General features: G+C 68.3%; 50 protein-coding genes, 2 tRNA genes and 1 other RNA gene. 18 read left to right on the plus strand and 35 right to left on the minus strand.

The features are described from left to right. Nucleotides 1–553: sigma-E factor negative regulatory protein (locus FKV25_RS11590; protein ID WP_170218625.1), on the minus strand; the 553-nt coding region annotated here is incomplete at its 3' end. After that, complete coding sequence (gene rpoE, locus FKV25_RS11595; protein WP_141518964.1) at nt 550–1,191, minus strand: RNA polymerase sigma factor RpoE; 642 nt, start codon at nt 1,189–1,191, stop codon at nt 550–552. The genes rpoE and FKV25_RS11590, both read right to left, overlap by 4 nt. 265 nt (nt 1,192–1,456) lie before the next feature. Here rpoE and FKV25_RS11600 point away from each other — a divergent pair, with 265 nt between their 5' ends. Further along, entirely contained in the window at nt 1,457–3,499 is a 2,043-nt protein-coding gene (locus tag FKV25_RS11600; protein ID WP_141518965.1) for a 3-hydroxyacyl-CoA dehydrogenase NAD-binding domain-containing protein, read from the plus strand. Next, nucleotides 3,496–4,002 carry a hypothetical protein gene (locus tag FKV25_RS11605; RefSeq protein WP_141518966.1) on the plus strand — a complete coding sequence of 169 codons (507 nt, stop codon included), beginning with the start codon at nt 3,496–3,498 and terminating at the stop codon, nt 4,000–4,002. Before FKV25_RS11600 ends, FKV25_RS11605 begins: the two co-directional genes overlap by 4 nt. A gap of 22 nt (nt 4,003–4,024) precedes the next feature. On the opposite strand, the gene FKV25_RS11610 is transcribed toward FKV25_RS11605, so the two are convergent. The 13 genes from FKV25_RS11610 to FKV25_RS11670 form a co-directional block, all read right to left on the minus strand. Further along, nucleotides 4,025–4,378, minus strand: coding sequence for a PilZ domain-containing protein (locus FKV25_RS11610; protein ID WP_141518967.1), 354 nt, complete (start codon nt 4,376–4,378; stop codon nt 4,025–4,027). Nucleotides 4,379–4,436: 58 nt separating this feature from the next. Then, the gene (locus tag FKV25_RS11615; protein WP_141518968.1) at nt 4,437–5,405 is read right to left on the minus strand and encodes a DNA polymerase III subunit delta'; all 969 of its coding nucleotides are present in this window, start codon (nt 5,403–5,405) and stop codon (nt 4,437–4,439) included. Beyond that, the gene (gene tmk, locus FKV25_RS11620; protein WP_141518969.1) at nt 5,402–6,043 is read right to left on the minus strand and encodes a dTMP kinase; all 642 of its coding nucleotides are present in this window, start codon (nt 6,041–6,043) and stop codon (nt 5,402–5,404) included. The genes FKV25_RS11615 and tmk overlap by 4 nt, the downstream gene beginning before the upstream one ends. Further along, nucleotides 6,040–7,137: an endolytic transglycosylase MltG gene (mltG, locus tag FKV25_RS11625; protein ID WP_141518970.1), complete on the minus strand. Its 1,098-nt coding sequence runs from the start codon at nt 7,135–7,137 to the stop codon at nt 6,040–6,042. The genes tmk and mltG overlap by 4 nt, the downstream gene beginning before the upstream one ends. Then, nucleotides 7,134–7,988, minus strand: a complete 855-nt coding sequence (gene pabC / locus FKV25_RS11630) for an aminodeoxychorismate lyase (RefSeq protein ID WP_141518971.1) — start codon at nt 7,986–7,988, stop codon at nt 7,134–7,136. Before pabC ends, mltG begins: the two co-directional genes overlap by 4 nt. Then, nucleotides 7,985–9,340, minus strand: a complete 1,356-nt coding sequence (locus tag FKV25_RS11635) for an aminodeoxychorismate synthase component I (protein ID WP_141518972.1) — start codon at nt 9,338–9,340, stop codon at nt 7,985–7,987. Before FKV25_RS11635 ends, pabC begins: the two co-directional genes overlap by 4 nt. Nucleotides 9,341–9,450: 110 nt before the next feature. Further along, nucleotides 9,451–10,692, minus strand: coding sequence for a beta-ketoacyl-ACP synthase II (gene fabF / locus FKV25_RS11640; RefSeq protein ID WP_141518973.1), 1,242 nt, complete (start codon nt 10,690–10,692; stop codon nt 9,451–9,453). A 301-nt stretch (nt 10,693–10,993) separates the two neighbouring features. After that, nucleotides 10,994–11,233 (minus strand): acyl carrier protein, encoded by a 240-nt coding sequence (acpP, locus tag FKV25_RS11645; RefSeq protein WP_036135371.1) that lies wholly within the window; start codon nt 11,231–11,233, stop codon nt 10,994–10,996. 131 nt (nt 11,234–11,364) lie between these two features. Further along, nucleotides 11,365–12,111 (minus strand): 3-oxoacyl-ACP reductase FabG, encoded by a 747-nt coding sequence (gene fabG, locus FKV25_RS11650; protein ID WP_141518974.1) that lies wholly within the window; start codon nt 12,109–12,111, stop codon nt 11,365–11,367. A gap of 84 nt (nt 12,112–12,195) precedes the next feature. Then, entirely contained in the window at nt 12,196–13,167 is a 972-nt protein-coding gene (gene fabD / locus FKV25_RS11655; protein ID WP_281286229.1) for an ACP S-malonyltransferase, read from the minus strand. Between the two features lie 204 nt (nt 13,168–13,371). Further along, entirely contained in the window at nt 13,372–14,394 is a 1,023-nt protein-coding gene (locus tag FKV25_RS11660; RefSeq protein ID WP_141518976.1) for a beta-ketoacyl-ACP synthase III, read from the minus strand. A 186-nt stretch (nt 14,395–14,580) separates the two neighbouring features. Then, nucleotides 14,581–14,775, minus strand: coding sequence for a 50S ribosomal protein L32 (gene rpmF, locus FKV25_RS11665; protein WP_141518977.1), 195 nt, complete (start codon nt 14,773–14,775; stop codon nt 14,581–14,583). A gap of 75 nt (nt 14,776–14,850) precedes the next feature. Next, nucleotides 14,851–15,381, minus strand: coding sequence for a YceD family protein (locus FKV25_RS11670; RefSeq protein ID WP_246072068.1), 531 nt, complete (start codon nt 15,379–15,381; stop codon nt 14,851–14,853). A 133-nt stretch (nt 15,382–15,514) separates the two neighbouring features. Here FKV25_RS11670 and FKV25_RS11675 point away from each other — a divergent pair, with 133 nt between their 5' ends. After that, a complete protein-coding gene (locus tag FKV25_RS11675; protein WP_141518978.1) occupies nt 15,515–15,895 on the plus strand; it encodes a hypothetical protein in 381 nt (126 codons plus the stop codon). A gap of 19 nt (nt 15,896–15,914) precedes the next feature. Next, nucleotides 15,915–16,493, plus strand: coding sequence for a Maf family protein (locus FKV25_RS11680; protein WP_141518979.1), 579 nt, complete (start codon nt 15,915–15,917; stop codon nt 16,491–16,493). A gap of 21 nt (nt 16,494–16,514) precedes the next feature. Here FKV25_RS11680 and FKV25_RS11685 read toward each other — a convergent pair whose 3' ends face one another. Next, nucleotides 16,515–18,368 carry a glycosyltransferase family 39 protein gene (locus FKV25_RS11685; protein WP_141518980.1) on the minus strand — a complete coding sequence of 618 codons (1,854 nt, stop codon included), beginning with the start codon at nt 18,366–18,368 and terminating at the stop codon, nt 16,515–16,517. A gap of 101 nt (nt 18,369–18,469) precedes the next feature. Between FKV25_RS11685 and FKV25_RS11690 the strand changes: the two genes are divergently transcribed. The 6 genes from FKV25_RS11690 (at nt 18,470) to FKV25_RS11715 (ending at nt 23,882) form a co-directional block, all read left to right on the plus strand. Beyond that, nucleotides 18,470–19,423: an AAA family ATPase gene (locus tag FKV25_RS11690; protein ID WP_141518981.1), complete on the plus strand. Its 954-nt coding sequence runs from the start codon at nt 18,470–18,472 to the stop codon at nt 19,421–19,423. Nucleotides 19,424–19,428: 5 nt separating this feature from the next. Next, entirely contained in the window at nt 19,429–20,418 is a 990-nt protein-coding gene (locus FKV25_RS11695) for a DUF58 domain-containing protein (protein ID WP_425462628.1), read from the plus strand. Further along, on the plus strand, nt 20,411–22,420 hold the full coding sequence (locus tag FKV25_RS11700; protein WP_141518982.1) for a transglutaminase TgpA family protein: 2,010 nt from the start codon (nt 20,411–20,413) through the stop codon (nt 22,418–22,420). The genes FKV25_RS11695 and FKV25_RS11700 overlap by 8 nt, the downstream gene beginning before the upstream one ends. Then, nucleotides 22,417–22,917, plus strand: coding sequence for a Slp family lipoprotein (locus FKV25_RS11705; protein ID WP_141518983.1), 501 nt, complete (start codon nt 22,417–22,419; stop codon nt 22,915–22,917). The genes FKV25_RS11700 and FKV25_RS11705 overlap by 4 nt, the downstream gene beginning before the upstream one ends. 84 nt (nt 22,918–23,001) lie before the next feature. Further along, nucleotides 23,002–23,220 carry a hypothetical protein gene (locus tag FKV25_RS11710; protein WP_141518984.1) on the plus strand — a complete coding sequence of 73 codons (219 nt, stop codon included), beginning with the start codon at nt 23,002–23,004 and terminating at the stop codon, nt 23,218–23,220. Between the two features lie 17 nt (nt 23,221–23,237). Continuing rightward, nucleotides 23,238–23,882: an HAD family hydrolase gene (locus FKV25_RS11715; protein ID WP_141518985.1), complete on the plus strand. Its 645-nt coding sequence runs from the start codon at nt 23,238–23,240 to the stop codon at nt 23,880–23,882. Nucleotides 23,883–23,896: 14 nt separating this feature from the next. On the opposite strand, the gene FKV25_RS11720 is transcribed toward FKV25_RS11715, so the two are convergent. From FKV25_RS11720 to dnaX, 4 genes are all read right to left on the minus strand, one after another. Then, nucleotides 23,897–24,247: a histidine triad nucleotide-binding protein gene (locus FKV25_RS11720; protein ID WP_141518986.1), complete on the minus strand. Its 351-nt coding sequence runs from the start codon at nt 24,245–24,247 to the stop codon at nt 23,897–23,899. 65 nt (nt 24,248–24,312) lie between these two features. Then, nucleotides 24,313–24,912 carry a recombination mediator RecR gene (recR, locus tag FKV25_RS11725; RefSeq protein ID WP_141518987.1) on the minus strand — a complete coding sequence of 200 codons (600 nt, stop codon included), beginning with the start codon at nt 24,910–24,912 and terminating at the stop codon, nt 24,313–24,315. 49 nt (nt 24,913–24,961) lie between these two features. After that, nucleotides 24,962–25,282 carry a YbaB/EbfC family nucleoid-associated protein gene (locus tag FKV25_RS11730; RefSeq protein WP_141518988.1) on the minus strand — a complete coding sequence of 107 codons (321 nt, stop codon included), beginning with the start codon at nt 25,280–25,282 and terminating at the stop codon, nt 24,962–24,964. Between the two features lie 76 nt (nt 25,283–25,358). After that, the gene (gene dnaX, locus FKV25_RS11735) at nt 25,359–27,185 is read right to left on the minus strand and encodes a DNA polymerase III subunit gamma/tau (RefSeq protein WP_141518989.1); all 1,827 of its coding nucleotides are present in this window, start codon (nt 27,183–27,185) and stop codon (nt 25,359–25,361) included. 189 nt (nt 27,186–27,374) lie between these two features. Between dnaX and FKV25_RS11740 the strand changes: the two genes are divergently transcribed. Continuing rightward, nucleotides 27,375–27,467 (plus strand) — tRNA-Ser (locus FKV25_RS11740). A gap of 103 nt (nt 27,468–27,570) precedes the next feature. Next, nucleotides 27,571–27,667: signal recognition particle sRNA small type (ffs, locus tag FKV25_RS11745), an RNA gene on the plus strand. Nucleotides 27,668–27,952: 285 nt separating this feature from the next. Here ffs and FKV25_RS11750 read toward each other — a convergent pair. The 7 genes from FKV25_RS11750 to FKV25_RS11780 are packed head-to-tail and all read right to left on the minus strand — an operon-like array spanning nt 27,953 to nt 32,897. After that, the gene (locus tag FKV25_RS11750; RefSeq protein ID WP_246072066.1) at nt 27,953–28,996 is read right to left on the minus strand and encodes a YncE family protein; all 1,044 of its coding nucleotides are present in this window, start codon (nt 28,994–28,996) and stop codon (nt 27,953–27,955) included. Nucleotides 28,997–29,050: 54 nt separating this feature from the next. Then, the gene (locus FKV25_RS11755; protein ID WP_141518990.1) at nt 29,051–29,482 is read right to left on the minus strand and encodes a molybdenum cofactor biosynthesis protein MoaE; all 432 of its coding nucleotides are present in this window, start codon (nt 29,480–29,482) and stop codon (nt 29,051–29,053) included. A gap of 5 nt (nt 29,483–29,487) precedes the next feature. Further along, nucleotides 29,488–29,733, minus strand: a complete 246-nt coding sequence (locus FKV25_RS11760) for a MoaD/ThiS family protein (protein WP_141518991.1) — start codon at nt 29,731–29,733, stop codon at nt 29,488–29,490. Continuing rightward, a complete protein-coding gene (moaC, locus tag FKV25_RS11765; RefSeq protein WP_141518992.1) occupies nt 29,730–30,248 on the minus strand; it encodes a cyclic pyranopterin monophosphate synthase MoaC in 519 nt (172 codons plus the stop codon). The genes FKV25_RS11760 and moaC overlap by 4 nt, the downstream gene beginning before the upstream one ends. Nucleotides 30,249–30,302: 54 nt before the next feature. Beyond that, entirely contained in the window at nt 30,303–31,349 is a 1,047-nt protein-coding gene (gene moaA, locus FKV25_RS11770) for a GTP 3',8-cyclase MoaA (RefSeq protein ID WP_141518993.1), read from the minus strand. After that, nucleotides 31,346–32,104 carry an MBL fold metallo-hydrolase gene (locus FKV25_RS11775; RefSeq protein ID WP_141519011.1) on the minus strand — a complete coding sequence of 253 codons (759 nt, stop codon included), beginning with the start codon at nt 32,102–32,104 and terminating at the stop codon, nt 31,346–31,348. Before FKV25_RS11775 ends, moaA begins: the two co-directional genes overlap by 4 nt. A 43-nt stretch (nt 32,105–32,147) precedes the next feature. Continuing rightward, nucleotides 32,148–32,897, minus strand: coding sequence for a 3-deoxy-D-manno-octulosonic acid kinase (locus FKV25_RS11780; protein WP_141518994.1), 750 nt, complete (start codon nt 32,895–32,897; stop codon nt 32,148–32,150). 17 nt (nt 32,898–32,914) lie between these two features. On the opposite strand from FKV25_RS11780, the gene FKV25_RS11785 reads away from it, so the two are divergent. From FKV25_RS11785 to FKV25_RS11795, 3 genes are all read left to right on the plus strand, one after another. After that, nucleotides 32,915–34,018, plus strand: coding sequence for a glycosyltransferase family 9 protein (locus tag FKV25_RS11785; RefSeq protein WP_246072069.1), 1,104 nt, complete (start codon nt 32,915–32,917; stop codon nt 34,016–34,018). Continuing rightward, nucleotides 34,018–34,368, plus strand: a complete 351-nt coding sequence (locus tag FKV25_RS11790; protein ID WP_141518996.1) for a hypothetical protein — start codon at nt 34,018–34,020, stop codon at nt 34,366–34,368. The genes FKV25_RS11785 and FKV25_RS11790 overlap by 1 nt, the downstream gene beginning before the upstream one ends. Before the next feature lie 92 nt (nt 34,369–34,460). Continuing rightward, nucleotides 34,461–34,949 (plus strand): DUF1203 domain-containing protein, encoded by a 489-nt coding sequence (locus FKV25_RS11795; protein ID WP_141518997.1) that lies wholly within the window; start codon nt 34,461–34,463, stop codon nt 34,947–34,949. Nucleotides 34,950–34,973: 24 nt separating this feature from the next. Here FKV25_RS11795 and FKV25_RS11800 read toward each other — a convergent pair whose 3' ends face one another. Then, nucleotides 34,974–35,384 carry a DUF6165 family protein gene (locus FKV25_RS11800; protein WP_141518998.1) on the minus strand — a complete coding sequence of 137 codons (411 nt, stop codon included), beginning with the start codon at nt 35,382–35,384 and terminating at the stop codon, nt 34,974–34,976. Between the two features lie 165 nt (nt 35,385–35,549). Here FKV25_RS11800 and FKV25_RS11805 point away from each other — a divergent pair. Beyond that, nucleotides 35,550–35,640, plus strand: a tRNA-Ser gene (locus tag FKV25_RS11805). Nucleotides 35,641–35,822: 182 nt separating this feature from the next. Here FKV25_RS11805 and FKV25_RS11810 read toward each other — a convergent pair. The 5 genes from FKV25_RS11810 to FKV25_RS11830 all read right to left on the minus strand — a co-directional run bounded on the left by FKV25_RS11810 (nt 35,823) and on the right by FKV25_RS11830 (nt 41,116). Then, nucleotides 35,823–36,284: a DUF4410 domain-containing protein gene (locus tag FKV25_RS11810; RefSeq protein ID WP_141518999.1), complete on the minus strand. Its 462-nt coding sequence runs from the start codon at nt 36,282–36,284 to the stop codon at nt 35,823–35,825. Between the two features lie 447 nt (nt 36,285–36,731). Then, nucleotides 36,732–37,154 (minus strand): hypothetical protein, encoded by a 423-nt coding sequence (locus FKV25_RS11815; protein WP_141519000.1) that lies wholly within the window; start codon nt 37,152–37,154, stop codon nt 36,732–36,734. Then, complete coding sequence (locus FKV25_RS11820; protein ID WP_141519001.1) at nt 37,151–37,351, minus strand: hypothetical protein; 201 nt, start codon at nt 37,349–37,351, stop codon at nt 37,151–37,153. Before FKV25_RS11820 ends, FKV25_RS11815 begins: the two co-directional genes overlap by 4 nt. A gap of 430 nt (nt 37,352–37,781) precedes the next feature. Further along, nucleotides 37,782–39,608, minus strand: a complete 1,827-nt coding sequence (locus FKV25_RS11825) for a hypothetical protein (RefSeq protein ID WP_170218626.1) — start codon at nt 39,606–39,608, stop codon at nt 37,782–37,784. Then, on the minus strand, nt 39,608–41,116 hold the full coding sequence (locus FKV25_RS11830; protein WP_141519003.1) for a hypothetical protein: 1,509 nt from the start codon (nt 41,114–41,116) through the stop codon (nt 39,608–39,610). The genes FKV25_RS11825 and FKV25_RS11830 overlap by 1 nt, the downstream gene beginning before the upstream one ends. 367 nt (nt 41,117–41,483) lie before the next feature. On the opposite strand from FKV25_RS11830, the gene FKV25_RS11835 reads away from it, so the two are divergent. Then, on the plus strand, nt 41,484–42,218 hold the full coding sequence (locus FKV25_RS11835; RefSeq protein ID WP_141519004.1) for a hypothetical protein: 735 nt from the start codon (nt 41,484–41,486) through the stop codon (nt 42,216–42,218). A gap of 110 nt (nt 42,219–42,328) precedes the next feature. Continuing rightward, nucleotides 42,329–42,748: a hypothetical protein gene (locus FKV25_RS11840; RefSeq protein WP_141519005.1), complete on the plus strand. Its 420-nt coding sequence runs from the start codon at nt 42,329–42,331 to the stop codon at nt 42,746–42,748. 431 nt (nt 42,749–43,179) lie between these two features. On the opposite strand, the gene FKV25_RS11845 is transcribed toward FKV25_RS11840, so the two are convergent. Next, a complete protein-coding gene (locus FKV25_RS11845; RefSeq protein WP_141519006.1) occupies nt 43,180–44,367 on the minus strand; it encodes a DNA-primase RepB domain-containing protein in 1,188 nt (395 codons plus the stop codon). Nucleotides 44,368–44,397: 30 nt separating this feature from the next. Further along, nucleotides 44,398–44,982, minus strand: a complete 585-nt coding sequence (locus FKV25_RS11850; RefSeq protein ID WP_170218627.1) for an HNH endonuclease signature motif containing protein — start codon at nt 44,980–44,982, stop codon at nt 44,398–44,400. Nucleotides 44,983–45,734 lie beyond the last annotated feature (752 nt).

Consider the following 45,734-nt stretch of genomic DNA (forward strand, 5'->3'; position numbering starts at 1 on the left):
CCGCAACCGCGGCGGCGGCGGCCGTGGCGAGTCCGGCCTGGGTGGCGTCCGCGCCCTGCGGCGTGGCCGCAACGACTTGCGAAGGGGGAGGCACGGACGTCGGGGTGCCATCGCGGTCGGCGACCTGCGGCGAGGCGTCCAGGCCGGCTGGGGCCTCCGACTGACCCAGCGGACGGGCCACGAACAGGGCTGCAACCGCCACGGAAGCGGCCAGGGCCGCCCCCGGGATCCAGCCCCGACGCCAGCGCGAACGCGCATCGCCCAGGTCGCTGCCCGCCGCGCGTGGCAGTACCGCGAACGCGTGGTCTGTCTCCAGCGCACGCGCGACGCGGGCGGCGAAGTCGGACGGTGCCAGGCCGCCGGACTGGCGGCGCATCACGTCACCGGCCAGCTGCCAGCGCCCGAAGGCCGCACGCCACTCGGCGTCGTGGCCCAGGCGCCGGTGCGCGAAGCGCGCTGCGTCGCCCTGCAACTCGCCATCGAACAGCGCGCACAGGGTTTCGCGATCGGCTTCGATCGAAGAGGCGTTGGGATTGGACGGGGAAGACATCATCGGGGGGCGCGCTCCGGGGTTCCGGGGGTATCGAGCAGGGGTCGAAGGCGGTCATCGATCGCCTCGCGGGCGCGGAATATCCGCGACCGCACGGTACCGATGGGGCAGTCCATCTGCCGGGCGATCTCCTCGTAGCTCAGGCCCTCGACCTCGCGCAGGGTGATGGCGACGCGCAGCTCCTCGGGGAGCGATTCGACGGTGTCCATCACGCTGCGCTCGACCTGCTGGCGCATGAGCTCGTGTTCGGGCGTATCGGTGTCGCGCAGCCGGATCCCGCCGTCGAACTGCTCGGCGTCGGCCGCGTCGACGTCGTCCGTCGGCGGCCTGCGGTTCTGCGCTACGAGGTGGTTCTTGGCAGTATTCACGGCGATCCGGTGCAACCAGGTATAGAACTGGGCGTCGCCACGGAAATTTCCCAACGCGCGATAGGCGCGCATGAACGTTTCCTGGGCCACGTCCTGGCACTCGCTCCAGTCGGACACATAGCGTCCCACCAGCCCGACGATCCGATGCTGGTACTTGCGCACCAGGGCATCGAAGGCCGTGCTGTCGCCCTGCTGCACGCGCCTGACCAGTTCCTGGTCGAGCGCGTGGTTCAGCCCCTGGGCCTTGTCTTGGGCAAGTTCGTTATCGGCCATGCCGTGCCGGCACTCCTGTCAGCTCGGCCATCAGCCGAACACTGGGACACCCCTCGCGGGGAAAAGTTCAATCCACAACATTAATGGGGACGGCGGCATCCACCTCAAGCGCTCGCCTGCCGGCTCGACCGGCGCTTGCACGGTGCATTGACGCACGCATGCCCACAATCGGGACCCACGGCACCCTTGGGCCCCCTGGCATTTGACGGCGGGGAAACATCCTCGGGATGATACCGGCCTCCCATACGTTAACGGATGGTGCAGCATGATCGCTGGCCTCGACGGTCTTCGCTTCCAGCACTGGCAAACCTCGCTCCGCGAGGACGGTGTGTTCGTACTCGCATTCGACCGGGCCGGCACCTCGGTCAACACCTTCGCCCAGGACGTGCTGATCGAGCTCGACAGCCTCATCGAGCGCCTTGCGATGGACCCGCCCAAGGCGGTCGTGGTCGCCTCGGCCAAGGCCAGTGGCTTCATCGCCGGTGCCGACATCAAGGAGTTCCAGAGCTTCGACGAGAAAGGCACGGTGGGCGATGCGATCAATCGCGGCCAGCAGGTCTTCCAACGCCTGGCCGAGCTGCCCTGCCCCACCGTCGCGGCCATCCATGGCTTCTGCATGGGCGGGGGCACCGAGATCGCGCTGGCCTGCGACTACCGCGTTGCCAGCCGCTCGCCCTCGACGCGGATCGGCCTGCCCGAAGTGAAGCTCGGCATCTACCCGGGCTGGGGCGGCAGCGTGCGCCTGCCGCGCCTGGTCGGCGCGCCCGCCGCGTTCGACATGATGCTGACCGGTCGCACCCTGTCGTCTTCGGCGGCGCGGGCGATCGGTCTGGTCGACAAACTCGTCGACGAGCCCCTGCTCCTCGACGAGGCCGCCAAGCTCGCCCTGCGCGGTACCACGCGACCGTTCAAGCAACGCTTCATGGCCTGGCTGACCAACACCTGGCCGGCGCGCCAGGCGCTGGCGCCGGTGCTGGCCAAGCAGGTGGCGCGCAAGGCCCGCAAGGACCACTACCCCGCCCCCTATGCTCTGATCGGCTCCTGGCAGCGCAGTGGCGGCGACATCCAGTCCCTGCTCGCCGCCGAGCGCCGCTCGGTGGTCAAGCTGTCGGCCACGCCCACGGCGCGCAACCTCATCCGCGTCTTCTTCCTGCAGGAGCGGTTGAAGAGCCAGGGCGGCAAGGACCACGGCATCGCCCGCGTCCACGTGGTCGGCGCCGGCGTCATGGGCGGCGACATCGCTGCCTGGTCGGCGTACAAGGGCTTCGAGGTGAGCCTGCAGGACCGCGAGCAGCGCTTCATCGACGGCGCCCTGTCGCGCGGCCGCGCGCTGTTCGACAAGAAGGTCAAGGACGAGGCGCGGCGCGAGCAGGTCAACGCGCGCCTGCGCGGCGACCTCGCCGGCGATGGCGTCGCCGATGCCGACCTGGTGATCGAGGCGATCATCGAGAACCCGGAAGCCAAGCGCGAGCTGTATACGACGCTGGAGCCGCGGATGAAGGCCGACGCGCTGTTGACCACCAACACCTCCTCGATCCCGCTGACCGAGCTGCGCGAGCACATCCAGCGCCCGGCGCAGTTCGCCGGCCTGCACTACTTCAACCCGGTGGCCCTGATGCCGCTGGTGGAGATCATCCACCACGACACCGTCTCCGAGTCCACCCAGTCGCGGCTCGCCTCCTTCTGCCGGGCGATCGACAAGCTGCCGGTGCCGGTCGCGGGCACGCCGGGCTTCCTGGTCAACCGCGTGCTGTTCCCGTACATGCTCGAGGCCGCCCATGCTTTCGCCGAGGGCATCCCCGGACCGGTGATCGACAAGGCGGCGGTGAAGTTCGGCATGCCGATGGGCCCGATCGAACTGATCGACACCGTGGGCCTGGACGTGGCCGCCGGCGTCGGCGCGGAACTCGCGCCCTTCCTGGGCCTCGAGGTCCCCGCCGCGCTGGGCAACGTCGAGCCGGGCAAGCGCGGCAAGAAGGACGGACAGGGCCTCTACAAGTGGGTCGACGGCAAGCCGGTCAAGCCGGAAGTGCCCAAGGACTACCGCGCACCCGCGGACCTGGAGGACCGCCTGGTCCTGCCCCTGCTCAACGAAGCGGTCGCCTGCCTGCACGATGGCGTCGTGGCAGACGCCGACCTGCTCGATGCCGGCGTGATCTTCGGCACCGGTTTCGCCCCATTCCGCGGCGGTCCCATCCAGTACGTGCGCGAGACCGGCGTCGAGGCGCTGCTGGCACGCCTCAAGGCATTGCAGGCAAGCCACGGCGAACGCTTTGCGCCACGCCCGGGCTGGGACGCGCTGGGATGAAGTGGCTCGCCCTCGGTGCCTGCTTGGCGGCAGGCCCGCTGGCCGCCGCACCGCCCACGCCCGTTCCGGCACCACCCGAGGCGCCGGAATGGTTCGAACACGTCGAGACGCCTACTCGCCTGACGGTCCTGGTCGCGGACTGCGACACCGGACCCGACGACCCCACGCAGGTCGGGGCGTTCAAGGCCTGGCGACTTGATGACGGCACGCTCCGCGTCGAGGGCTGGGTCGAGCACAGCGGCTCGCTGCGGGTCGACGCTCACTGGGCCCGGGCCTGGACGGTGGGGCCCTCACTCGAACTCGCCTATCGCTACCAGCCCGAGCCCCACCCCGGGATGCCGGTGATGGCGTGCCCTGCCTTCAGCCGGCTCCGCTTCGACGTGCCCGGGACCGGGACCGGGACGATGCCGCACGACGTGTCCATCCACGCCGGCCGCTTCGAATACGACCAGAAGGCATCCGCGGAGATCACGGAGCGCCAGGAGCCCGGCGCGCGGCCCTGATGGCCGCCCCGACGGCGCCACCCTACATGGTGTAGGTGGCGCGCTCCGACTGCAGCTGGCCGGCCAGCAGCGCTTCGATCTTGCCACGGACGCTCTCGTTCTCCGCGGTCTCGTTGAACTGCACGCCAACGCCGGACGGCCGATTGCCCTGTGCGCCCACAGGGGTGACCCAGACGACCTTGCCGGCCACCGGCATGCGCTCGCCGGATTCGGGCAGGGTGAGCATGAGGAAGACCTCGTCGCCGATGAAATAGCGCTTGGGGGTCTGCACGAAGATGCCGCCGCCCCGCAGGAACGGCATGTAGGCGCTGTACAGCGCGGCCTTGTCCTTGATCGCCAGGGTCAGAATGCCTTGACGCGCACCACCACCACTCATGTCCAGTCCCCTGTTCGCACGCATCCCGGCGTGAACGTCCCGTCCAAGATCCGAGGCCCTAGCGACCGCGCTGCGCGCCGCGCCAGGCCATCAAAAGTTCGACCACCGCGAGGTCGGCGCGCACCGTGGTGCGCATCAGGTCGCGGGTGCGATTCGCCTTGTCGAACCACTCCGCCAGACTGCGCGTCCGCGCCGGGTCGGTCAAGTGCGAGGCTTCCATTACGACGATGTCGGCGGCATGTCGCAGCCTGAGGACCACGTCCTCGTCGGCGGTCCACTGCTTCGCGACCTCCACTGGCGAGGCCCGTCCCGCGGCCAGCGCCGCGAGGTCGCCGGCCACCTGGCGCCGCAGTTTCAGGCCGTCGCCTTCCAGCCATTCGTGGGCCAGCCCGGGATGACCCCGGGCGGCCTCGAGTGCCTCGGCGATGTCGTCGGCGTCGTGTCCCCGCGCCTGCAGCCAGGCCTCGGCCTCGTCGTGCGGCGGCAGTCGGAACTCGACGTGCTGGCAGCGGCTGCGGATCGTCGCCGGCAGGCGCCCCGGCTGCGCACTCACCAGCCACAAGTAGCGGCCTGGAACGGGTTCCTCGAGGGTCTTGAGCAGCGCGTTGGCCGCGGCCGTGTTGATTGCGTCCGCCGGATCTATGATCGCCACCTGGGCGATCCCGTATTGCGGGGTGAGCGCCATCTGCGCGGACAGTTCGCGCATCTGCTCGATCACGATCTCGGTGCGCAGGCGGGTGCCGTCGCGCGTGGGGATGAAGGAAATGTCGCGCAAGTCCGGATGCGAGCCGGCGGCGATCAACTGGCAACTCCGGCATTGCCCGCAGGGCTCGCCGCCCGGCGCGCGGGCCATGCAAAGCACGCGCCGCGCGAGGTAAGCAGCCACGGCGTGCTTGCCCAGCAGCGCCGGTCCGCTGAACAGCAGGCCATGACCCAGGCGGCCAGCGTCCAGGGCCGCCGCCACGCGATCGCATACGCGCGCCTGCCAGGGGGCGAACCCGCTGCGCTGCTCGCCGGCGACGCTCACGCCGGCACCGTGGCGAGGTAGTCCTCGAGCACCGCGAGCGCGGCGCTCGCGACCTCGGCCTGCGGGCGACTCGCGTCGACGGTGCGGATCCGGTCCGGCGCCGCCGCGGCCCGCGCCCGGTAGCCCTCGCGGACGCGCTCGAAGAACGCTTCCTGCTCGGACTCGATGCGATCGGCCTCGCCCCGGCGGCGCGCGCGCGCCAGGCCCATTGAGACCGGCACGTCGAGCAGCAGGGTCAGGCCCGGCTCGATGCCCACGACCTCGCGCTCCAGCGTGGCGATGAGCGCCGCGTCGCCGCCGCGCGCGGCGCCCTGGTAGGCATGGCTGGCATCGGTGAAGCGGTCGCTCAGCACCCAGGCGCCGCGCTCGAGTGCGGGCAGCACGGTTTCGCGCACGTGCTGGGCGCGCGCCGCGAACATGAGCAGGAGTTCGGTCTCCGGCGCGGGGGCCTCGTGCGCCGGGTCCAGCAGGAGCGCACGGATCTGCTCGGCCAGCGGCGTGCCACCGGGTTCGCGGGTGGCCACCACTTCGCGGCCGGTCGCGCGCAGGCGCTCTGCCAGCACGTCGCGCACGGTCGACTTGCCGGCGCCCTCGCCGCCCTCCAGGCTGATCAAGCGCGGGCAACGTTGCAGCGTCATGGCGACCTCGGGCCGGTTCCGGTGTCCGGCGCCACGACCGGCCCCTGTTCGGCATCGCGGGCCTGCCGGTAACGTCGCAGATAACGCGCGACGGCGGCGTTGTGCTCGGCCAGGGTCGCCGAGAACGCATGCCGACCGCTGCCGTCGCCAATGGCCACGAAATAGAGGGCATCGCCTTCGGCGGGTCGCGCGACGGCCTGCAGGGCCTCGACGCCGGGCATCGCGATCGGCGTCGGCGGCAGGCCGGCGCGCGTATAGGTGTTGTAGGGCGTGTCGGTCTCCAGGTCGCGCCGACGGATGTTACCGTCGTAGGCGCTGCCCAGCCCATAGATGACGGTGGGGTCGGTCTGCAGCTTCATGCCGATGGACAGCCGGCGCTCGAAGACGCCGGCGATGCGCGGACGCTCTTCGGCGATGCCGGTTTCCTTCTCGACGATCGACGCCAGCACCAGCATTTCTTCCGGGGACGCCAGCACGCTGCCGGGGTCGCGCGAGGCCCAGGCCTCTTCCAGCGCCCGCGCCATGGCCCGGTGCGCCCGGGCCAGGACATCGAGGTCGCTGTCGCCCAGGGTGTAGTGGTAGGTCTCGGGCAGGAAGCGGCCTTCGGGGTGCTGCCCGGGGTGGCCGAGCGCCTCCATCAGGGCGGCGTCGTCCATCTCGGCCGTTTCGTGGCGCAGGGGCCCGGCCGCGGCCAGCGACGCCCTCAGCTCTCGGATGTTGCGCCCCGGCAGCACGGTGAAGGCGTAGCGCACCACCTTGCCATCGCGCATCGCCAGCAGGATCGCGCGCGGCGTCATGCCAGGCTCCAGGGCGTACTCGCCGACCTGCAGGCGTCCGGCGGCCCCGAGCTCCCGCGCCAGTACCCGCCATTCGGCCTCGTGGCCATCACGTACGCCGGCCTCGCGCAGCTTGCGCACCACGACCGGCAGCGAGTCGCCGCGCTCGACCACCAGGCGTTCGCCGGCCTCGATGCCGGACACCGGTGCATCGGCGAATCCCGAATAACGTTGCCAACCCCAGAACGCGACCGCGACGGCGAGCAGGGCCAGCAGGAAAACGAACACGCCCAGGCGGCGCAGGACTTTGCGACTCACGACATCTCCATCTCGAAAGCGGGGTGTTCGGCGGCCAGGCGCGCACGCAGGTCGACCACCCGCCGCTGCGACGGCGTGCCGGGCGCCCAGCTTCGCGCCTCCAGCCGTGCAACGGGCAGGATACCCCGCACCGCGTTGCACAGGAAAACCGATTCCGCAGTTTCGACGTCGGCGACCTGCAGGCGCGCGACCCGCGCGTCGAGCGCCCGTATCGCCCAGGCGCGGCAAGTGCCGGCGACGCCGTTTCGCTCGACCCCCGGCGTCAGCCATTGGCCGTCGCGGCATACGAACAGGTTCGCCGCCGTGGCGCAGACGACCTCGCCGTCGATGCCCTGCATCAGCCCCTCCTGGACGAGGATGGGGTCGATCCCGTCCTCGTCCCACTCCGCGCGCGCGAGGACCTGTTCAAGGCGGTTGCAGTGCTTGAGGCCGGCCAGCAGGGGTTGCGCCGCCAGCCGGGTGCGGCACCAGCGCAGCACCAGGCCGGCGGGAGGCGCGGGCGGCGGGAGCGCATGCACGGACACTTGCCACGCCGGGACGGCCGGGACGGGAGGCGCGTAACCGCGCCCGCCCCGCCCCCGGCTCACCAGCAGCTTGAGCACGCCGCCCTCGCCGCCCAGCAGATCCTGTGCGGCCTGGCGCACGCAATGCGGGTCCGGCAGGGGCAGCCGCAGCCGCTCGGCGCCGCGCGCCAACCGCGCCCAGTGGGCCCTCCACCAGGGCAGGTCGCCGCGATGCGCGCGCATGGTCTCGAAAAGACCGTCGCCATAGGCCAGTCCACGATCGTCGGCGGGCCAGGCATCGACCGGCGCGTCCCCGATGAAGCAACGACGCGCGATCGCGCCGCTCATGGCACGAGCCCCAGTGCCCGCATCATGCCGCGGGCCTTCGCGCGGGTTTCCTCCAGCTCGCGCGTGGGATCGGAGTCGGCGACGATGCCCGCGCCGGTACGGAATCGCAGGCGGTCGTCGAGCGCCTCCGCGCTGCGGATGAGGATGTTGAGGTCGAGGTCGCCGTCGCGGTTCAACCAGCCCATGGCGCCGGTGTAGGCGCCCCGACCCACGCCTTCGAGCTCGGCGATGATCTGCATGCAGCGCACCTTCGGGCAACCGGTGATGGTGCCGCCGGGGAAGGTAGCGCGGATCACTTCGCCGGGGGTGGCGGACTCGCGCAGGCGACCGCGCACGTTGCTGACGATATGGTGGACGTGGGCGTAGCTCTCGACCGTCATCAGCTCGTCGACCTCGACCGACCCCGGCGTGCAGACCCGGCCGAGGTCATTGCGCTCCAGGTCGATGAGCATGACGTGTTCGGCACGTTCCTTGGGGTGGCCGACCAGCTCGCGGATGCGCTCCACGTCGTCGTCGCCGTCGAGGCGTGGACGCGTGCCGGCGATCGGGCGGGTCTCGACCGTCTCGCCCCGGACCGACACCAGGCGTTCGGGCGAGGCACTGACCACCGCGCCGCGTCCGGTCGAGAAGATCCCGGCGAACGGCGCCGGATTGTGTTCGCGCAGCCGCTGGAACAAAGCCGCCGGGTCGAGCCTGTCCTCGAAGCGGGCGTGCCAGCCGCGGGAGAGGTTCACCTGGAAGACGTCGCCGGCATGCAGGTAGTCCAGCACGCGCGCCACACCCTCGAGGTATCGCGCCGGCGCCTCTTCCTCCATTTCCAGCGGTGCCTGCCACGGCGGCAGCGGGGCCATCCTCGCTGCCTGCAGGCAATCGACATGCAGGCTCTCCAGGAGGTCTTCGTGGCCGGGCTCGGCGACGATCACGCACTCGCCGCTGAGATGGTCGCGCAGTACCGCCGCCGGACAGCGCAGCGCCATCGCGACAGGCAGCGCGTCGACCGCGGGCGGCAGCGCGAGCACCGGCTCGACCTGCCCGGCCAGTTCATAGGCGAGCAGCAGCGCCCAGCCGCCCCGGAAAGGCCAGCGCGGCTCGTCGCGCGGGGTGCGCTGCAGGGCCCATACGCGGTCGAGCGCCCTCAGGAAGTCGCCGCCGAGGTCGCGCCCGGCGTGGTCGCGCACGCGACCCGTTGCATCGACGCGGATACCCTCCCCGCGCGTCGCCAGCAGCATGTCCCAGCGGCCTTGCGCGGTACCGTGCGCGCTGGACTCCAGCAGCATCGGATAGCGGTCGGGGTCGATGCGGTGCAGCGACAGCAGGTCCAGGGGGGTGGCGAGCGGGCGGGTCAGCAGCATGCCGCCATTGTCCGTCATCCCGGGCCGCTTGCGCGCAACCGGATGCGAGGCCCGGAAACGACGATCCCCGCCGTGGCGGGGATCGCATGACACGTGGGGACCGGACGCGGTCAGGTCCGCTTGAACACCAGCGTGCCGTTGGTGCCGCCGAATCCGAAGCCGTTGGACACCGCGACGTCGATCTTCTTCTCCCGCGCCACGTGGGGCACGTAGTCCAGGTCGCAACCCTCGCCCGGAACGTCCAGGTTGATGGTCGGCGGGATGATCCCGTGGTGCAGCGCAAGCACCGAGAAGATCGCCTCGGCGCCACCGGCCGCGCCCAGCAGGTGGCCGGTCATCGACTTGGTCGAACTGACCATCGTGCGGTAGGCGTGCTCGCCCAGCGCGCGCTTGATCGCGAGCGTCTCGGCCAGGTCGCCCAGCGGCGTGGACGTGCCGTGCGCGTTGAGGTAGTCGACCTGGTCGGGGTTGATCCCGGCGTCGGCGAACGCGGCGGCCATGCAGCGCGCCGGACCCTCGCCGTCCTCGCTCGGCGCCGTCATGTGGAAGGCATCGGAACTGGCGCCGAAACCGGCCAGCTCGCAGTAGATGCGCGCGCCGCGCGCCTTGGCGCGTTCGTACTCTTCCAGGATCAGCACGCCCGCGCCGTCGCCCAGCACGAAGCCGTCGCGGTCCTTGTCCCAGGGACGCGAGGCATGGGTCGGGTCGTCGTTGCGGGTGGACATGGCCTTCATGGCGCAGAACCCGCCGACCGAGGTCGGCGAGGAGCCGCGCTCAGCGCCGCCGGCGATCATCACGTCGGCGTCGCCGTACTGGATCATGCGCATCGCCATGCCGATGGAGTGGTTCGAGGTCGCGCAGGCGGACACGGCCGAGAAATTCGGCCCCTTGGCGCCGGTGATCAGCGACACCTGCCCGGGCAGCATGTTGATGATGGTGCTGGGTACGTAGAACGGCGAGATCTTCCGCGGGCCGCCCTCGTGGTACTTGATGGTCTGCTCCTCGATGCCGAGCAGGCCGCCGATGCCGGAGCCGATCATCGCGCCGATGCGCTCGGCGTTGGAATCATCGATGATGATGCCCGCATCCTCGAGGGCCATCAGCGACGCCGCGACGCCGTACTGGATGAAGGGCTCCATCTTGCGCGCGTCCTTCGGGCTCACCCAGCGGGTGGGATCGAAGTCGCGCACTTCGCCGGCGATGCGGGTGGTGAAGGCGGACGCATCGAAATGGGTGATCGGACCGATGCCCGAACGGCCGTTGACGATGCCGTCCCAGCTGGTGGCGACGTCGTTGCCCAGCGGCGACACGATGCCAAGACCGGTGACGACTACGCGGCGATGTTTCGACATGGAGGACTCCAGGAGCGGTGCGCGCGGGCCGGCAGGCCATCGGCGCAACCGCGAAACTGTTCGTGGGTGATGCTGTTGCGGCGCGGTCGGCGCGCCATCGACCGGGTGCGGGCCATGCACCGGGCCCATCGGGACCTCCGTGCGCCTGGCACCGCCCGGCATTCGACCCCGGGCCGCGTCGGCCCCGGGTGGACACGGGGCGCCATCGGCGACCCCGGTCGCGTCGCCGGGCCGGTCCGGGCAGGGCCCGTCCCGACGCCTGGCGGTGGGTGCCGGTCCGGGGACGGGCACCCGACGTCGATCAGGCCTTGACGTGCGCCTTGACGTAATCGATGGCCTGCTGCACCGAGGTGATCTTCTCGGCCTCTTCGTCCGGGATCTCGCACTCGAACTCTTCTTCCAGCGCCATCACCAGTTCGACGGTGTCGAGGGAGTCCGCGCCGAGGTCGTCGACAAACGAAGCGTTGTTGGTGACTTCCTCTTCCTTGACGCCGAGTTGTTCGACGACGATTTTCTTGACGCGCTCTTCGATGCTGCTCATGGGTTCTCACTCCTCCCGGACGGGATATTCGACGGAATAGTCTAAAGGAATCGGGGCCGTGGCGCGCCCCTCGAAAAAGGTTTCTGAATCAGCCGCTTATGAATCGGCCACGCCTCCATGCGCCGCAAGCGTCAGGGCATGTACATGCCGCCGTTCACATGCAGGGTTTCCCCGGTGATGTAGCTCGCCGAAGGACCGGCGAGGAACGCCACCGCACGCGCGATGTCGGCCGGCTGGCCGAACTGGCCCAGCGCGATCTGCGCCAGCATCGCGTTCTTCGCGTCCTCGGGCAGGGACCGGGTCATGTCGGTATCGATGAAGCCCGGCGCCACCACGTTGACGGTCACGCCGCGCGAGCCGATCTCCTTGGCCAGCGACTTGCTGAAGGCGATGATCCCGGCCTTCGCCGCGGCGTAGTTGGCCTGCCCGGCGTTGCCGGTCACGCCGACGACCGAGGCGATGTTGATGATGCGACCCTTGCGTGCCTTCATCATCGCGCGCATCACCGCCTTGCTGGTCCGGTAGACACTGGTCAGGTTGGTGTCGAGGATGGCTTGCCAGTCCTCGTCCTTCATGCGCATCAGCAGGTTGTCGCGGGTGATGCCGGCGTTGTTGACCAGGATCGAGATCGCGCCGACCTCCCTGGAGATGCCGTCGATCAGCGCGTCGATCGCGGCCGGATCGGCGACGTCGACCACGCGGCCCTGGCCTCCGCGGGCGGCCAGGCGCTCGCCGATCGCGGCGGCGCCGGACTCGCTGGTGGCGGTGCCGATCACGGTCGCGCCCTGCGCGGCCAGTTCGTCGGCGATGGCGGCACCAATGCCGCGGCTGGCGCCGGTGACGAGGGCGATCTCGCCGGAAAGCGGGGCAGTGCTCATGTCAGTCCTCTGGAGATGCTTGCGGACGCGGACCGATCATACCGTCCGCGGGTCGCCGCGTACGGGTCCGCATGGAAAAGGGGATCAACGCCAGTCGCCCAGTGCTTTGTCGAAGTCGCCGGCGGTGCCGATCGCACGCGCGTCCAGCGACTTGTCGATGCGCTTGGCCAGGCCGGCCAGGACCTTGCCCGGCCCGCATTCGACCAGGCGCTCGACGCCCTGCCCCGCCAGCGCCTGCACGCAACCGGTCCACTGCACCGGCAGGTAGAGCTGGCGGACCAGCGCCTGGCGGATGTCGGCGACCTCGGCGTGCACGCGCGCATCGACGTTCTGCACGACCGGCAGGCGCGGCGCCTGCCACGCGATGTCATCCATCGCCACGGCGAGCTTGTCGGCGGCCTCGCGCATCAGCGGCGTGTGCGAGGGCACGCTCACCGCCAGCTTGACCGCCTTGCGCACGCCCTGCTCCGCCAGGCGGACCAGCGCGGCATCCACGGCGGCGGCATGCCCGCCGATCACGATCTGGCCGGGCGAGTTGAAATTGGCCGGCACGACGACCTCACCCGGCGAGGACACCGCCTCGCATGCTTCGATCACCAGCGCGTCCTCGGCGCCCAGCACCGCGGCCATGCCACCGGACCCCGCCGGTGCGGCGTCCTGCATCAACTGGCCACGCAGGCGGACCAGGCGCGCGGCATCGACCAGCGACAACGCGCCCGCCGCCACCAGCGCGGTGTACTCGCCCAGGCTGTGGCCGGCCAGGGCGCCCGGCATCGCGCCACCGCGCGCATGCCACAGGCGCCACGCGGCCACGCCCGCGGCGAGCAGGGCCGGCTGGGTGAACTCGGTGGTGTTGAGGCGTTCTTCCGGCCCCTGCTGGGCCAACGTCCACAGGTCGGCGTCCGCGCCCTCGCCGGCTTCCTCGAAGCAGGCCTGGACCAGGGGATCGAGCGCAGCCAGCTCGGAGAGCATGCCGACCGATTGCGAGCCCTGGCCCGGGAACACGAACGCAAGGGTGGAATCGACGGCCTGGGGGGTGGATGCGGCTTGGGTCACGCGAACACTCAACGGAAACGAAGCGCGCATGATACGAGCGAATTCGCGGTGGCGTCTGTACCCGGGCGTACAGTACGACGGAACTGCATCACACTCCGCTCCCATCGCCCCATGCGACAACGCCCTGCACGTTGGCAGGGCGTTGCATGCGGTGCGAAGGCCCGGCGGCTCCCGACAGGCCGCCGGGTCGCGCGGGAGCCGATATCAGTAGCGCAGCAGCGCCGAGCCCCAGGTGAAGCCACCACCGAAGGCTTCCAGCAGCACCAGCTGGCCGCGCTGGACGCGCCCGGAGCGCACCGCTTCGTCCAGCGCCAGCGGCACCGAACCCGACGAGGTGTTGCCATGGCGATCGACGGTCACGATGACGCGCTCCATCGGCATGTCCAGGCGCTTGGCCGTGGCCTCGATGATCCGCAGGTTGGCCTGGTGCGGGATCAGCCAGTCGATGTCGTGGCGATCCAAGCCGTTGTGCTCGAGGGTTTCCTCGACCACCGAGTCCAGCGCCTTGACCGCGTGCTTGAAGACTTCGTTGCCGGTCATCAGCACCTTGACGCCCGCGTTGTGTTCCTCGGGCTTGAAACCGACCGACACGCCGACCGGGTTCCACAGCAGCTCCTTCTTGCCGCCGTCGGCATGCATGTGGGTGCTGAGGATGCCGGTCTCGGCATCGGCCTTGAGCACCACGGCGCCGGCGCCATCGCCAAACAGCACGCAGGTGGAGCGATCGCTCCAGTCGAGCATGCGCGTCAGCGTCTCGGCACCGACCACGAGCACGGTGCGGGCGGCACCGGAACGGATGAACTTGTCGGCCACCGTCAGCGCATAGACGAAGCCCGAGCAGGCGGCATTGACGTCGAATGCGGGACAGCCGTTGGCACCCAGGCGGTGCTGCAGCAGGCAGGCGGTCGAGGGGAAGATCAGGTCGGGGGTGGTGGTGCCGACGACGATCAGGTCCAGGTCGGCGGCCTCGACACCGGCCGCTTCCATCGCGCGGGTGGCGGCGTGGAAGGCCAGGTCGCAGGTGGTTTCGCCCTCGGCGGCGATGTGGCGTTCGCGGATGCCGGTGCGCGCGGCGATCCATTCGTCGCTGGTGTCGACGATCTTCGACAGGTCTTCGTTGGTGAGGACCTTCTCGGGCAGGTAGCTGCCCGTTCCCGCGATTCGCGAGAACACGGTTCCGGCCGTCCCCGCGGTCCCGGCGCTCGTCGCGCCTGCATGCTCAGTCATTGCGACTCCGTGCCGGCGTCATGTCCGGCGATTGCAATCATCCGCCAGTCTGTCTGGCCCGGGGAGGCTTCGCAACCGACGGTCGGGCACGCCTGCACGGCGGCCGGCCGCGGCCGGCTGGAAGCGGGTCCGCCACGCGGGCGGCTGCGCCGCGCACGGATCACCGGCGCGGCGCGGATCGAGGGCTTACTCCTCGTCGACGACGCGGCCCTTGGGCTCGATCACCTTCTTGCCGCGGTAATAGCCGTCGGCGGTGACGTGGTGGCGCAGGTGGGTCTCGCCGGTGGTCGGGTCGGTGGCCAGCTGCTTGGCGGTCAGCGAATCGTGACCACGGCGCATGCCACGCTTGGAGGGGGAAACTCGGGACTTCTGGACTGCCATGGTCTTGCTCCGGATGTAGCGGTTATGACGCGTTGAATGTGGAAGACGTCGGGTCGGAACCCAGGGTTCCAGCCCTCAGTCGGACTTGTTCTTCAATGCCGACAACGCAGCGAATGGATTGGCGCGTTCCAGCTCGGCCTCTTCGGCAGGCCAGTCGCGCTCCATTGCTTCCGTGCCGGGCATCGTCGGCACGACCGGAACGGCCAGGATGAGCTCATCCTCGACCAGGCCGGCGCCCTGCAGCATGCCGTCGTCGGGCACCAGCAGCGGTTCGTAGTCCTCTGGCAGCGCGGCTTCGTCCGATTCGTTACGGATCAGGCCGAGCCGCTGCACGATCTTCACCGGGAACAGGAAGCGTTGCAGGCTGCGCTGGCACAGCAGCGGCAGCTGGGCGTCGACGCGCAGTTCGACATAAGGCACCTGCAATGCGTCCCTGTCGAAATCGAGCGAATAGACAACGTCTTCGCCGTCGGTATCGACCAGGCTGTCGGCCAGACGGCGCAGCGAGGACAACGGCAATCGACCAGCGACGCCGCGCCGCGCGGTCACCATCCGCCAGGCATCCAGCATTTCGGGCACCTGAGCGTGTGGCACATCAGCGGACATAAGCCGCTGAATATTAAGGATGCCCCGCCCCCCTGTCAAACCCGTCCGACGCCGGGATTCAGGCCACTTGCGCCGGACCGCGCGACCGCGCCGCGATTTGCCCGCCGCCGGCCGCCACGGCAGACTGTGGCGCATGCCCGAACCCGGTCCGACATTGAACGCGATCCTCCTGTCCTGCCTGCTTGCGGCCATCGTCGTCGCCGCCTACGTCCTGCTGGCGCGGCGCGGCCGGCGGCAACGCGCCATGCGCGACATCCTCGACGCCGCCGACGCGCTCGAGGCTCGTCTCAGGACGGCGCGCGACGAAATCGAGGCGGTCGCCGGCCCCCAGGGCGGGGACCCGGTGCAGGATGCCATGAAGGAAATGCTGCGCCAGCGCCTGTGGCTTCGCGACCATGGCGAGGCGGCCAGCCTGGCGCAACTGCAGGATGTCCACGACGGCATCGAGAAGGCCCGCCAGCGCATCGATCGCCAGCTGGACCGGATCGAGGAAGCCCGCGCCCCGACGGTCTGAACGCCCCCGCTCGCCTCCGATGCTCGTCCTTGCGTCCACCTCGGTCTATCGCCGCGAACTCCTCGCGCGGCTCCGCCTGCCCTTCGACACCGCCCGCCCCGACCTGGACGAGACGCCCCTGGCCGGCGAGGCGCCCGAAGCGATGGTGCGGCGCCTTTCGCGCGAAAAGGCGCGCGCGGTCGCCGGCCAGCGGCCGGGCGCATGGGTGATCGGTTCCGACCAGACGGCCGAGCTCGATGGCCGCCCGTTGGGGAAGCCCGGCCACCGCGAAGCCGCGGTCGCGCAACTCATGGCAATGTCCGGTCGCGAGGTGCGCTTCCTGACCGGGGTTTGCCTGCTCCGCCAGGACAACGGTGGCGATACCCTGCACGAGGCAATGGACATCACCACCGTCCGCTTCCGGCCCCTGCATCGCGACGAAGTCGAGCGTTACGTGGACGCGGAGACGCCTTACGACTGCGCGGGCTCCTTCAAATGCGAAGGCCTGGGAATCGCCCTGTTCGAGGCGATCGAAACACGCGACCCCACCGCGCTCGTGGGCCTGCCGCTGATCGCGACCGCGGGCCTGCTGCGCGCCGCGGGACACGCCGTGCCCTGAACCCGCCGCTGGCGCGGGGCGTCAACGCTCGACGACCAGCGGCTGTTCGGACCAGTCCTCGACGCTGCCGTCGGCGCCATGCAGGCGCAGGCCGAGCCAGTGGCGGCCTGGCTCGACCCCGGTCAGGTCCACCCGCCCGCGGAAGCCGACCATGGGATGGCGCGGATCGTTGGAGATGCCCCAGTAGGCGGCCACGCCGGTGTTGCGCAAGCCATAGTCGACCTCGCCGACCGGACGGCCGTCGAGCAGGAGCTCGACCCGCTGCAGCCCGACCCCGTCCTTGAAGGCCCAGCCGGAGACTTCCAGCGTGCCGGAGGCCACCGCGCCACTCGCCGGCCGTTCGACCCAGGCCATCGCGGGCGCCGTGCACGTCGCGTCCGGAGCAGGACGGCCTTCCAATGCGAACAACATGAAGCGCTGGCGACCGTGGTCGATGTTGAGCACCCGCGGTGGCGGCAAGGGTCCGACCTTCTCGCACAGCGCATGGAAGTGCGCGAGCAGTTCGCGGTAACGCACCTCGCTGGCACCGACCACGAGCAGGACGGGCGCGTCGCCCCAGTCCGTGCGCCCGGCGGTCTCCAGGTTCCACAAACGCAGCTGCGGTGCGCGGCCGTGGCGATGGTTCAGCGGATGGTCCAGCACCGGAATGGCCGAGTCGCCCATTGCGAATCCCAGTTCGGCGCCGACCTTGAAGTTGTCGGCCACCACGCGCGTGCCCGCGGGCATCCCCGCGCGCACCTCTTCCACCGCCGCCGAGAGGTCGCGCCAGCCGGCGAAATTGGACGGATACCACTTCTCCGCCGCCGCGTGGGCGCGCAGGCCGGGCACGGAGACCGCGATGTAATAGCCCAGCACGAGCGCTAGCCCTGCCCCGCTCGTCGTCCACAGGAGCACCCTCCCCAGCCGCGACCATCGTGACATGATCATGGGTACAAGCGGCAGCAAGGCCAGGTAGCCGGGCAGCGGCCAGTGGAAGCTGACACGTTCGGTGTCGGCGAAGAAGCCCAGGACGAAGAAGCCCAGCACCACCAGCGCGCCCAGCCAGGCGAAATAGCGCCGTGGCGATTCGTTTTCGGCAAGGCCCCGCTTCGCGGCGAGGATCATCGCCACGAAGAGCACCGGCGTGACCAGCAGCGCCTGTATGGCGACGAAGAGGATGCCGTCCACGTGGAACGACCACGGGTGGCGGTCGACGAGCTGGAAGCGCAGGCCGGCATCGGCGTTGTCGAAGTTCCAGGCCACCAGCGGCGCCCATGCGGCGGCGCCGAAGGCGATCGCGGTCCATACGCGCACGTCCCGCAGGGCCCGGCGTCCATCGGCCAGCAACAGCAGCGCCACGAAGCCGACACCGATGACGGCGATGAAGCGGTAGTGGCTCAAGGCGCCCATCGCGAGTCCCAGCGCCAGCTCCAGCGCGGAGGCCGCATCGATGCGCCGCAGGAGCTTGGCGCCGGCGTCCACGCACAGCAGCGTGGCCACGGCCATCGCGGCATCCGGGAGCGCCAGCAGGCCCAGGGAACCCGCGAGCGGCAACACCAGGGCCAAGGTGCCGGCGATCCAGCCGTCGCGCTCGCCGAATTCGCGCGTGGTGATGCGTACCACCAGCCACGGCACCCACATCGACAACAGCAGGAAAGGCAGCCGCAGCGCCAACTTGCTTTGTCCGCCCACCTCCACGCCGAGGCGGGCCAGCCAGGCCGTCAGGCCAGGCAGGTCGGAGTACGCCGGCGCGAGATGCTGGCCCTCCAGCCAATAGAATGCTTCGTCCACGAACAGCGGCAGGCGCCAGGCAACCAGCATCTTTGCCAGTGCGACCACGGCGAAGAGCACCAGGAAGACCTGGCGGGCATGCCGGGCCCGGGGTGAAGGCGGCATCGTCGGCGTCGTACGCACATGGACCGCATCACGCATGCACAGGTGACCTCGCTACACTCGGGGATGTCGAACGCTTCGACGGGAACCCACAGGAGACTTGAATGACGCCATCCCCCGCACGGGCCGTCATGCTAACCGAAGACCTGCGCAGCGCCCTTGACCGCGCGGTGAACCAGGTCAACACGCTCGTCCTGGGCAAGCCACGCGAGGTGCGGCTGGCCTTCGTCGCCCTGCTGTCGGACGGCCACCTGCTGATCGAGGACCTGCCCGGACTGGGCAAGACGACCCTGGCGCACGCGCTGGCCGCCACGCTCGGGCTGGACTTCCAGCGCGTGCAATTCACCTCCGACCTGCTGCCGGCCGACGTGGTCGGTGTCTCGGTGTTCGACCCGCAGGCCCGCAACTTCGAGTTCCACCCCGGGCCGGTGTTCACCCAGGTCCTGCTGGCCGACGAGATCAACCGCGCGCCGCCGCGCACGCAGAGCGCCCTGCTGGAGGCCATGGCCGAGCACCAGGTCACGGTGGACGGCACCACCCATCGCCTGCCGTCGCCGTTCTTCGTGATCGCGACCCAGAACCCGGTCGACCTGTCCGGCACCTATCCGCTGCCGGACTCGCAGTTGGACCGCTTCCTGCTGCGGCTCAGCCTCGGCTATCCGGGCGACGTCGCCGAGCGCGACCTGCTCGCCGGCGTCGACCGCCGGCAACTGATCGCGCGCACCCGTGCCGAGCTCGACCAGGCGCAGGTGCTGGCGCTGCGCGAATCGGCCGCGTCGGTGCACGCCAGCGACACGCTCATCCAGTACGTGCAGGCGCTGCTCGCCCGCAGCCGCAAGCACCCCGGCGTCCGTGTCGGCCTGTCGCCCCGCGCCGGCCTGGCGCTGCTGAGGGCAGCGCGCGCGCACGCCCTGCTGCTGGGCCGCCAGCATGTGTTGCCCGAGGACGTGCAGGCGCTGTTCGCGTCGGTCGCCGCGCACCGCCTGGTCGCCGACGCGGACGGCGGCAGCGACGAAGCCCTCGCGAAGTCGATCCTGCACGCGGTGCCGGTGGACTGAACGCGGTGACGGGCCTTGCCGCCATCGGCGCGCCCCGCCAGCGGGTGCGCGCACTGCTCGACCGCCTCGCGCTCCTGGCCCGACCGCGGGCGCCCGAGGCACTGCCCGTGCGGTTCGACCGTCGGCGCATCTATGTGCTGCCGACGGGCTTCGGCCTGTTCTACAGCGCGCTGCTGGGCACCATGGTGCTGGGCGGGCTGAACTACAACAACAACCCTGCCCTGCTGCTCGCCCTGCTGATGGTGGGCACCGGCCTGGCCAGCCTGATCGCGGCGCAGTTGCAGCTCAGTGGGTTGCGCGTGGTCGCGATCGACGCCGAGCCGGTCGTCGCGGGCCGGCCGATTCGCGTTCGCGTGCACGCCCAGGCCGCGCTGGACCGCCAGAGGCGCGGGCTGCAGGTGGACGTGGCGGGGGCACCCCTGGCGTCGGCCGTCCTCGACCTCGACGAGGGCCGTGGCGAAGCCGACATCGTCCTGCCCACCCATCGACGAGGCTGGTTCGAGGTGCCCCGCCTTAGGCTCTCGACCACGCGCCCGCTCGGACTGGCGCGTGCCTGGTCCCATGTGTGGCCCGAGCTCCCCCTGCTCGTCCATGCGACGCCGGAGGCACAGGGACCGGCATTGCCGCAGGGCCAAGGCGACACCGCACAGTCGCGGATGAAGCCTTCCGGCGAAGACGTCCACCACCTGCGCAACTACCGGGCCGGCGATGCCCGCCGTGCCATCGCGTGGAAGGCATCGGCCCGCCGCGACGCCCTGCTCGTCCGCGAATACGAACAGCCGCTCGGCGCCGACGTAGTGCTCGACTGGCACACGACCGCCGGGCTGCCCCATGAAGCCCGGATATCCAGGCTTGCCCATTGGGTGGACCTCGCCGAACGCGAGGGACGGCGGTACCGGCTCGCACTCCCGGGCCAACCGATCCTCGGGCCCGACCAGGGCCCCCAGCACCGGCACGCGTGCCAGCGCGCCCTGGCCCTCCTGCCCCATGGCTGAGGCCCCCGCGCAGATGCCGATGGACGTCGCCTCCCGCCGCTGGGTGCTGGCGAGCGCGGCCCTGTGCCTGCTGCCGCTGCTGCTGCAGTTGCCCCTGCGCATCGGCGTCCTGGTCGGAGCCACGGGCCTGGTCGTGTCGCTGTCCTCGTGGCGACGCCCCCTCCCGGGCCTGTTGCGACTGCTGGTCGTTGTGGGCGTCATTGGCGCGGTGTTCCTGATGGCAGGGTTCAACGTCGGGCGCGATACCGGCTGCGCACTGCTCGCGGCGATGATCGCGGCCAAACCTTCGGAAACATTCAGCCTGCGGGACGGACGCAGCCTGGTTGGCTTCGCCCTGTTCGCACCTTTCGCCACCTTCCTGCTCGACCAGGGTCCGCTGAGCCTGTCCCTGGGTCTGGCGGCCGCCTGCCTGGCCCTGCTGTGTCTGCAACGCCTGTCCGACCTGGAGTCGGGGGTGCTCGATGCCCCCGGCGGCATGCGGGCACAGTGGACGGGGGTTGGTCGCCTCCTGCTCCTTGGCCTGCCGCTCGCGCTCGCGGCCTTCTGGCTCTTCCCCCGGCTCGGCACACCGTTGTGGGGCATTCCCGATCGCGCCCTCGCGCGGCCGGGACTCTCGGACAGCATGAAGCCAGGCGAATGGATCGACCTGATGGGCGACGATACGCCCGCGCTCCGGGTGAAGTTCTTCGGCAGCACCCCTGCCAGGTCCCAGATGTACTGGCGGGGCCCCGTGCTGTGGGACTTCGATGGCCGGGAATGGCGCCAGCCCGACTGGGCCCGCCGCCTGCCTCCCGCGGCATTCTCGCCGGGCCAGGCGCGCTGGGAGTACGAAATCGCGATTGAGCCGACCGATCGCACGCTGATGGTCTCGCTGGACCTGCCCCTGGAAGCCCCGGTGGGAAGCCAGCTCGCCCTCGACCATTCTCTCTTCAGCGCGCGCCCGCTGCATTCGGTGAGCCGCTGGCGCATGCAGTCTGCGCCGCCGGCACGTTACCAGGCCAGGCTTCCGCCTGCCTTGCGCGAGCGCGCACTGGCGTTGCCGGATGGCTTCAACCCACGCACCCTCGCATTGGCCCGGCAATGGCGTCGCGAAGCCGGCCGCGACGACGCGGCGCTTGTCCAGCGCTCACTTGAGTGGGTCCGCCGCGAGTTCGCCTACACGCTGACCACACCCCTGCCGGGCAGGCATGCCGTGGATGAATTCCTGTTCGACCAGAAGGCCGGGTTCTGCGAGCACTTCAGCAGCGCCTTCGTGGTCCTGATGCGCGGTGCGGGCATTCCGGCACGGGTGGTCACCGGCTACACGGGCGGCTACTACAATCGCCTGGGCGACTACTGGCTCGTGCGTCGCAACGACGCTCATGCCTGGGCGGAAGTCTGGCTCGCGGGACGGGGTTGGGTACGCGTCGACCCCACCGCGGCAGTCGCGCCCGAACGCATCTACGACACGCTCGACGACCGCACTCCGGGCCCGGACGGGTTCCTTGGAGGAATCGGCGGCATCGGTTCGGCCTCCGAGGTCACCGACTGGCTCCGACGCGGCTGGAACGATTTCGTACTGGGCTTCGACGCCGACCGACAGAGCCGCCTGTTGCGTCCCTTGGGCATCCGGCAACTGCAGGCCGGACAGATGATCGGCCTGTTCGGCGTCGCCGCCTGCCTGGCCTTGGCCTGGATGACCTGGCTCAGCTTGCGCGGCGAACGCCAGCGCGACCCCGTCCTGCGCGCCTGGCATCGCCTCGGCCGGCGCTACGCCCGCATCGGCCTCGCGCGCGAGCCCTACGAGCCGGCCGGGGCATGGGCCGGGCGCGTGGCCGGCGAACGTCCGGATCTGGGACCGGCTTTGCAGGAACTCAGCCAACGTTTCGCCGAATGGCGGTACGCTTGGGGTGCCGGCGGAACGGAGCGCGATCGGGACCGCAAGGCGGCGCGGACGCAACTGGTCCGTGCGCTGCGCTCGCACCGCCCCCAACGCCGTCGTGACCCGGGAGAACACCGATGAACACCATATCGCGCGGATGGATGGCCGCCATGGCCGCGACCACCCTCCTCCTCGCAGGCTGTGCGACCCAACCTGAGCCCCTGCAGGGCGAGTACTCGGCGGTGACGCCGCGGCAGGCGGTCGAAGTCGACCAGACCGGCGCCAACGTCCGCTGGGGCGGCCGCGTGATCCAGGTCGAGCCCAAGGAAAACCGCACCTGCTTCGAGATGCTCTCGACCCAGCTCAACGGCAGCGCCCGACCCTACTGGGCGACCGACGACACCGGCGGCCGCTTCATCGCCTGCCGTGCCGGCTTCTACGACCCGGCCATCTTCCAGGAGGGTCGCGAGGTGACGTTCACCGGCCGCATCAGCGGATACGAAAACCGCCAGATCGGCGGCTACGACTACCGGTTCCCGACGCTCGAGGCCGACGTGATCTACCTGTGGCCCATCCGGGAACAGGTCGACGTGATCAACAACTATCCCGCGCCCTGGCCCTGGTGGGGGTGGTGGTAAGCTCCCCTCGCCCCGTCCGCACGGGGCGACGCCGGACCGGCTAGTCCTCGACCTCGACCGATCGCTCCACGGAAGGAGAACCCAATGATTCCCGCCTCGACGCCACGGGGAATGCGCGTAGCCGCCGCGGTGCTGACCCTGCTCGGCACCGGCGCGATACTCGCCCACGGCTATCGCCTGGCCTCGGGCCTGACGGAGCCCGGCATCCTCAGCCTCGTCGCGATGTTCGCCGGCCTGTACCTGTGCGCCTGGCTGGGCCACTACGGCCTGTTCGGCTGCGGCCCCGGCCACATCCAGCGCTGATCGCGCGCGGGGCTGGCATGGACCTCGCACTGTTCGATTTCGACCACACGATCACCGACCGCGACAGCTTCTCGGCCTTCCTCAAGGCGCACGTGCCCGCGCGCCGACGCTGCTGGGGCGGCCTGCTCGTCGCGCCGCTGCTGCTGGGCTACTACCGGCTGCACCTCGTATCCGGCACGACCTTGCGCCGAGCCGTCGCCCGGGTGGGACTGAAGGGCCTGCCGCGCGAAGCGCTCGCCGCGGCGGCCCTGGCCTGGTCCCGCGATGTGCTGCCCGGCTTCGTCCGCCCGGTCGCCCTGGAACGGATCCGATGGCACCAGGCCCGCGGCGACACCGTCGTGGTGGTGTCGGCCTCGCTCGACCTGTACCTGCGCGACTGGTGCCGGCGGGAGGGACTGGAGCTGCTGTGCTCGCAACTGGGGCATCGCGACGGTCGGCTCACGGGGTATTACCGGGGCGTCGACTGCGGCGGGGCGCACAAGGTGCGCCGCATCCTCAAGCGCTACCGGCTCACGGACTATCGCGCCATCCACGCCTATGGCGACAGCGAGGAAGACGAGGCCATGCTTTCCCTCGCCGACCACCGCGTCTACCGCTGGCAAGGCTTCGAGGCGGCTTCGCCGGCGGCGCGCACGGCGCGCAACGGTTTCTCGTCGCGCTGAGGTCCGGGGCCGGCTCAGGCCGTGCCGAAGTGGCCCAGCGGCGCGCCCGCGAGCAGGTGCAGGTGGATCTGGAAGACCGTCTGGCCACCGTGTGCGTTGCAGTTCATGACGATCCGGTAGCCGTCCTCCGCGAACCCCTCCGACTTGGCATAGCGGGCTGCCGCCACGGCCAGACGCCCGACCACCTCCGCCTGCGACGACGGTACGTCGTTGAGCGTCGCGAAGCTTTCCTTGGGCACGAACAGCACGTGCACGGGTGCCTGCGGGGAAATGTCGCGCACCGCGATGAGGTGTTCGTCCTCGTAGACGATGTCGGCCGGGATCTCGCGCCGGATGATCTTGTGGAAGATGGTGTCGTCGGCCATGTGCAACTCCTGGTTTCCCGGCGGCCGGCAGCCGCCGATGGGGCGTCCCGCGCCTCCGGCGGGACCTACTGGGGTATCTCGCTGCGACTGCCGAACGCATGCGACAGCGTCCCGCGGTCGACGTATTCAAGCTCGCCACCCAGCGGCAGGCCATGGGCGAGCCGGCTGGGCTTGACCCCATGCCCGCGCGCGAGCTGCGACAGGTAGTGCGCCGTCGCCTCGCCCTCGACCGTGGGGTTGGTGGCGATGATCATTTCCTCGACCTCGCCCTCGCCCAGGCGATCGCCCAGGCGATCGAGGCCGAGCTCGCGCGGGCCGATGCCATCGAGCGGCGACAGGCGTCCCTGCAGGACGAAGTACAGGCCCCGGAAGCCGGTCGCTTGCTCGATCGCGAGGCGGTCGGCCGGCGACTCCACGATGCACAGCATCCGGGCGTCGCGCGATGGGCTGGCGCAGGTCGCGCAGACCCCGGTCTCGCTGAAGTCGCGGCAGCGCGTGCAGTGGCCGACCTTCTCCACCGCTTCGGCCAGCGCCTGCGACAGCCGGCGGCCGCCATCGCGCTCGCGCTCGAGCACGTGGTAGGCCATCCGCTGCGCCGATTTCTGGCCGACACCGGGCAGGACCCGGAACGCTTCGATCAACTGTTCGAGCAAGGGGGACGTCATGGGCGCCGCGTCGAAGGTTTCATGGAGGAGCGCACCGCATCGTGCCTGCTCAGAACGGCAGCTTCATGCCGGGCGGCATCGGCATGCCGGCGGTGGCCGAGCCCATCTTTTCCTGCGATGCCTGGTTGACCTTGTTGACCGCGTCGTTGATGGCCGCGGCGATCAGGTCCTCGGCCATTTCCGGGTCCGAGACGACGCTGGGGTCGATGCGGACCTTGCGGCACTCCATCCGGCCGGTGAGTGTCACGCTGACCATGCCGCCGCCGGCGTTGCCGGTGACCTCGACATTGGCCAGTTCTTCCTGCGCCTTCTGGATGTTTTCCTGCATCTTCTGCGCTTGCTGCATGAGTTGGGCAATGTTTCCGCGCATGGTGTTCGCTCGCTTTCGTCTGGTGTGGAGGGAATGTCGCGTGGGCGACGACCCGCCGGGGCGGGAGGTGGAAGGTTCAACCATCGAAGGGGCGGATGGAATCGGGCACCACGGTCGCCCCGTGCTGCTGGATCAACCGCTGTACCTCCGGATCGTTCATGAAGATCGCCTCGGCGGCCGACTGGCGCTCGTCGCGCGCCCGCGCCTTGCGCGCATGCAGCGAATCATCGAGCGCGCGGGCCGCCTCGAAGCGCACCTGTGGTGCCACGCCCAGGCGCGTTTCCAACGCGGCCGACAACTGCTCGACGGTCATCGGCATGCGCAGGTGTTCGTCGTTGTCAGCCAGGGCGAGCACGAGCACGCCATCGGCGTGGGAGACGAACACCGCATGCTCGGCCAGCAGTTTCGCCGGCCCCTTCAATCCGGACAGGCTCTCGACCAGCCCATGCCAGTCGTCGGCATCCTCGATCGCGCCGCCACTCGGCGCGGAGACGGCCGGGGGGCGGCCACGCACAGGCGGCGGGAGCGTCTCGGTCGCCGGCGAGGACACCGGCACGCGCTCGGTGTCGACCGGGGTCGAGGCGACCTGCGTCGCCGGCACCTCGACGGGGCCGGTCGCGGCGGGCAATCCAGGTTCCACGCCCGGCCGCGAACGCCGGGTTTCCAGCATCGGCGCGGGGCCGGGCGCGGGGTCGGTATGTGCGTGGCGTGGCTCGGGTTCGGGATCGGCGGCCTCGGTACTGGCCGCGACCCGGCCGGCGCGCGAAGATCCGTCGCGCGGCTGGGGGGCGGCATGCGTGTCCGCGTCGCCGGCGGGGCGGAAGGCGAGCATCCGCAGCAGGCTCATCTCGAAGCCGGCCCGCGGACTCGGCGCATAGCCCAGGTCGCGCCGCCCGCCCAGGGCCATCTGGTACCAGAGCTGGACGACCTCCGGGCGCAAGCGCCCGGCCAGGGCGTCGATGTCCAGGCCGTCGGTCTCGATCTCCGCCGAAGGGACCAGCTGCCGCACCTGGACGCGGTGAAGGGCTTCGGAGAAGGCGTCCAGGACGCCTGCCCAGTCCGGGGAGAACTCCGACAGTGTCGCCACTTCCGCCAGCATGCGTTCGCCGTCCCCGTCGGCCAGCGCGGCCAGCAGTTCGCCCACGCGGGTACGGTCGACCGTACCCAACATCGTCGCCACCGCGGCGTCCTGGAGGACGGCGCCCTCGCTGCCCGCGCCGGTGTAGGCGATCGCCTGGTCGAGCAGCGAAAGGCCATCGCGCAGGCTGCCATCGGCGCCCCGCGCGATCTGGCGGACGGCGCCCGCTTCGGCCGGGATGCCCTCGGCCTCGAGGATCCTGTTGATCTGGCCGGTGATCTGCGCCTCGTCCAGGCGCTTGAGGTTGAACTGCAGGCAGCGCGACAGCACCGTCACCGGCAGCTTCTGCGGGTCGGTGGTGGCGAGCAGGAACTTCACGTGGCCCGGCGGTTCCTCGAGCGTCTTCAAAAGCGCGTTGAACGCACTCTTGGAGAGCATGTGGACTTCGTCGATCAGGTAGACCTTCACCCGGCCCCGGCTGGGCATGTACTGCGCGTTGTCGATCACCTCGCGGACGTCGTCGACGCCGGTGTTGGACGCGGCGTCGATCTCCAGCAGGTCGATGAACCGGCCGGCGTCGATGTCCTTGCAAGACGCGCACTCGCCGCAGGGATCGGCCGACGTGCCCTGCTCGCAGTTCAGCGACTTGGCGAAGATCCGCGCGATCGTGGTCTTGCCGACGCCGCGGGTGCCGGTGAACAGGAAGGCATGGTGGATGCGGCCGGAATCGAGGGCGTTGGTGAGCGCCTTGACCACGTGTTCCTGGCCGACCAGTTCGGCGAATCGCCGGGGGCGCCACTTTCGAGCAAGGACCAGGTAGGACATGGGCTGGAGACGAACCTCGGATTACGCCGGGAGGGGGCGACCGGCATGGCCGCCGCCCGGGCAGACCTCCATAGTGTGCCATGCCCGTCCAGCCCCGCCGCGGCTGAACGCCGCCGCTTGTGGCAGGACCCTGCCAGGGTTAGACTTTGCGCCCCCCGCGGGCCGGTTTGCGCCGGTGCGGGGGCCAGCGGAGAGGTGTCCGAGTGGTTGAAGGAGCACGCCTGGAAAGTGTGTAAGCGTCTAAACCGCGCTTCGGGGGTTCGAATCCCCCTCTCTCCGCCATATTTCCCGGTCCATGCCCCAGGGCGCCCTTGTGGTGGCCGGTTCATGGACGCATGTAGTCAGAGTCGAAAGGCAGGTGCGACGCACCTGTCCCATGGTGGCCCCGTCGGCCCCTCGCGACGCTAGGTCGAAAACCCCGCCAGGGCCGGAAGGCAGCAACGGTATCGATCGACGCGGGTGCCGAGGATCGTTGGCGGGGCCGCCGCCTTTTCAGCCGTTGCACACGCTGCGCATGTGCATCCCACGATCCGCTCCGCGAATCGTGGGCCCCGGCGGTTCGCTTATCCGATCCCCCGCGCCGTTGCACATGCTGCGCATTTGCATCCCACGATACGCTCCGCGAATCGTGGGCCCCGGCTGACCGCTCCTCCAATCCCCGCGCCCCCCGGCGCGCCCCCTTACCAAGGGGGCTGGGTGTGGAGCCGACTGGGGCCTAGGGTGTGGAGCCTGGGGTCTGGGCCTGCCCGGGACGCGGTCGCGGTGGCTCAGTGGGTGAGGGCCAGGGCGTCGGGTTCGCGGCCGGTGGGCCAGTGGTCGATCACCCGCCAGGTGGCGGTATCGATCACGGCGATCTCGTCGGCGCCGCTGATCGCCACGTAGGCCCGTGGGCGGTCGGGGTCGGCGATCACGCCGATCGGCAGGGCGTCGCGACCCAGCAGGGTCTCCCGATAGCGGGCGCCATCGCGCAGCAGCTTGACGGTCGCGATGCGCGTCTTGCTGGTCGCATCAAACACGGCCAGTTCGGCGGCGCGCGCGTTGGTGACCAGCGCGCGGCCGCCGTCCGCGGTGAACACCACGCGGATCGGGAAGCCCGGGCTCTCCAGCGTGTGCAGCACGTCCAGGCTGTCCGGGTCGTGCACGGTGACCGTGCCGGCGGCGCGATTGCTTACCCAGACCTCCCCGCTGCCGGGCCGGACCGCGATGCCTTCGGCGCCTTCGCCGCTTGGCCGTTCCAGCGTCTTCTCTTGGGTGCCGAGATCGACCCGGCTCACCGTGCCCGCCGCGATCTTGCTCACGTAAGCGGTGTCGCCCGCCTCGTCGATCGCGACCATGTGCCCGGTGCCGTCGCCGACCTCGATCCGCGCGACCACCTCGCCCGCGTCCACGTCGACCAGCAACAGGGCACCACTGGCCTCGGTGGTGACCGTCGCGTGCTTGCCATCGGGCAGGAAGCGCACGCCATGCGGCTTGCGGTCGTCGCCCAGGTCGATCGCGCGCGGCGACTCTCCGCCCACCAGGTCGATCACGGTCAGGCTGTTCCCGGGCACATCGCCCCCATAGTTGGTGACCAGCGCGCGACGGCCGTCGGGACTGACCGAGATCTCGTGGGGAGCGATGCCGGTGGCGACCATGCCCACGCGACGTCCGTCCTCGGTCGACAAGCGCCAGACGGTGTCGGCGGACTTGTTGCCGACCAGCAGGTCGCCTGCCACTGCAGCCAGTGGCAAGGCCAGCAGGCAGGCCGCGACACCCACGCGGCGCATCAGGCCGGGCTGGCGCGGAAGCGGCTTCGTTCGACGTGTCTGCATGTCGTGTTCTCCTTCGAGGCCCGGAACGTGCGGGGCCGCTCGTCTACAGGGGCATCAGGGAGCCGCAACCGGTCCGGGGTGCAGCCAGCCGGCATCGCCGTCGGCGTAACGCTCGCGTTTCCAGATCGGCACCCGCGACTTGACCTCGTCGATGATGTAACGGCAGGCATCGAAAGCGGCGTCGCGATGGGCGGCGCTGACTCCGACCCAGACCGCCAGTTCGCCGATGGCCAGCTCGCCGTGGCGATGCACGCAGCACGCGTCGACGATCGCGAAGCGCGACCGGGCTTCGGCCAGGACGGCATTGCCCTCGCGTTCGGCCAATGCCGGATAGGCTTCGTAATACAGGCCGTGGACCGCACGACCGTCGTGGTGGTTGCGGACCCAGCCCTCGAAGCTGGCGAAGGCGCCCGCGCGCGGATCCAGCAGGGCCTCGCGCAATGGCGCGATGTCGAAAGCCGCGGCGGCAAGTCGGAATCCCTGCATCGGCGTCAGCCTCCCGACACCGGCGGGATGAAGGCGACCTCGCTGCCCGCGCGCGGCGCGTCCGCCCATCGCGCGAATTCGCCATCGACGGCCACCCGCAGCCGATCGACCGGCATCGTGAAGCCATGGCGCGCCTGCAGTTCGAGGTACAGGCCGCGCAGGTCGGCGGCATCGCACAGCACGGTCTCTTCGGCACGACCCGCCGCGTCGCGGAGGCTGGCGAAGTACAGCACGCTCAACTGCACGCTCATGCCAGCGTCCCCACGTCACGCCTGCCGCCCCGCTTGGCCAACAGCTTCGCCGGGCCGAGCACGATGCGATGCGACAGTGCCTTGCACATGTCGTAGACGGTCAACGCGGCCACCGTGGCGCCGGTCAGCGCCTCCATCTCCACGCCGGTGCGATGCGTGGTGCGCACGCTGCATTCGATGCGCAGGCGGTTGTCGCCATCCCATTCGACGGCGATCCGGCAGCCGTCGATCGGCAGCGGATGGCAGAACGGAATCAGCTCATGGGTACGCTTGACCGCCATCGTGCCGGCGATCACCGCGGTGTCGACGATGCCCCCCTTGGCGCTGCGCAGGCCGCTCTCGCGCAATTGCGCGGCGACCTCGGCCGGGAAGCGGACCTGGCATTCGGCACGGGCTTCGCGCGGCGTGACCGCCTTGTCGGACACGTCGACCATGGCCGGGCGACCTTGGGCGTCGAGGTGGGTCAGGCCTGCGCGGGCTTTTTTCGCGGGGCGGGGGGACGCGGCGTTCTTCATGGCGTCATTGTGACCCCGATGGCGACGGACTGCAGCTTCGGGCAGCCGATGGACTCAACCGCCCACCAGGAACATCTCCACGTGCCGGCGCGAGCCGCCCGCCTCACCGCGGATCTCGCTGTAGCGGTCGGCGCGCGTGCTCCAGATCGCGGCCAGACGTTCGACCAGCGCATCCTCGCCGCCCGCCAGGGCCGCGCGCAGGTCGTGGCCGTCGCCGGCGAACAGGCAGGTGTACACATGGCCGTCCGCCGACACCCGCGCGCGATGGCAGTCGCCACAGAACGGCGCGCTGACGGAACTGACGAACCCGATTTCGCCCCGCCCGTCCAGGAAGCCGTAACGGTCGGCGACCTCGCCGCGGTAGTGCGGATCCAGCGCCTGGAGCGGCCAGCGCGCGTGGATGGCGTCGCGCAGTTCGGCCGAAGGCACCACGCCTTCGCGACGCCAGTGGTTGCAGGTGCCCACGTCCATGTATTCGATGAAACGCAACACCATGCCGCTGTCGCGAAAGCGCTCGACCAGCGGCAGGACCTGGTGCTCGTTCACGCCACGCTGGACCACGCAGTTCAACTTGATCACCGGGAATCCTGCGGCGCGCGCGGCCTCGATGCCGGCCAGGGCCTGGGCGACCTCGCCCCGACCGCCCGACAGGGTACGGAACAGCTCCGGATCCAGCGCGTCGAGGCTGATCGTCACCCGGTCCAGCCCGGCGGCGCGCAGGGCGGCGGCGTGGCGCGGCAGCAGCACGCCATTGGTCGTCAGGGCAATGTCCTCGACGCCGTCGATGCGCGCCAGCCGTTCGACCAGCGCGGGCAGGTCGCGGCGCAGCAGGGGCTCGCCGCCGGTGAGGCGCAGCTTGCGCATGCCCAGGCGGACGAAGGCGCGTACCAGGGTCTCGATCTGGTCGAAGGACAGGCGCGTGGCGGCATCGAAGCCGTAATCGGCCGGCACGTCATCGGCGGGCATGCAGTACGGACAACGGAAGTTGCAGGCCTCGATCACCGACAGCCGCAGGTCGCGGAGCGGTCTATCCAGGCGGTCGCGCACGAGGCCCTCCTGCCCCTGCCCGGCCGCGGGCGTGGCGGTGACGCTTATGCTCATGCATGCGCCACCGGCAGTGCCACCGGCGGGCGCAACGGCACCAGCTCGCCCGGGTCGAGCACGCGATAACCGCGGTCGCGCAGGGCGCGTGCGTCCTCCAGGCTGGCGTAGTGGTAGAGCGCGCAGCGCGCCAGCAGCGCGGCAGGGTACTCGCGCTCGAGGTCGTCGATGCCGCTGTGCGACGGGTTGCCGACCAGCGCGCAATCATGCGCGACGAGCTCTTCGGCATCGGCCCAGCGCGCCAACTGTTCCGGGATCGGGCGGGTGTCGCCGGTCCACACCAGGCTGCCGCGCAGGCGCAAGCCGAACGCACTTTCGGGCCAGTGGTGCCGGGTGGCGAAGACTTCCAGCCGCTCGCCTTCGTGCCAGAAGTGGTCGCCGACCGGGATCATCTGGAACGCGTCCCAGAAATTCACGCCCCCTTCGGCCAATGCATTCGGGTAGCTGCCCACGCGCTGGTGCAGCAGGGGTACCAGCGGCGCCGGCACGTACAGCCGCACCCGGCCGCGCCACTGCGCGTCGAACAGGCTGTCGATGAACAGGCGCTCGAAGCCGGCGACGTGATCCATGTGCGTGTGGGTCATGAACAGCGCGCGCGGCGGATGGCCGTAGTGCGCCATGAACGCGGTCAGGCCCTCCGCGCCGCAGTCGATGCTCAGCCAGGGCCTGCGGTCGCGCTCGATGGTCGCCATCGCGGAGCCCAGCTCGACCGCTGCCGCGTTGCCCACGCCCTGCAGCCGCAGGCTCCAGTCCATCCCGGCCTCGGCTGGCCCCGCGTTGTTCTCCTGCACGGTCACCTCAGTATCCGCGCGCCCAGACCGCATCGTAAGCCGAGCGCAGGCGCGCATAATCGCGTTTGACGTCCTCGACGGGGCGCTCGCCTCGCAGCTTGAGCAGCGACCGCTGCAGCCGCGACAGGTTGCGCTCGCGCCAGCCCGTCGCCGGGATCCGCAGCTCGCCGCGATCCAGGTCGATGACCCAGCCGGCGCCCGCCGAGTTGAACAGCAGATTGTGCGCGTTGAGATCGGCGTGGTCGAGGCCGATCCGGTGGCTGCGCGCCACCAGCCGTCCCGCGGCCTCCCACGGCGCCCCATCGGCGGCCACCGCGGCGCGGTCGGCCAGCGAGCGCACGTCCTCGATGCGATCAAGCAGGATCGCGGCCTGGTAGCGGAGGCCTTCGCGGCGGTAATAGGCCGCGATCGGGCGCGGCACCTGCAGGCCGCGACGGATCACGCTGCGGGTCAAGCGGAACTCGGCGAAGCTGCGGGTGCGATTGGATCCATGCCACCAGTAGCGATCGCGGCTGAAGTGGGCCGCCACGCCGCCGCGCAGGTAGCGTCGCAGCACCGCCGGGCCGACGGGCGTGTCGACGAACCAGGCCCCGCCACGGCCGCCGCTCTCGACGGCGCGCGCCTTGTCCCCCCAGTACGCGGGCGAAAACCATTCCGGCGCGACTTGTCGCACGCGCTCCAGGTCGAACAGAATCGCGCCGTAGCCGGTATCGTCCCGGAATGGCGTCAATCCCTCGGTGGCGTCGTAGCCGGTCATTGTCTTGGAGTCTAACAATTACAACGCCCCATTCACCTAGCGCCCGCGAGCCGGGTTCGATCTGCCTGCTGCGCCTGTCGGCGCTGGGCGACGTGACCCACGTACTGCCGCTGGTCCACACCCTGCAGTCGGCCTGGCCCGGCGTCCGCCTGGCCTGGGTGATCGGTCGTGGCGAGCGCCGCCTGCTCGATGGCCTGCCGGGCGTGGACTTCATCGAGTACGACAAGAAGAGCGGGCTGGCCGGCATGCGCGCGGTCGGACGGGACCTGCGCCACTGGCTGGGCGATGCACCGCGCTTCGACGCCCTGCTGCAGATGCAGCTGGCCGCCCGGGCCAACCTGCTCTCGGCCTTCATCCCGGCACGCCGGCGGATTGGCTACGACCGGCGGCGCGCCAAGGAACTGCACGGCCTGTTCGTCAACGAGCGCATTCCGGACCGGCCGGGGCCGCACGTGCTCGACGTGCTGGGCAGCTTCTGCGAGCCGCTGGGACTGCGACGCGAGGCGGTGCGCTGGGACATGCCGGTGCCCATGGACGCCTTCGAGTGGGCGGCGGCGCAGTGGCCGGCCGACGGGCGCCCGACGCTCATGGTCTCGCCCTGCTCGAGCCACGCGCTGCGCAACTGGCGAGCCGACCGCTACGCAGCCCTGGCCGACCATGCCGCCGGGCTGGGCTGGCGGGTGGTGCTGTGTGGCGGGCGCAGCGAACTCGAGCGCAGCACCGCCGATGCGATCGTCGCCGCCATGCGCCATCCGGTGCTCGACCTCGTGGGCCGGGACACGCTCAAGCAGTTGCCCGCCCTGCTCGCCCGCGCCGACCTGCTGGTGTCGCCCGACTCCGGACCGATGCACATCGCCAATGCAATGGGCACGCGTGTCCTGGGCCTGCACGCGGCGACCGATCCCGCGCGCAGCGGTCCCTACAGCGACCGCCGCTACTGCGTCGACCGCTACGACGACGCCGCGCGCCGCTTCCTGGGCAAGTCCGCCGCCGCGCTTCGCTGGGGCACGAAGGTCGAGTACCCCGGCGTGATGGACCTGATCGGCGTCGACGACGCGATCGCCGCCTTCGAGCGTTATCGCGCCGACCACCCGACCCCTTCGACACTGGAGCAGACCTGATGGCTTCCTGGTTCACCGTCATGGCGCCGCTGCTGCCGGAACTGGTCCGCGCCGCGCGGCCGATGTTCACCCGCAACGCCGAGCCCTCGCAGGTACCCAAGCAGATCGCCGAACTCCAGGACGCGGTCCTGCACAACGACCAGGCGATCAAGACCGTCGCCGCCGAGATGGAACAGACACTGGCGACGCTGACACGCGCCTCGCAGGAACTGGAGAACACCCTGCTCGGCCTGCGCCACGCGCTCGCCGCGCAGGAAAGAAGCCTGCGCCGGGCCCAGGCCATCGCCGTGGTCGCGGCGACGGCGGCCGTGCTGGCGTTCGCGGTCGCGGCCTACGCCCTGGCCAACTGAAACGGGAGGACACGCCGCTTCGACGTCCGGAAACGGCGAGAAGGCGCGCTCGTGCCGCGCGAGGATGGCGCTCCTTCACATGGAGCCCCACGATGGCCACGACGCCCCACTTCCGCATCACCGCCCTGCCCGCCGACGCGTTCGAGGCCCTGTTCGAGCTCGACGACACCGCACTCGCCGCACGTGGCGCACGGCGCCTCGTGGCGGTCCATCCGCGGAACTTTCCCTGCCGGGTCAGCCTGGTCGATGCGGCCGTGGGCGAGGAGGTGCTGCTGGTGACCCACCCGTACCACGACAGCACTTCACCCTACCGCGCTTCGGGCGCCGTCTTCGTGCGCAGGCATGCGCGCCAGGCCCGCCCCGGCATCGACGAAGTGCCGCCGCGCTTCCGCAGCAAGCTGCTGTCGGTCCGGGCCTACGGCGCGAACGGCGACCTGCTCGACGCGGACGTGGTCGCGGGCGATGTGCTGGAGCCCTGCATCAGCGCCATGCTCGGGCGCGGGGAGGTCGACTTCCTGCACCTGCACCATGCCCGGCACGGCTGTTACCTGTGTCGCGTGGACCGCGTCGCGGCGACCTGACCGCCCTCGCGGCCGGGCTTGCGTTCAGCCCGCGCCCTGGCCTGCGCCGTAGTCCTGGTAGGACTTTTCCTCGACATAGGACGAGCCCAGGGCAAGGTTGATGTCCTTCTTGATGCGGGCGCGCTCGTCGTTCTCGAAGTACACGCTGCGGGCGAGCTTGACGAACTCCTCGTCGAAGGCCTGCGCCTTCTCCTTGATGCGGATGTCGTCCTCGATCACCCACAGGCGCTCGTTGACCGCCTTGAGGTCGGCGCGCAGGCGGACGATGTCCTTGCCTGCCGCCGGATGCGCCATCCAGGTCTGCTCGAGGGCCGACAGCTCCTTGCGCACGTTGGCCAGCTTGGCCTCGTCGCTCATGCGCTCGGACTTGATCTGCAGGATCGCGATCTTGTCGAGCAGTTCGCCAAAGGAGACGGGGACGAGGATTTCGGACATCGGGGAACCACCTGATGGAATGAGGGCCCAGTGTAACGCGGGCCCCGGGCGCCCTGCCCCGCGCCAGGGCGCGGTGCGGGCCCTGCGAAGAGGCTTGCCGGGCGCCGCCTCCAACCGTATGATGACGCCCCCGCGCCCGGCGAGATCAACCGCCGGCCAGGCACCGGAGAGGTGGCAGAGCGGTTGAATGTACCTGATTCGAAATCAGGCAGGCGTTAATAGCGCCTCGGGGGTTCGAATCCCCCCCTCTCCGCCAGTTTTAGCGATAAGCCCCTGATCCAAGGGGCTTTTTCGTTTCTCTCGCCGGATCGTCCCTACTATGGCCCCTACCATTGCCGGATGCTGGGGTCGGGTTCGGGGTAGGCACAATCGCCCGGTTTGGGCCAAAATCCTCCTGCGCCGCCGAATCGCAGTTGGATGGCGACTTTAGGCCGGCGGCTACGACTGGGTGAGCTTCGCCACGATCTCCTCGGCATGCTTGTCGATCATGCCCCCAGTGGTCCCCCACGCCGTCGCGTTCGTGCTTTCGACCTCGAAGGCCCCGATCTGCTTCCCCTCACCATCGAATACCCGAATGCGGCTGCGCAGGCTGTCGCGGCCGGCCATGATCCCCACCATGAAGCGCGCTCCGCCGTGGCGCATATAGTAGTTCGTGATGGTGATCTCGACCGGGACAGCCGGGCTCTCCGGCGTAGCCGCAAGCTTGCCAGCCGCCTGCAGGCGCTCGTCCAAGGCCTCTCGCAACATCGCCAGTCCCTCGACGCTGGCCTCCTCTGTGTTGAGGATGGTGTAGCGGAACGGCAGATCAACCGGCGCGGTGATGGCTTGGTGCGTAACGCTGTTCGTGGCGCAGGCTGAAAGCAGCGCCAGAGAGCCCAGCAGAATGGCGTTTCGAAGCATGGTGGGTCCCCCTGTGGAATCGAGCTTGAAGCGTACACCGGCGCCGGCTCGGGTGGGATCGGTCGGTTGCTGGGCCCTGGATCGGAAAAGTCCTACACTCCGACGCGGCGGCCTCCGATGGTCGCAGCCGACATAGCGAGGTATGCTCCTCCCCGGCGAACAGGGCGGGCCTCACGCCATCCGCCGCTCTGGGTCCCGGCAGGGATGGCGGTCTCACCATCCCTTCCAGTGAGGCGGCCGGGCGGAGAATCTTCCAAATGAAGAGGGGGAACGTGATGGACCGACGGCCGCGCATCGGGACGGTCGCGCATCGGCTTTCTCGACCGGGTGCGCCTGCACCCGTGGATTGGCACAGCTTCTTTCGGCGGCGCGTTCTTGGAGTGGTCTTCTGCTTACCACTCTTCCCCTACAGACTGCCAGAGAGCCACGCCTCTCTTATCGGCGCGGCTACGAAGAGCCCGCTGGATCATCATCCTTTTCGGCTCTCTTGGACGCGATTCCATAGCCGGCTGCTGCACCTGCCGCAATGTAAACAATAGCCTTCACCAGCTCCATTGCTACATCTTCCTTATCGAGATAGAGCGCTGCTCCGATCAGCAGTGCGATTACTGTAGCGATCCAAAGAAGAAACCGATGTGCATCCCTTCGCTGTTGCCGCTTGCAGTCGCGTTCATCTTTTCTGTCTCGCTCCTGGGCTGCCAAGGCCTCTTTGCTGTATGCAAAAGAGTGGCTGTCCTTCTGCTTCTCAAACTCCAGAGATTGGGCCTTCAGAGCAATCTCTTGCTTCTGCGTTTCGATGTACTGAGCGATGAGTTCGTCACGTTCCGGTCTCGGCGATTCCTCACCGAGTGCAGGTGAATTCCCACTCATGGGCCGACTCGATACTGAGGTAACTTGTAACGAACCAGTATCCCTCCAAAGCCACTTGCACCGAGTCTTGGCGGCACAATCTGGCTCTCCTTCACTCGCTGTTTCTCCTCGACACTCAACTTAAGAAACCGCGTGACCGTGAGCACCTCTTCGACGATCGGTTTAGCCTCAAACGCCTCGCTAATCTTGCTGTTCATGAACCCCTCCGTGAGGCCCAATCTTAGCAGGCGGCACGCCTGCAATGGAGCCATGACTTGCTTCTCGTGGTGTATACCATACGACCATAGGAGAGAACGAGAGTTCCCGCATATGGTGACGACCTTTCCTGTGGATAAGTAGTGAGTCGGGCGCTGGCACTCTTGCAAAGATCGCGACCCGACTGCTCACCCAAGGAGCACTGTTTCCTGAAGTTGAGCGAGCCGCCTTCATCCAAGAAATCACGCTGGAACGCCGTGTGTAGAGGCTCCCCACTGCCAACGTCACCGGGCAACGATCTGTATCCCTTCACACGCCGTGCCCACCCGCCATTGTCTTCCTCTAGTAAATTCTTCAAAGCACTCGCCTGCGATCGCCGACAATAGGGGGCGGTGGTCGTCCGACATCCTCTACTTGGCTCTACTTTTGACGCTAATACGCGCCGGCAGCGATGGCCGCGAGCTTGCTACCCTTAGGGTCGTTCCGCTCTTTGCGGGCATGTCCAGCCGCAGAAGCAGGAGCCAGCAAGTTTGCGAGCCTACCCGCCCCTTCTCCAGTAGCGGGCTTTGCCAGAAGCTTGGCTAGGCCTTGGCTGTTAGCCGCCCGCCCTAGGGTTGCGCCACCCATCGCCGCTTTCGCGATGACAGGGATCAGGGCCGGATTGGCGATGCTGCCTCCGCCCATCAACAAGTTGTAGATGAGTGAACGCTGTGCGGTGCCGCTATCGGCAATGGGGTCTTTGAGAATTGTTTGCCCCATCCTCGCCAGCTCCCGCATTTCGCCTGTACTGCCCTGACGGATCAGCGGCCACAGGGATGCCGGGCGGATGTCTCCCGACGCGCCAGCGGCCTGCTGCAGCGACTTTTGGGCGACTCTCATGTTGGCCCACTGCTTGTTTGCCTGGCGCAACAAACTGGCATCGTCCTCGCCGACTGAGCGGTACGCAGCGTCATCAAGGACTTTGCGCAGCTTTTTGATTGCCACCCCCATCCGACCGTTGTCCGCAGCGCCCCTCAGTGACTCCCGTAGCGCCTGGTACTTCGGGCCCGACACGGCACCGTCGGCGAAGTCATCCAGGATCTTCTGGAACTGGTTACGTACCACCTCCGCTTGATCCGCCGTCATGTCGCGCAGAGCGTCCCTCTCCACAGTCGCCATCGCTCGCAGGTCGTCAGAATTCAATGTGACCGCGTTGCGATCGAACACGTCGTCGTAGACCTGGCCGATATGCTTTCGGGCGCCCGCCATCACGTCATCCGACAGCGCAGCTTCGTCTACACCAAACGTGCGTCCCACCGCTCGATTGAAGCCCTCCTGCTGCCGAGTCGCCGCCTTGCCATAGCCGCTGAATGGCAGGTACTTGCCAGCCGAGGCGATCACCTTTACCGGGAGAGACTGTGACACCTGCGATGCGTGCAGCGGGATTCCCAGTTCGTCCGCGCGCTGTGCGAGCTGGCGGGTCTCCTCGGGGATACTCCTTGAGAAACGCCGCGCTAGCGCTCCCATGCGATCTCCCACAACGTGCCCTCCCGCCCCAAAAACCGCGCCAGTGGCCGTGTTCGCCGCCCTACTCTCGCCCTCGACGACCGGCTGCAAGCCTGCGTAACCCGCGCTAAGGCCGACGTTAGCCGCGAGGGCCGCTTTCCCTGTCGTTCCCAGCGTACGCGCCACAGCGCCCCCAGGGGCCGCCATAAGTCCCACGTCACCCGCGAACTTACCCACGCTGGCCGCCGTGTCCCCGTCCATGTACGCATCGTCCAGCCGGGCCTGTGCTTCGCGCGCCATGGATTGCTCATAGCGAGTAGCGGGAGCGCCCGTCACCAACGCCGCCAGACCTGACCGTCGAGGGGCGACCATATCAGCCGCTTTAGCGTAGAGCTGATCCACCCCACGAACTGCAGCCCCAACTCTTGACCCTACGCCGATCATTGCGCGGGCGGGCATGGGGAGTTCCCGGAACATCTCTGCCTTGGCTTCCTCTGCCGTCATCAAAGAACCTGCCGCGGCCAATGTTTCTGCCGACCGCCGCGCTGCCTCCTCGGGAGCAATCGGTTGAAGGGTCGAGGCACTTGGCGCGAGAGATGGACCATCATAGGTTGCCGTGCCGCCTGGCACGATCTGGACCTGCTCTGGAAGCTCAGGGGACAGCACACCTGATCCAAACTGAGTACGCGCCTGTACGTTCGAGAAGTCTGGCTCGGCCGCGTATTCGACCCATGGGCCGGACTCCTCCTGATATTTCTCCCAAGGGCCCGCCATCACAGTCTCTCCCAGTTGTTCTTGTCTGCAGGGTTGCCGCCTTTGAACCTGTACCCATCCTGCACGGATCCCGCTTGAGGCGCTTTACTTGCGTTGCCGCCCGCACCCTCCTCCCGAAGCGCGTCCCGAACAGCCTCAGACCACTTGGAGTAATGGTCAGCAATCCGGTCGAGGTTGCGCTGTAGCTGCTCCGCGCTTTGGTTGGGATCGAGATTAGCCACCGTGGACTGCAGCGCCGTCAACTCTTGAATTGCCACCTGGCCCAGCGCGCCACCAGTCGGCGAGTTGTCGCGCATCTGTTGCAGTCGGTCGAAGCCCAAGTTGGCCTTGATCGTCTCGATCTCAGCCGCGAGGTTGTACGCGGGCGAGCCCTCGATTCCCCGCGAACGAGCACCGATGAAGCCCGTGGACATGCCACCGATCATGTTGCGGGCCTTCTGGATGGACGACTGCACGTTCTGAGCCGTATCCAAGGCCTGCTGATATCGGGCAACTCGCTTAGGCGCCTGTTCGTTTCGCTCGGCCTCCAGCTCTGCATCCTTCTGCGCCGCCGTCTTGAGCCGCTGGGCTTCAGCCTCTGCCCTTGCGCGCGCATCAGCCGTGGAGAGGTCCACGTTGGTCTCCGCAAGGCGCTTCTGCGCCGCCTCCTCCGCCGCGGAAAGCGGACGGGCACCGCCCATGTAGCCGCCATTGACCGGGTCGAGCCGGGGGCCGGTGATCGGCGAACCTGCGGCTGGCATCGGCTGCGCGCCCATCCGCTGCATTGGCGGCTGAGTATCGATGCCTCCAGCGTTCAACCGGCTCCGAATGAATGCCTCGATCTGTGCATCAGAAATGCCCGCCTGGGCCATCTGCGTGGCAAGAGTGGTGGTTTCATCCACCATCGCCTGACCGGCGCCAGGGGCCATCCCACCACCGCCAGAGCCGCCCGTCTGGAACGGCGCGAGACGGTTCTCGCCGAGACGGCCGCGCTGAAGCACCATCGGGCCATTGCTGGTCTGCACGACCTCAGAGCTGAACGACTCCTGGAGCGGCCTTGAACCAAGGCCCGCGAAATACTTCAGGGCCTCGGGCCTATCTTCCTCGGAGAGCTGGGAAAGCAGCCATTGCTGATGGCGCTGCGTCGCCGGGACATCCGAACCGCCGCCCGCCTGCGCCAGCTTCTCCATCATCGGGTACAGGAAGGGCGTGTACTCGCCCTGGACGCCCAACGACTTTCCGAGTGGAGCCAGCTTCTCCCGGTAAATCTGCGGGCGCAGCTGCTCAGGGGCAGCGACGAGCATCCGGGCCCCTTGGCTGATCGCCGCCATATCGAGCCCCTGAAGCTTCTCCTGCACGGCAAGCGAGGTCGGGGCGTCGATCATCGCGGCTTGGCCCAGCGCCTGGCGCCGGGCGTTCGGGTCGGCCACGGCCTGGCCCAGTAGACTCTGCAGCTTGGACTTCTGCCCAGCGACCTTGCCCGCCTCGGCCATCTGCACGCCCTGCATCATTCGGTCGTAAAGGCCCATTAGTGTCGAGCCTCCTGTTGCATCCTGTTCTCAGCTCCGCATTCCATTGCTTCAATCTCCTTAATGGCCCGTCGCCGCATCCTTGCGACCCTTTAGGGCATGACAAAACGAAAAAAGCTGCCCGGAGGCAGCTTTCGGAAGTAAGGTGCCACCCATGTCGCGGGGCGGCGCGCGAGGACTGGCGGGGTCGGCAGGATCCTAGCGCTAATTATGCCTAGATGCGGTTGGATGCAGTTCCCGGCACTGAGGGTGGTACAAAGACGGCGGGGTTGGCCAAGCCGTGCGCATTGACCTCGGTGAATTAAGGCCAAGAAGCTCAACCATTCCGGCCCTGCTTGCTCGCTCGGCCAAGCTTAGGTGTCAGCCTATGAAGAACAACCCGGCGTCCCGAATGCATCGCGTCCTGATGACGTGGAAGTCAGTCAAACCTACGGATTCTGCGGTTGCGGGTTGGCTACGAGTCTTTGAGTTAGAGAGTGTCCAAAGGAATCGAGACTTTGTTCGAGTTGGCTACCGACTTCAGTTGATGCTAGATGAGCTGGACCTGCTCCGGGAAAAGCTCGAGGGCCAATCTGTTTCGCCGGCCTCCTACCAATCGACCCTCGCAGGGCTCGATAACGCACTGTCCCCCTCCATCCTCCATGCAAAGGCTGAGAGTGTTCGTCAGTACCTAACTGATGGCGTCTACGTTGGGCTGGGCTTGTGCGGCGAACTCCTACCGGATGAGGAAGAGGAAATCACCAAGGATGATTTCCGAGAGTTCGTCGGGCTCATTAACGAGTTGGAGCTGATGCTGCAAGATAGCTCGCTTCCTTCTAGCCTGGTGGCTTTGATCCGAAGGCACATCCGGCAGGCCGAACTGGCAGTGGCTCAGTACCCTATTCGTGGCGCGGTAGCCCTAAAAGATGCGCTCAAGTATGCAGTCGGGGACCTCGCGGTTGAAGCTGATGCAATCCGCTCTGCGGATTCGGAGAGTGCAAATAAGGTTACGCGACTCTGGAAGAAGGCCAATGATATGGCGGATGGTGCAATCAAGACGGACAATATTATGCAGCTAGGGAGTCGAGTTGTGAAGTTCCTCACCGATGTTGCTGGGGGATAGGCCGGTTGGCTGCGTGAGTTGATGCGATAGTTGTGGCCCGGTCGAAAGTGCTCTGAAGCGACTGTCACCATGTCAAGCAATTGACCATCCCATCTAGTGCGAGAAGCCTCATGTTCAATCGCCGCTATTTCGTGACCTACAAGCGCTGGAACGGGAGTGAGACAGAGACGGCCACATCCATGATTGGTCGCTTCAGGGATCAAGAGTTTGCTGAGCGAAGGGCGCGAGAGCGCTACGGCGCTCCTGGCAGTGAGATACTCAACATTCGGCCTGAGACCGACTTTGAGGCGAATTGCTACAAAGGCTTGCGCTTTGTGGTTCGCGCCCTCCGAATCTCCGTCGCCGCCGTGATCGCGCTGCTCGCATTTGCTTGGCTTTGGGACTTTGACTCAGATGTTGGGCATATCCCGCTTGGCGAGTTGACGCTCAACATGATCTTCTCTCGATTGTTCGATGTGGCTCTATTGCTTGGGGCGGGCTGGCTCTGCTGGGTGATTGCATTTGGTGATGGGCCGGAAATCGATCGGTAGGGCGCCTGAAGGCTGCTAGCAAGAGTTCCCCTGCTCGTACCGCCATATTGCGTCCAATATTCCAGCCCGGAGCCACGCACCCGCCCGGGCTCGGTAGTCCAGAAAGTGGCCTTTCCGCATCCCCGCATCTTGGGCCCCGAGCCGCGCTGATGCGGACCGGCTGCGAACATGCTCCATTGCCGATTCGATGACGACTACTGCCTGTCGCGCGCTGCATTTCCAGTCCGAGGCGATGGCTCGCCGCGCAAGGTAGAGCTGCACCGCCAGCCTACGCTCTCGGCCATGGGATCGGTACCAGACCAAGAGGTCGTCTGCGTCGCGGGTCGTGAAGTCGGCCATCCCTCGGGCGCCAGCATTCAGCCCGAGATAGGCAGGGGGCGTCGATTGCGGCGGTCCTGGCCGTTGCGCTGCTCTTAGCGTCGCCAGTCGCGTCACGTTGCGGCGCCTTTTGGGGTCGTCCCCTCTCCCCTCCCCTCAATCCCTATAGCCTGTAAAGCTTCAGGTAGGGCGGTTAAGGGGGGTATTGGAGAGGTAGAATAGGGGGCGCTTTTGGGGGGTATTGCAAGCCGGTAGAAGGTCGGCCGAGGCCCGCGGCCCTTTCGGGGCATGGCAACTTGCGCCGGCTCAGCGACCGTCAACAGGCCGGATTGGACCAAGCGCCGACGGACCGCGATGAAAGTCTTTTCCCGAGAGAACCATTCTCGAAGTTCACTCCAGACAAGCGGGAACGGTTTGAAGCCATCTGCCTTCCGGTAGGCAAGCAGCAGCAGCGTCCGTGAGGCGTCGTCCAGCGCTTTGTACGGCTCGCCATCGAGGGCGGCTAGGGGGATGGCTACCGAGCCGTCTGAGGCCGCCTTATAGCCGCTGGAGACGATCTGGCGCAGCTCCGCGTCCGAGAGGGGCTGCTCGCACCTAGTGGCGTTGACCTCACGCAGCTTTGTGAGTTGAACGCCCTTGGGGATACCCTTCGCTGCTCCGGAGCGGGCAAGCCGAAACAGGGTCTCGTTTCGGGCGCCTCTTTGGATCTGTTGGGGAAGGTTGAGGTTTCGGGACAGCCCGAATGCTTCCGCCATCTCTGTCCAGGTCAGGGGGTGATCGTCGCACTCAATCAACCGGGAGAGGCAGGGCGCCGCCTTCCAGTGCAGAAAGCCCGGGAGCCGCATGACACGGCTTCTGTCGAATACCTTGGCGTCGCCGCCGAACTTGGCCGCAAGGGCTTTTTGCGCCGCTGAGAACGGTTCCAAGGGCATGTCAGCAACGGGCCAGTAGGCGTGCCACTTGCCGGGGGAAGATTCGACAACGATGCGCGGCGGGATCGGTGCCGCCATGACAGGCGCAAGCGGGGCGCCATCGAGGTCAACAAACAGGGCGCGCGCAGCGACGACATTCGCGGCACGCCGGCCCGAGCCATCTCCACGGTTGACCATGCAGAACACACCGCCGCCTCGCTCATTGATGCCGACAAGTCGTGACGCAAGGCGCCTTAGCGGCCCATGGAGGACGCGCGTCAACCCCCTCTGGCCGCTCTTGGCGTCATCGAAGGTCTGGAATGTGTGCACTGAATCGCCGGACAGAGCGCCCAAGAAGCGCTCCGCCATCTCAATCTTGATTGTGTCCATGCCGACCCCTCGGCCCCTAAGCTCTGCCCATCAGCCCTTCCCCTTAGGAGGGGGACGCCGGTCGGCCTTTTGAGAAGGACGCGAGTTGCGTCGGGTGGAAGTGGGTTGGCTTGGACGGCTGCGTCCGCGCAGTGGCACATGGCGCCAGGTCGTACCATCGCGGGCCGCGCGAATTGTGCTTCGATCCATGCCTAGTTCGCGGGCCCACTCTGCTTCCGACTTGAAGCCCGCGGTAGCGCGAATCTCGCTCACCAGGGCGTCCGTCAATTTGGATTGCGAGCGCTGTTCGCCGACTGGCGCGAGACCATTGGCCAGTGCCCTCTTGGCGTTTTCAGAGCGCGTGACAGCCTCAAGGTTTGAGATGCGGTTGTCCGCTTTGATCCCGTTGAGATGATCAATCTCTAGACCCTGCGGAATGGCCCCATGCACGGCCTCATAGACGACTCGGTGCGCATACTGGCACCCGCGACTGAGCCAACCGATCCGGACATACCCGTCCGCGCACAAGCTGCCGATTGGCGTGCCACGAACGCCGTAGATGACTCCATCTTGCGGGTCAACAAGGAAGCCCGTGGCCTCATGGCGAACGACACCAAAGATGAGGGGGCGGGGCATCTCCGCGACTCGGTGCCCGATCATCGAGCTGCGACCTCTGTCCGGGCCAGACGCTCCGGCAGGGTGCGGAGGCTGTCCAGGTAGACGTATCGGCGGGTTCCGATGGTGAAGGTGTCTAGCTGCCCATTGCGCGCCAGCTCAAAAGCGACGGACCGGCTGATTCCATGGTCTGCGCAGGCCGGGACCAGCGGCCGGTAGGTCGGTGAATCAATCGAGTGCATAGCCGTCTCCTACATGCCGCCCACATGCGCGTGGACGGCTTCGGATAGCTACGGTATGAAACAGGCGGACGTGCGCCCCTGAAAGAACCCCTTACAAAATATCCCTGGAAGTTTCAGGCTCTGGCGGGAGCGGGAATGCCTGTTTCACACGTGCCGCCATCTGCGAGACCTCGTTCTCATCTATGCCTTGTGAGTAGAACATGCAAACCAAGTCGCGCACGATTGCCGGTGATACGTCGCCCCAGCCTTGCCAGAAGTACTTGCACAGGGCGCGGGTGAAGAAGTTGCGCTCCGCATTTGCGAGTCTTGGGCGCTGGATCGGAGCGCTCTGCCCATCCTCGCAAAACTTTGCCGCAATACGTCTCAGCAGATTGGGAAGCGTTGGGACGCCTCCGTAGTCAGAGGCGTCTTGTCCGTAAGCATGATGATCACGATATGAATCGCCCCGGGTTCACTAGACATCTCCAAGCCGTACATTATGGCAATCACGGAGGTGTGTATGAGTGGCAAGCGGTATACGGAAGAGTTCAA

The organism is Marilutibacter aestuarii (assembly GCF_006546775.1).
GTDB classification, from domain to species: Bacteria; Pseudomonadota; Gammaproteobacteria; order Xanthomonadales; family Xanthomonadaceae; genus Marilutibacter; species Marilutibacter aestuarii.

Bases quoted from the DNA above. Each gene is read 5' to 3' on its own strand.
- FKV25_RS11775 (WP_141519011.1), bottom strand. From the start codon at position 32,104: ATGGACTGGAGCCTGCGGCTGCAGGGCGTGGGCAACGCGGCAGCGGTC.
- moaA (WP_141518993.1), bottom strand. From the start codon at position 31,349: ATGAGCATAAGCGTCACCGCCACGCCCGCGGCCGGGCAGGGGCAGGAG.
- dnaX (WP_141518989.1), bottom strand. From the start codon at position 27,185: ATGTCCTACCTGGTCCTTGCTCGAAAGTGGCGCCCCCGGCGATTCGCC.
- FKV25_RS11700 (WP_141518982.1), top strand. From the start codon at position 20,411: ATGGCTGAGGCCCCCGCGCAGATGCCGATGGACGTCGCCTCCCGCCGC.
- FKV25_RS11730 (WP_141518988.1), bottom strand. From the start codon at position 25,282: ATGCGCGGAAACATTGCCCAACTCATGCAGCAAGCGCAGAAGATGCAG.
- FKV25_RS11795 (WP_141518997.1), top strand. From the start codon at position 34,461: ATGGCCACGACGCCCCACTTCCGCATCACCGCCCTGCCCGCCGACGCG.
- FKV25_RS11835 (WP_141519004.1), top strand. From the start codon at position 41,484: ATGAAGAACAACCCGGCGTCCCGAATGCATCGCGTCCTGATGACGTGG.
- FKV25_RS11600 (WP_141518965.1), top strand. From the start codon at position 1,457: ATGATCGCTGGCCTCGACGGTCTTCGCTTCCAGCACTGGCAAACCTCG.
- FKV25_RS11710 (WP_141518984.1), top strand. From the start codon at position 23,002: ATGATTCCCGCCTCGACGCCACGGGGAATGCGCGTAGCCGCCGCGGTG.
- FKV25_RS11840 (WP_141519005.1), top strand. From the start codon at position 42,329: ATGTTCAATCGCCGCTATTTCGTGACCTACAAGCGCTGGAACGGGAGT.
- acpP (WP_036135371.1), bottom strand. From the start codon at position 11,233: ATGAGCAGCATCGAAGAGCGCGTCAAGAAAATCGTCGTCGAACAACTC.
- FKV25_RS11605 (WP_141518966.1), top strand. From the start codon at position 3,496: ATGAAGTGGCTCGCCCTCGGTGCCTGCTTGGCGGCAGGCCCGCTGGCC.
- FKV25_RS11825 (WP_170218626.1), bottom strand. From the start codon at position 39,608: ATGGCGGGCCCTTGGGAGAAATATCAGGAGGAGTCCGGCCCATGGGTC.
- FKV25_RS11780 (WP_141518994.1), bottom strand. From the start codon at position 32,897: ATGACCGGCTACGACGCCACCGAGGGATTGACGCCATTCCGGGACGAT.
- fabG (WP_141518974.1), bottom strand. From the start codon at position 12,111: ATGAGCACTGCCCCGCTTTCCGGCGAGATCGCCCTCGTCACCGGCGCC.
- fabF (WP_141518973.1), bottom strand. From the start codon at position 10,692: ATGTCGAAACATCGCCGCGTAGTCGTCACCGGTCTTGGCATCGTGTCG.
- FKV25_RS11815 (WP_141519000.1), bottom strand. From the start codon at position 37,154: ATGAGTGGGAATTCACCTGCACTCGGTGAGGAATCGCCGAGACCGGAA.
- FKV25_RS11760 (WP_141518991.1), bottom strand. From the start codon at position 29,733: ATGAGCGTGCAGTTGAGCGTGCTGTACTTCGCCAGCCTCCGCGACGCG.
- FKV25_RS11660 (WP_141518976.1), bottom strand. From the start codon at position 14,394: ATGACTGAGCATGCAGGCGCGACGAGCGCCGGGACCGCGGGGACGGCC.
- FKV25_RS11675 (WP_141518978.1), top strand. From the start codon at position 15,515: ATGCCCGAACCCGGTCCGACATTGAACGCGATCCTCCTGTCCTGCCTG.
- recR (WP_141518987.1), bottom strand. From the start codon at position 24,912: ATGACGTCCCCCTTGCTCGAACAGTTGATCGAAGCGTTCCGGGTCCTG.
- FKV25_RS11755 (WP_141518990.1), bottom strand. From the start codon at position 29,482: ATGCAGGGATTCCGACTTGCCGCCGCGGCTTTCGACATCGCGCCATTG.
- FKV25_RS11820 (WP_141519001.1), bottom strand. From the start codon at position 37,351: ATGAACAGCAAGATTAGCGAGGCGTTTGAGGCTAAACCGATCGTCGAA.
- FKV25_RS11790 (WP_141518996.1), top strand. From the start codon at position 34,018: ATGGCTTCCTGGTTCACCGTCATGGCGCCGCTGCTGCCGGAACTGGTC.
- FKV25_RS11670 (WP_246072068.1), bottom strand. From the start codon at position 15,381: ATGTCCGCTGATGTGCCACACGCTCAGGTGCCCGAAATGCTGGATGCC.
- rpoE (WP_141518964.1), bottom strand. From the start codon at position 1,191: ATGGCCGATAACGAACTTGCCCAAGACAAGGCCCAGGGGCTGAACCAC.
- FKV25_RS11810 (WP_141518999.1), bottom strand. From the start codon at position 36,284: ATGCTTCGAAACGCCATTCTGCTGGGCTCTCTGGCGCTGCTTTCAGCC.
- FKV25_RS11850 (WP_170218627.1), bottom strand. From the start codon at position 44,982: ATGCCCCGCCCCCTCATCTTTGGTGTCGTTCGCCATGAGGCCACGGGC.
- FKV25_RS11680 (WP_141518979.1), top strand. From the start codon at position 15,915: ATGCTCGTCCTTGCGTCCACCTCGGTCTATCGCCGCGAACTCCTCGCG.
- FKV25_RS11705 (WP_141518983.1), top strand. From the start codon at position 22,417: ATGAACACCATATCGCGCGGATGGATGGCCGCCATGGCCGCGACCACC.
- FKV25_RS11750 (WP_246072066.1), bottom strand. From the start codon at position 28,996: ATGCAGACACGTCGAACGAAGCCGCTTCCGCGCCAGCCCGGCCTGATG.
- FKV25_RS11720 (WP_141518986.1), bottom strand. From the start codon at position 24,247: ATGGCCGACGACACCATCTTCCACAAGATCATCCGGCGCGAGATCCCG.
- FKV25_RS11830 (WP_141519003.1), bottom strand. From the start codon at position 41,116: ATGGGCCTTTACGACCGAATGATGCAGGGCGTGCAGATGGCCGAGGCG.
- FKV25_RS11685 (WP_141518980.1), bottom strand. From the start codon at position 18,368: ATGCCGCCTTCACCCCGGGCCCGGCATGCCCGCCAGGTCTTCCTGGTG.
- FKV25_RS11845 (WP_141519006.1), bottom strand. From the start codon at position 44,367: ATGGACACAATCAAGATTGAGATGGCGGAGCGCTTCTTGGGCGCTCTG.
- FKV25_RS11635 (WP_141518972.1), bottom strand. From the start codon at position 9,340: ATGCTGCTGACCCGCCCGCTCGCCACCCCCCTGGACCTGCTGTCGCTG.
- pabC (WP_141518971.1), bottom strand. From the start codon at position 7,988: ATGAGCGGCGCGATCGCGCGTCGTTGCTTCATCGGGGACGCGCCGGTC.
- tmk (WP_141518969.1), bottom strand. From the start codon at position 6,043: ATGACGCTGCAACGTTGCCCGCGCTTGATCAGCCTGGAGGGCGGCGAG.
- moaC (WP_141518992.1), bottom strand. From the start codon at position 30,248: ATGAAGAACGCCGCGTCCCCCCGCCCCGCGAAAAAAGCCCGCGCAGGC.
- rpmF (WP_141518977.1), bottom strand. From the start codon at position 14,775: ATGGCAGTCCAGAAGTCCCGAGTTTCCCCCTCCAAGCGTGGCATGCGC.
- FKV25_RS11800 (WP_141518998.1), bottom strand. From the start codon at position 35,384: ATGTCCGAAATCCTCGTCCCCGTCTCCTTTGGCGAACTGCTCGACAAG.
- FKV25_RS11690 (WP_141518981.1), top strand. From the start codon at position 18,470: ATGACGCCATCCCCCGCACGGGCCGTCATGCTAACCGAAGACCTGCGC.
- FKV25_RS11715 (WP_141518985.1), top strand. From the start codon at position 23,238: ATGGACCTCGCACTGTTCGATTTCGACCACACGATCACCGACCGCGAC.
- FKV25_RS11610 (WP_141518967.1), bottom strand. From the start codon at position 4,378: ATGAGTGGTGGTGGTGCGCGTCAAGGCATTCTGACCCTGGCGATCAAG.